This window comes from Ruegeria sp. B11 (genome assembly GCF_056539785.1).
The window spans coordinates 1-40,787 of sequence record NZ_JBQFVO010000010.1; the positions used below are offsets into that span (position 1 = coordinate 1).

Sequence of the window (40,787 nt, forward strand, 5' to 3'; positions counted from 1 at the left end):
ATGCATTCGTCCCTAGCGTGTGTGAAATACCCGCCGGACCCTCAATACTCCAAACAGAAGCTAATACATTAGATGCAAAATCGTCGGAAACACTCATTAAAACCCCGCAATACAGGCACTCATTCAACACGCAGAAGCGGGCATCAACACGGCCCTACTGCATTATAACACAGTTTCGAACCCCGCTGCAGCCCTGTTTCTGGCACCGCCTCTCGTGACCTTTGATGAATCACGTAAATATGATGGCCTGTCAGCTTCGGTTATAGACATCTTCATACCTCACGATATCATCCTCACCCAGATAAGGACCTGTTTGAACTTCGATCAGGTACATTGGCAATTTACCCGGGTTCTCCAGACGATGAACCGCACCCAAGGGGATATAGACGGCTTCATTCTCGGACAGGAGCTTGACCTCATCGCCAACCGTAACGCGGGCGGTGCCACCAACCACAACCCAGTGTTCCGACCGATGCACATGGCTTTGCAGGCTTAGAATGCCGTCCGGCTTAACCATGATGCGCTTTACCTGAAAGCGCTCGCCCAGACACAGCGTTTCATACCATCCCCAGGGGCGGTGGAAGCGTGGATAATCTGTGGCCTGAGAGATTCCCGCCCGCTTCAACGAGCTGACAACTTTTCCAACATCGCCCGCGCGGGCCATATCCGTGACCAGAATCGCATCACGCGTGGCAATCGCAGCGATACCCTTCAGCCCTAGGCCAACCAGTTGTGTGCTATCATCCTCGTTCCGTAGAAGCGTGTTCTGACAATCGACCGCCGTTGCGGAGCCCATAACCGCCAAGTCTTTACCATTCGACTTCAGCATTGAATGGAACGTGTCCCAACGATCCAGATTGGGCCAGATGGCCGACAGCTGTACCGAGACGACATCATTGGTGTCTGTAAAAATCAGGTCTTCAATCGAAATGGCGGCAGTACCCCGAAAGAGCTCAGCATTCAGTTTGACACACCCGGCTTCATACTCGGCTTGTTGCAAAGCTTCCCGGCAGGCGTCCAGTGCCTGAGGTGTATGCCGTTTGAATCTTTCGAGAATATCTGCAACCCGAAACAATAACAGCCCAGTATGCCAAAGACTGCAATTATCTTCCAGAAGTCCAGCAACCTGCTGTTCGTCTGGATTTTGTAAAAACCCTGACACCGACGTAGCCTTTCGGCCGTTGATCGGGCTAGCAAACTGCAGATATCCGCGCCCAGTCTCCGGGCGATCAGGCGCTACCCCGAATGTAACCAGCTTGCCGTTTTGAGCAGCGTCTAGACCGATTTCAACCGCATCAAGCAAAGCGTCGCTCTCACAAAGTAGACAATCTGACGGCGCGACAAGCAGAATGGCGTCTTGGGCCTCTTCATAGGCTAGCGCCGCAGCCAGAACGGCAGGCGCGGTGTTTCGGGCCTCAGGTTCTAAAATGATACGACCATCAGACAGCCCCAAAGCTGTAATTTGGTCTTTGACCAGAAATTCAAAATCGCGACATGTCAGGAAGGTCGGTGCATCGAACGTCGGACCCGTCAGCTTTTGGCAAACCTCTTGAAACAGGCTGCGCCCATCTACGAATTCAACGAATTGTTTCGGATAGGCCTGGCGTGAGCTTGGCCACAACCGGCTACCTGTTCCTCCGCAAAGAATGACTGGATGAATCATATGCATGCTCCAATTGCGTCACGTGCCCGGTAGGGCCAACCTTCAGAAATCTAAACGACACCCAAAGTTTCTTTTTTACCGATAGGAAGGCGCTCGAGAGGGTTCAGTTTAAGCTCGGCTGCCTGAATGGCATCGGTTTCAAACGGATTATAAAGATCGGGCGAAAATCCGGCGCGACCCATCCTACCCAGAAAATCCTGTCGGTCATAAATCCGCACATGGTCCCACTGTCCGAACCTACGGTCTTGTTCTGGAGGGTCGCTCACTGCGGGGTCTTCATCGGTTCCTCTACCATCAATCGCATAGGGCGTCAGCAACAGAGCAGTGCCCGAGGGTTTAAGTACCCGGTACAACTCGCTGAAGGCGGCTGCGTCGTCGGGAACATGCTCAAGAACGTGGCTGCAAATAATAATGTCAAACGTATCATCGGGAAAATTCATCCCGGTGATGTCCGCAATCTGAAATCCCTCGATATGTCGATAGCGACTGGCATCGATATCCGTCCCCACATAGTCAACATCGGGTTGGCGCTTTATCCAGAGATAAAGGCCATGGTCCGGTGCTATGTGCAATACTTTAAGGGGTTTCTGCCCGATTGGCGTATGCTTTTGCAGAAACAGCATCATCATCCGGGTCCGGTCGCAGCCGTGGCAAACTGGGCAGCGGTCGCTTTTGCGCAGCATTCCGCCGACCACCTGACGCCGGTCCAGCACCTCGGCCCCGCCGCCATGACTGTAGAAAGAGCGCACTGGGTTGGTACACAGCACACATGTCAAACTGCTTCCCTTAAAGAGCAGCTTCCTGAGCTCGAACCTCACCGGTTGCGGCAGCTTGTTAGTGATCTGCCTTATTCTGTCCTTTATGAGCATATTGTTGAACCTCTTTTAAAAATATCGTTGACCATGCCCCCTCAAACTCATGGACTTTTTAACATTCGAAATAACAAGGCCATGATCAAAAACAGTCTTTTCTAACAAAAATTGCCTGCCTCAGCATCCAGACCATGCGGGTCATGCGCAGCCGTACAAGCGTTGAAAACGCCCGGGCACGTTCACCTGGACTGTCCAGTTTCGCGCTAAAAAACACTGTGATACCATGAGGTAAGATGCTGGGCAGCATGGCTAGGGCCCGCAGAGCCCAACCGCATCTTTTCCGGCGAGTCTGGCAATTAGTGCCAAAGCTCTCGGATGTCAGCCGCGCCCATTTTTTCCTCAGATGTACCCAGTCGCTTCTTGTTGGGTGCGAAACGCGCAAATCCGGTGCATAGGCGATTTTGTACCCCTTGGCTCGAGCACGAGCGCACCAGTCTAAATCCTCGGACACATCAGGGTTAAACTCGCCAACGTCGTCAAACACGCTGCGTCTAGTCAGCAAATTGGCCGTCACCGAAAACCCCTTGCGCTCAATATAGGCCCTGTTGTTAAAGGCAAAAACGGATTCGAAAGCCTCAGCCCCGCTGCGCGGTGGAGGCGTTTCATCGAAAACATCCACCCTGCCGCCAATCAGATCCCCCCCAAGCGTAACCCGGCGCGCGACCTGCAGCCAGTTCGGTCCGGCGACACAATCTGCATCAATGAAAAAGAGCAGCGGGGCCTGCGTTTCCTGCACACCGCGGTTTCGTGCCGCCGCCGCCCCTTTTTGCGTCTCAACCAAAAACCGGACCGATGGATAGCGTTCCTGAATTTCAGTCAATGGCAGTGAGGAGCCGTTATCCACAACAACAATTTCCACACCAGTTCGATCATTTCCCATCAAGGCGGCCAGACAGCGATCCAGCCGGTCAAAATCATTATAATGGGGAATAATGACTACAGCCTCAACTGCTTCCATACCCATACCCATATCCATATGTTCCGTCTGCGTAATGGCACTTATTCAGTGCAACACCCATCACATTGGTTAGTTCTGCCAACTGGTGCTCGGCCAGATTCACCTGATCAATGGTGGTGCGCTCAGCCTCGGCGATAAGCAGTGCGCAGTCCACATTTCCCAAAAAACCAAAATTATCATCAACCTCCATCAAAGGTGGCATATCCAGGAGCACGATGTCGGGTTTAAAATTGACCTCGACAGCCTCCAGCGCTTCGATAGCCTTGCCGCTTTGCAAGATTTCCGCAGCATTTGGAACTGTGTGGCTGTTGAAACCAAACGCCAGATTGCTGCCCAGCCGTTGACCGTGCTCGGAAAACGGCACCGCACCTTGCAGTACATCGCCCATCGTATACTGGCAGGTTTGGTCAAGTATCTTTCTAAGTCCGCCATGCCGCAAATCTAGGTCTAGAACCATGGTACGCAAATCGGATTGACGCTCGAAGCTAAACGCAAGATTCGCCGCTGTGGTACTTTTCCCGCAGGCACTGTGAGGCGAAACCAGAGCGATCCGCCTCCATCCATGCAGGCGGCATTGCTGCAGTATACGAGTGCGTAACATGTCAAAAGGTCCTGCAGCGACGCTGTTCGTGCCTGCCACCAGCCGGTTCTGGGCAATGGTTTGAGGAGACACCGTAATTTCGGGTAGCCCTTGCCAAAGCTCCGCAACGCTCTGTTCAGCAGGTTGCTCCTCCGGTGTGATCGGTTCAGCCACCTGCTTAAGCTGGCTAGCTTTATGGCGTTGTGCCCGTGCCTTTTCTATGGCGACCTGTAGTTTTTCCATTGAGCGCTACCCTTTCCTGCCGCCAATCACCAGCGCACGCCGATTTTGTCCATGACCTGATCTGCAACCAGATCCAAAGGCTGATAATAAGTGTGCAACGCATAAACGCCTAAAGACACACCAACCAAAATCACCACAAGCCGCACCACTTTGAAACCTCGCCTGCGCCAAACCTCACCTGGTGTCGAAATATAAGGAATGGTCGCCAGTGGCGTGATACCGAGCTTGGCCACCAAATCCTCGGGCCGCCGGATCGAGCGGTTCAGCAGTTCAAGCAGCAGTACCACGCCCAGCCCGGCCAAAATGCCAACGAAACTGCCCCCTCCCGCGATCATAGCTCGGTTAGGTTTAGAGGGTCGATTCGGTGCAACAGGAGGTTCGATCACCGAAACGCGCTGGCCCTGCGCCGTTACCTCGATCCGCTCGCCCGTGCTGGCCCTAGACAGACGTTCGACCGCCAGATTATATTGCTGCTGTATATTGTCCCGGTCCTGTGTCAGTTCCTCGACCCGGATCGACGTGGCCGGAGTGCGGTTGATCGTGACCGTGAGTTTATCTAGCTGGGATTGTGTCGACCGCCGCTGTCCTTCCAGCACATTGATGCGCGACGCAATTTCAGCCAGTTGCGCGTCCAGAAAAGCATTTCCAGTGGCTTCTTGCTGTTCTTCCGGCTCAGGCCGAACTGTTTTTTCCAATTCAGCAATACGCGCCTGCAAAACCTTTACGCGCGGATTTTCCTCGGAATAGATGGCCAGTGCCTCGCTCAACTGACGCTTAAGTGCCTCAAGCTGCTGAACTTCCGCCGATTGCGCCGTTGCTGTATATCCGCTCACACGTCCGGTTGTTTCGAAAATCAGAACCAGATTCTGCTGTTGGTCTTCAAAGCCGATGATTTCGCGCTCAATCTGTGCCAGACGCTCCTGTAAAAGCGTCTGCTGACTGAGCTTGTAATCTAGGCTTTCCGGCAGCGCATCCGAGTTCTCAGTCTTAAATGCAAGAAGGCGGGCATTACGTTCAGCCAGTTTTTCACTCAGCCGCGCCACTTCCTGTTCAAAGAACTCCAGCGTCTGCGCAGCGCGACCGGTGCGCGATTCCACATCCTCCTGCTGAATCAGATTCAGATAGTCATTTAGAACGCTGGCAGCGATGGCACCTGTACGGGCCTCGAAGCTGATTTGCATTAGAGGAATCGGATCCCGCCGACCGCTTGCGCGCACCGTCGTGCGCGCCCGCATCGCTTCGACAATCCGATCCGGCGTCATACGGGTAATATCGACAAACACCTTCTGATCATTAGCTATCTCAAGAAGATTGGCACGGGTGAGTAGACGTTGTTCAAGAATCTCGAGCTGTTGCTGGGCCGGGGTGCGCACCGTCGACGCAGCCAATTCATCCGGAATGCGTGGAGCTTCGACAATCAGCCTCGTTTCGGCAACGTAGGCCGGAGGAAGAGAATACGCAATAATAATTGCAGTCGCGCTGATCACCGTTGTGACAAGCACGAAAATGGGCAGGCGCCGCAAAAAAAGCGACCAGTAATACTTGATATCCACGTTCAACCTCTCCGCCGCCAGCCAACCTGCAACGGACTACAAATCTGTACGATCATCCCGCCTGTTCCTCAGGTGGCACTTGTTCATTTTTGCCAAGCCTCAGCACTTGGCACTCCCCCTTCTTGCTCTCTTCCGGCAAAGACAGAGCGCCAAAAAACACGCCATCATCCAAGACGTTTTCCACGATTCTTAAGGATACCTCCGAAAGACCGTCGCTCCATGCATACAGCAAGGCGAATTCGCAAAGCTGATTGACCAATCTGGGAATGCCTGCTGTTGCATCATGGATCAGGTTGCATGCCTGTTCCGAGAATTCCCGTCCCGTACCACCCGCGACCTGCAAGCGGTGCGCGACGTAATCCTCAACGGTTGCACGATCCATGCCTGGCAGATGAAAGCTCGCCGCCACCCTCTGGGCAAGTTGTCGCATGCTCGGGTCCAAAACCATGTCCCGCAATTCGGGCTGACCCACCAAGACAAGCTGAATGAGTTCATCTTTGTTCGCATTCACATTGGTTAGCATGCGTAACTCTTCCAGGCCTTCGCGGGACAGGTTCTGTGCCTCGTCAAAAATTAGTACAACGCGGCGACCGGCGGCATACTCGGCGACTAGAAAATCCTGCAGTTTCTGAAAAAGCTGCACATATGGCGCGCGCGGGTTGACCGGGACATCCAAAGCGTTCAGGACCCATTGCAGCATCTCACCCCGGCCACGCTGCGCGTTTGAAATGAGCCCTGTAGTGACATCACGGTCCATCTGGCTAAGCAGCTTCTGGATCAGGGTAGTCTTTCCCGACCCGATTTCACCAGTGATCAATGTGATGGGGGCACGGGACAGAATGCCAAATTCCAGCACCATAAAGGCGCGTTTATGCGGCTCTGACCAAAACAGAAACCCCGGATCGGGCAGCAGGGTGAACGGCCGCTCGGTCAATCCGAATTGTTCAACATAAAGATCACTTGAGCTCATGCGACCGACAACTTTTTTAACCAACTAAACTCAACTCGACGATGGCATAAGATACCCCGAAAAATCATGCCAAAATAACCCACGCAATGCCTAAGCGCCAGAATAGCACAATCTTAACACGATTGTAGCGCTATCGGTTATCGCCGCATACCCTCTGAACCTATTTTCTCGGCTATCCGGATAGATTAACTATTCGATATTAAGGTTTTTTTTGAATTTCTCGGGCGATATTAGCGGCAGCCGTCCGTGCGCGAACAAATATTGAAGCATACAAAGTTCTCTCAAAAATCGACCTTTGTGCCTTAATCATCAACAATGAACAGAGCATTCAAAGAAACCCGCGCGCTCATCTTGGGCTTTCACGAAGCCGGGCGACGAATACGGAGCATCCGTACAACCTCTAAGTGTTAAAGCAAAAAAACGCTACATCACCTATTTTTTTCGGCGCACCATTCCATGGAAACAGCCTTAAAGTGTCGCAAATCTTGTCAAAACTTTGTCAAAGCCCTTCCAAGACCGAATAAAACAGAATATGCTGAGGGCGTATGGGCTTTACATAAGGCTACTTGGTCGTTGTTGACCAGTTAACAATTTAAATGTTGCTGTGAGGTGTATTGAAAATGAAGATAAAGAAAATGTTGGCCATTGCAGCCGTTATTTCGGTGGCAGTGGCTGGATCTGCATCAGCCCTCACGGTTAAGATGAACGGCCCTGCGGCGGGATCGTATGAGAACGTGTATCTGAACGTTGCTGGCCTTGGATCGGGCAACGTTCCTACGGGAGCCTTCAGCCTGCAAGACAGAACCCCTGCTTCAAATAACCAGTTTAAAAACTTTGTTGCATTTTGCTTGGATTTGGCTTCGCCGGCACCGTATGGCAAGCGAAATTATTATTCACTGACCGACACTCCGTTTATGCGGGGTGTCAACCTGCTGACAAACGGTGCTATCGATCGCATTCAGGCTCTTTTTGACGCGAATTTCAGCCAAGCCCTGGCCACGGATAGCAGCATTACATCAGCCGCCTTCCAAGTCGCGCTATGGAATGCCGTTTACGATACTGACTATGACGCCAGCATCGGCTCGTTCAAAGCGTCCGGGAATACCAGTGTGGTGGATTTGGCCAATAGCTACCTGGCGGCAGCAAGCGCATATGCTGGTGGAGATAAAAAATGGGATCTAAGCTATCTTGAAAATACAAACCGCAAGCAACGTCAGAATTTGGTTACAGCATCGGCAGTTCCTCTACCTGCAGCGGGCCTGATGTTGCTGGGTGCGTTGGGGGGGCTGACCCTTCTGCGCAGACGTCGACAGACCACTGCCTAATGCTCATATCGGTAATCATCTATCAAAGAGCCGCTGGAAGCGGCTCTTTTTGTATGGATCCTTAATGCCGAGCTCACATGGCGGCAGTCATGGCCGACACTCAGAGCTGTGAAATTCGCCATTTTCTAATACATCAACGGGTTCTACAATCCGCAACGAAGGCACTCAGCATTGGGTTGGAAAGTCCGGCCGCATTCGAACGGAATGTGGCCTAAACGAGCACTTGGGGCGGCGCTAATACGGGACACGTCCAATGAGTGTCTTTTTGGTTGTTTTACCTATCATTACACTCTGTGCCCTGAGAGAAACACGACCTGGGCAATGGCTCCAAGCCGTATCTTTCGGCTTGGTGAAAGATTTTGTTGTTTCGCAGATTTCTCAACAAGAAAACCGCCTGAGTAAAGCCCCGGCGGTTTTCTGTTTTCATTTGTCCGATCTACTCTCAGACGATCAGGTCGCCACTGTCGAGTGGCAGAACTTGATCATAAATGGCAACCTCGGTCATTGTGCCATCAAAAGCCCGTGTCACTTCGCTACCACCATCGGAACTGCCCCACCCAAGTCCACCAAGCTGCAGGTTCTGTTGGTTACTAGTCAGCTCGAAGTCAAAGTCTTTGACCGCTACAAGCTGACCATTTACTGCTAGGCCTATCTTGCCGTCTCCGAACCAGGTCTGAACATCATAGTCCTCGTTGGCATTGACACCGTCGAAGGTCAGATAAGCGTCGCTATCCTCATCTTGGAAGCGCAGGACCAAATCATCCCCCTTCAGCATGACTGACAAGTGATTACCACCGCCGACGTAATGGCTGGCGTCCTTGGACAACAGACCTTGTGTACCCTTCAGATCATCTGCATTAAACGTAAATGCGATTGTGCCTTCAGCCAATTCAAGATCTGAGTCGTGTTCCAGATTAACAATGTTACTTTTTCTGCCGTAAAATTCGACCTCATCTGCTTCGAACACGGCATTTACGTTGTTTTCACCCGCAGGATTTCCAGGATCTGTGACGTCCGGATCGGTCGTGCCAGGATCTGTGACGTCCGGATCGGTCGTGCCAGGATCTGTGACGTCCGGATCGGTCGTGCCAGAATTTTCATCGGGCAGCGGCTTGGAGTCATATATGAAATCCTTCATCTGCTGAGGAGACCACTTACCTTCAACGATGACTACATCAGAGATTCCGCCGTCGAACACATTCTTAAAGCCTCCCTGGCCAGACTGGCTTGCCCAGCCTAGTGCTCCAACCTGAAAATGCTCAACGTTGTTTGCCCAGTCCATCGAGAAATCTGCAGTGTGGACCTGCTCCCCATCCAGCCAGATGCCGACTGTGTCATTCCCGAAAGAAATCTGCAGATCGTAGTCCGTATTGGCCATGATCCCATCGATCCGGGCGATCTCGTCACCGGCTCCATCCTGGAAACGCACGACCAAGGTGCCGTTGTCGATATAGGCTGCAAAGTGATTGCCACCGCCCACATAGTAGCTGGCATCTTTCGAGATCAGCCCCATTTTCCCGGAAACAGTATCCGCCTTGAAGCTCAGTGAGATGGTTCCCGACGTCAGTTCCATGTCTTTGTTATGGGCCACTTCAACAACATCCGACGCGCGGCTGATACTCTTCGTGCCCAGCATACTAAAGGCAGTGCCTTCAATTTGGTTGGTATCGATGCTGCCCTGCTCACTCGAGCCACCGCCGCCCGCCTCACCGGCGTCATCAACCTCCGAACCGCTACCTCCAGAGCCTTCGGAACCGTCATCTATGTAATCACCGGAGCCTGTGCCCGGATTGGTCGTACCAGGATTGTTGGAAGATGTGCCGTTGAGCAGTTCCATCAATCGATCATAAGCCCCGTGAGTTTCCGCCAAGCTACCCTCGATCGGGCGTAAGTCTTCGAGAGTGACGCCGAGACCTTTGTCTGCATTCACGAAAAGGTCATTATAGTGATTAATGTCATTCTCATCATCCCATTGCGCAACGACATTCGACCCAGACGTACCACCATTCAGGTGTGTATACAGATTGTTCTCGACAACAGTCCCTGACGGCACTCGAATACCGGCAGCATTGTGCCCCAAATCCGGCGTAGTCAGAAGCGTATTGTCCCTGACCGTAATGCCGGACCCTTCGAGGACGAAAATCGAGTTGTATTTGCCCGAGTAGATGATGTTCTGCTCAATCAATATGTTTGTATATGTGGCATCATCCAGGAAAATACCCTGCGCTCGCTCATTATTTTGTGCAAGATAGACATTGCCGCGAAAAACCACGTCTGTGGCGCTACCTTGGAACTGGAGAAAATCAGCGTGGGCTTCCGGGGTAGGGAACAGATGGCCACCACCTACGTTGTTTTCCCATAGACCGTTGGTGATGCTGCCGCCCTTGTAGAAGTCGTATGAGATGTAATCCACAAGGTTTTCAGTAACTTCGACACCTGTTGTGCTAAAGATGGTAATACCCACCCCAACATGATGGACATAGTTGTTATCGATCTGCAGGTTGGTGTTCCCATCTTTGGCATAGATGCCATATGTGCCTTCCCGGGCGCCGTCACCAATAATCTCTGAGTTCATGATAGAGATATTGTCACTGGAATTGATCTCAACCAGCTTGGCTCCGGCCTCCGGTCCTTTTTCGACCTTCACACCGTCGATTCGTATGTAGCTCGAATTCCCGAACTCGACCTCCTGCAGAACAGCCCTGTTATTGGCATCCGCAGATTTGATCGTCACATAATCGTTGAACTTGATGTTCCGCAAATCGACGGCGCCATAGTTGCCAGCTTCAAGGAGGATCGTGTCGCCTCCATCCGCGGATGACAAAGCTTTCATCAGCTCTGCTTCGTTCGATACATAAATCTCAGTCATAGCGTGTTCCGCTCTCTCCGTTGGCCATCGCGCATCCCCATGAGCGCGTCTCGACCGTCCAGCCTAAAAACGGCAACACCTGACTCCCGATCAGACAGCCGCCTCATTTTCGTGTGGGCGAGAAATTCCAATCCAAGTGCATCCCCAGCACGTGGATAACTGGTTACCTGCTGCGCTTTGAAAGCGCTCCTGCTTCTGCCTCCGTTTTAGTGGCGCCTCATTGCCCCTCATTCAGCAACAAACCGAGGTTCGCATAACAATTGGTTCCGATTGCGGCAACTTATTGACCTGCAAAGGGCGATATTCTGGGCAAAGACCTGCCAATGCCATATTGAGGCAAGAAGATTTTTGCCTATTTTCTATGCTCAGGGCTCAACAGAGCTATGAAATCTCAGTTTGTGCCTACTGCATTCTCTTCGGTATAAATTGTGTGATCGGCTATCGAGTAGAAAAGATTTTAGCATGATACATTCTTCGCGTAGAGCCCGGATCGGGCTGGTTTGGCACTCAATGAACTCCAGCAATCTGGGAGTTGGCGCACTGACTCTGGCGAATATCGCCATTATCGAAGACGCAGCGCAGCAGGCTAAAGTCACTCCTGAATTTGTTATCCTTGGCTGGTCGGATCCAAATCCTGACTATTTGCAGCGGGATGATGTCAGGTTTGTCGGGCTTCGGCTGAAAGACTTCCTCAAACCGTCCGGTGGGCTTTATAGCCAACTGCGCGAGTGTGACATTGTTATGGATATCGGCGCGGGTGATAGTTTTGCCGATATTTATGGTCTAAAACGGTTTGGAACGGTTGTCGGATCCAAAATTCTGACGATTCTATCACGCCGCCCACTTATTCTGAGCCCGCAGACAATCGGGCCGTTTCAGAGGGCGTGGGTCAGAAAGCTGGCCTTGATGGTCATGAAGAAATCCGACATCGTCTCAAGCCGTGACGATCTGTCTACGCAGTTTCTGCGAGATATGGGATTTGACCGGCACATCGTCGAAGCCAGTGATGTCGCTCTCCGGCTTCCGTTTACCAAACCTAACAGAACCGGAGATGACACCAAGATCAGGATCGGCCTAAATGTTTCCGGCCTGCTTTTTAATGGTGGATACTCTCGGGACAACATGTTCGGTTTGCGTGCGCCTTATGCCGAAACCATCCGGGAATTGCTGCAATGGCTGACCTCGGTCCCCGAATATGAGGTCCATCTGGTCCCTCACGTTATCTCGGATTGGTCCCAGGTCGAGGACGATTTTCGGGTCAATCAGACTCTGGCCATAGAATTTCCCAATGTTACACTGGCCCCGAAATTCTCCAATCCAATCGACGCCAAGTCTTACGTCGCAGGTATGGATTTCTTTGCCGGCGCGCGCATGCATGCCTGTATCGCAGCGTTTTCTTCCGGTGTACCCGTCCTACCTATGGCCTATAGCCGCAAATTCGCAGGGTTGTTCTCGTCTATGGGCTATGACTCCATTGCAGATTTCAAAGAGGAGAGTTCAGACGAAATTCTCGCTAAGTTTCGCCAGTCCCTCGACAACAGGACAGCCCTGCGCCTGCAGGCAAAAGCCAGCCTGCAGCGAGGTCTTGAACGACTGAAAACCTATGAGGCTTCAATAACAGACTGTCTGCGCGCCTCTCAGCGATAATCTCGGGAGGAGTTTTTATGACATCGCCGACCCTGAAAAAAATAGCCAAAGGTAATCTGTGTACAGGATGCGGTGCCTGCTCGGGCTTGGCGCCGAATGCCGTTGGCATGACAATATCCCCGGACGGTTTTCTTCGCCCCGTTCAAATTGCAGACTTGACTACAGAACAGGAAGCTGCCGTTGCCGCCGTCTGTCCCGGCTTGGGCTACGACCAAGATAACCAAACCCAACAGCATATTCTTTGGGGCCCGATTGTCAGCGTGTATGAGGGCTATGCAACGGATCCTAAAATGCGGTACAGAGCGTCATCTGGCGGCGGTTTGTCGGCCATTCTGCATCATCTCGTCTCCTCTGGCTCTGTGGATTATGTTTTGCAGACGGGGGCTGACCCGGTTTTGCCCATCGGAAACCAAACCGTTCTGAATGCGGATTTTGAAGCCATATCGCGGGCCTCGGGGTCGCGATATGCTCCCTCGGCCCCTCTTACTAAAATCGACCAACTGCTGAATACGAATTGCAGATATGCGTTCGTAGGTAAGCCTTGTGACATTGCCGCACTGCGGGCACTAGAAAAACGTGACCCGCGCGTGAAAGACCACTTTCCTTATATGTTGTCTTTCTTTTGCGCAGGAGTACCCAGCCTGTCAGGCGCCCGGGGGATTCTGGCTGCACTGGGCATTAAAGAGGAGAACATTGCCGCTTTTCAGTATCGCGGCAATGGATGGCCCGGGTTTGCAACGGCAACATGCTTGGACGGGGGACAGAAGCAGATGAGCTATGCCGACAGTTGGGGCGGCATTCTGTCCAAACACCTGCAACTCCGCTGCAAACTCTGCCCGGACGGAACCGGGGGACTGGCCGATGTTGTCTGCGCCGACGCGTGGGAAACCGACGACAGGGGCTATCCTCTGTTTAACGAACAGGATGGTATCAGCCTGATCATGAGCCGGACAGCAAAGGGGGATACCCTGATACAGGACGCGGCTGAGAGCAAACGCATCGTGCTTTCCGATTTCGACATCTCCAGACTTGAAAACATCCAGCCGGGGCAAACGCAGAAACGACGCTATACGATTGCACGCGTTTACGCTCTACGCCTTCTGGCGAGGCCTTGGCCTCGGTTCCGGGGGTTTTATCTTACCCGAAACGCCGCACACGCGGGCATCTGGCCCAACGTCAAAAATTTTCTTGGAATCTGCCGCCGCGCCTTCCAGGGCAAACTCTAAAGAGCAGGTTATGCAGCGATATTCCTGCATAGAATGCAGGCGGGTGACAATAATATTAGACCTGATGTACAAAACACCTGAATTCCTCTTTGAAAAGTGGCAGGAATCGGATAAAAATTTAGCTTAGTTATATGAGAATACCCTGTAATCGGGGTGGCAGTGTTCAAGACCAGCTAAACTGTTGTGCGGTCTTTGAGGTTAATGAGTGGGCAGGCCGCAATTGAGCGGCAGTGTTAGTGCCGGAGTATAGTTGATTATGACGAGTTACATTAAGGGTGCCAGTGCAGTTGAGCAGGATGCCTCAGTCTATAGCCGATCACAGAAACAAAGTCTGTATTCCATTTGGGGAAAGCGGGTATTGGATATTGCGTTTGTTATTCTATCCGCCCCAATCTCACTGTTTCTGATTGCAATCATGGCCGTGTTGGTCATGCGCGATGGTGGTAGCCCATTTTTTACCCAACAGCGAGTTGGCAGGGACGGCAAGTCGTTCCGTATGTTCAAAATCAGAACCATGATGGCAGATGCCGACAAACGTCTGGCAACCTATCTTGCCCAAAACCCCACGGCCCACGCTGAATGGAAACGCGACCAGAAGCTCAAAAACGACCCCCGCATCACTCGTGTCGGCAAGCTGTTGCGCCGTACTTCGCTGGATGAGTTACCTCAACTCTGGAATGTTTTACGGGGAGATATGTCTATCGTTGGGCCGCGTCCGATGATGACCGACCAAAAGGTACTCTATCCGGGTCGTGCTTATTTTGAACTGCGCCCGGGCATTACCGGACCATGGCAGGTTTCGGATCGAAACATGACCAGTTTCGCAGCCCGTGCAGAATACGACAACCGTTATCTGGCAGACCTTTCGGCCGGAAAAGACCTGTCCATCCTGATGCGCACGGTATCGGTTGTTCTGCGGTGCACAGGATATTGAAGATAGGCAGTCTTTCTTGAACCAAGGGCGAACTCGCCGCATCATCATCCTGTGCAGGATGATAGGAATGCGAACAATGATACAACAGGTCGTCAAGGGCGTTTATTTCGGAGCGGCGCTGTTTCTTCTTGCTGCCTGCGATTCCGCTGAGGAGCGGGCCGAAAAGCACTACCAGGCTGCGCTGGCGCATCTTGAACGCGGTGATATCGCCCGGGCTGCGGTCGAGTTCCGCAACGTCTTCAAGCTGAACGGCAAACACAAAGAAGCACGGCTGACCTATGCGCGGATGCGCCGCGACTCTGGCGAAATATCCGAAGCGTACAGTCAATATCTGCGCCTGGTCGAACAATATCCCGACAACCTCGAAGGCCGGCGTGCCCTGGCGCAGATGGCCACGCTGGGCGGGGATTGGACCGAGGTCGAGCGCCATATCAAGGTCGCTGCAAAACAAGCTCCGCAAGACCCAATTGTGCGGGCTGTCCTAACCAGTATCGCCTATCGTGACGCCATCGCTCTGGACGACGAAGCTACCATTCTGTCCGCCGCGAAACAAGGGCTTGCGCTGAGTGTCGAAGCGCCAGACCTTGTGATCCCGCATTTCGTCGTCGTAAATGAATGGATACGGCAAGAGGATTGGCACGCCGCGCTGGAGGCACTTGAGGCGGCTATCGCGGTCTCGCCAGAAACACGAGGGTTCTACAATCTGCGCCTTGGCGTTCTGGATCGGCTTGGCCGGACCGATGAAATCGGCGCTGCGCTCGATGGCATGGTCCTACAATTTCCCGAGGATGAAAGCATTCAGACCAGTCTGATTAACTGGTACATGTCTCGCGGCGACTTGGAAGCCATCGAGACTTTTCTGCGTCAACGTATCGATCCGAAACTGGATGACCCTCAGTATCGTATGATCTTACTGCGATTCTTGGCGGCCACTAAAGGTCCCGAAGTAACGATTGCCGAGATCGACAAAATGTTAGTTGGCGATCTGACCCGTCGTCCGTTGTATCACGCGCTGCGGGCCGGACAGGTGTTAGCTTCCGGTAACACAGAGGAAGCAATTGCCGACCTGCAGGCTTTTATCGATCGCTCCGAACCCTCAGCAGATCTGAATGACGCCAAAATGGTTCTGGCGCATATGCTGATTGAAACCGGAGATACCGCCGGGGCCTATTCGCTCGCCGAAAAGGTGCTGACTGAAGATTCCGGTCATAGCGGCGCCATAAAAATCGAGGTCGCCCGTCTGATTATGAACGATCGTACTGGTGATGCCATTATCCTGTTGCGCAAAGCCCTACGCGACAGCCCCCGCGACCCTCAGCTAATGACACTGATGGCCCGCGCGCATGAACGCAGCGGCAATCGGGACTTAATGGCAGACATGATGTCTCTGGCGGTCGAAATGTCGAATAGTGCCCCGGACGAGTCCCAGCGCTACGCTGAATTTCTGGTCAGCGAAGGTCAGAATGACCACGCCGCAAGCGTGCTGATCGACGCCTTGGAACGCCAACCCAAAAATGTTCAATTGCTGGTTCTACTCGGGCGGGTTCATATCCGGCAAAAAAGCTGGCGACGGGCACAAGCCATTATCAACAGGCTCCAAGCCCTAGATGCGCCGGCTCAGCAGCAAGCACAAGTTCTAACCGCTAATCTGATTGATGCTCAGGGTCAGGAAGATACCCTGCTTAGTTATCTGGAAGGGTTGAACGCCCAAAATGGCAGCATCGATTACATGGCTGAGATCGGCACTGTACGCGCCCATTTGCGCAACGGCAACCTGAACGCGGCGCTTGAATATCTTGAACAGGCGCTCGAGGCCTCACCTCAGGATTTCATGTTGCGGTTTCTCCAAGCATCGGTCCTCGCCGGACTAGGGCAGCAGGACAAGGCCATCGCTGTTTATCGCGGTTTGGTTGCAGAAAGGCCACAAAGCGAACGGTCGTGGGTGGCGCTTCACGTCTTGCTGTTGGAAGCCGATCCGCAGCAAGCAGCCGAGATTCTGGAACAGGCTGTCATCGCCCTGCCCAACAGCGCAACCCTGAAATGGCTGCAGGCAGGGGCGCTAGAGAGACAAGGTGATATCGAAGGTGCAATTAATGTCTACGAAGGCCTATATGCCGCTGATAGCGACTCAAACATTATCGCCAACAACCTTGCCAGCCTGCTGGTAACCGGACGCGACGATGCAGAAAGTTTGGATCAGGCTTATCGCATTGCCCGTCGCCTACGGAACAGCACGGTTCCGCATTTCAGCGACACATATGGCTGGATCGCCTATCGGCGCGGTGATTATGGAACTGCCCTGAAACATTTGGAGTTTGCAGCCCGCCAACTACCCGAGGAGGCTAGCATTTTGTATCATCTGGGGGCCACCTATGCCGCACTCGGGAGGACTCAAGACGCACGCAGCATTTTTGAACAGGCCGCCGAAATGCAAACATCCGATGATCTGACACAAAAAGTGCATGATGCTATTACCAATCTGGATGCTTCACCCCGAGGTGGTAATTGATTCTGATGGCGGAACAATTTCACCACAACAGTGATCCGGCGCGCGGCGGATGGCTTACATAGGCCCAGCTTCCGCGCTAGGCTCGATTGGAAAGTCAAATTTTGAGGACGCATAAGATGCTAAGAATATTGATCGGCCTGTTCAGCCTGATCCTTTCGACGACCGTCGCGCAGGCACAGAGCAGCTATCAGGTCGAGCCCGGCGACACACTTCAGGTTGAAGTTCTGGAAGACCCCACTCTCAACCGAACGGTTTTGGTCCTGCCTGATGGGTCCATCAACTTTCCTCTCGTCGGATCGGTTCAGGCAAGTGGCAGATCGGTCGCCGCGATCCGGGGTGATCTTACTTCTGGTCTGTCCCCGCAGTTTCAGTCTCCACCCACTGTCTATGTCGCCGTTGCGGCAACGGCGCAGCCCAAACTCCCCGACCCTATCGCCGCCCCTAATACAGATGACATTTATGTTATGGGCGAAGTCAACGCGCCCGGACTGATCGAAGCAAGGCCGGGCACGACCCTGTTACAGGCTTTGGCGCAGGCGGGTGGCCTGACCCGTTTTGCGGCGGCCAAGCGCATTCAATTGCGGCGGCACAATCAAGTCATGAACTATGATTTTCACCGAACCGGAAAAAAACCCAGTATCGCGGGCAATACGGTTCTAACACCCGGTGACGTCATCGTTGTTCCGCAGCGACGTTTGTTCGAATAAACGCGCTTTCTCTGAATTTGTCCGTGACTCCCGGCAGGTATGGGGCAAGTGCCCCTTATTTTAGTAAGCCTGCCAGATAGGCCCCGTACCCGTTCTTGGCAAAACGTTCGGCCTGTGCGGACAGTTCGTCCCGGCTGATCCAGCCCTGCTGAAAGGCGACTTCTTCGGGACAGCCAGTCTGCAACCCCTGCCGTTCTTCCAGGGTGCGCACGAAATTGCCCGCATCCAGCAACGAGGCATGGGTGCCGGTATCCAGCCAGGCATACCCCCGCCCCATGGTTTCCACCTGCAGCGCACCTTCCTCCAGATAAGATTGCAGCAGGTCGGTGATCTCCAACTCGCCGCGCGGGGACGGCGTGACGGCGCGGGCGCGCTCGGAAGCCGTAGCATCCAGAAAGTAAAGCCCCGTCACCGCGTATTTCGACGGCGGCACCGAAGGTTTTTCGATGATCTCCCGCGCCCGGCCCGCATCGTCGAAGGCAACAACGCCATAACGCTCGGGATCCGCTACGTGATAGCCAAACACGGTTCCCCCCGCCGGTTTGGCATCCGCTGTGGCCATCAACTTGGGCAAGCCATGGCCAAAAAAGATGTTATCACCCAGGATCATCGCCGATGGCGCGCCTGCCAGAAACGCCTCGGCCAGAATATAGGCCTGCGCCAAACCGTCTGGGCTGGGCTGCACCTGATAGCTGAGCGTCACGCCCCATTGCGCCCCGTCCCCCAGCGTGCGCTGAAATTGTTCCTGATCCTGTGGCGTGGTGATGATGCAGATCTCACGGATACCGGCCAGCATCAGCACGCTGAGCGGGTAATAGATCATCGGCTTGTCATAGATCGGCAGCAATTGCTTCGACAGGCCCATGGTGATCGGATAAAGCCGCGTCCCGCTGCCACCCGCCAGGATGATCCCCTTGCGCTGTGTCATCAAATCTCTCCCAAATCCTTCAGAATATCCTTCAAACCCTGCCGCCAGTCGGGGCGAGAAATGCCGAAAACGGTCTCTAACGTTGAACAATCCAGCCGTGAATTCAGCGGTCGTCTGGCCGGGGTCGGATAATCCGAACTGGGAATATCCGCGATGTCACAGGTGATGCCCGACTGCACAAAGATTTCGCGCGCGAGTCCGGCCCAGCTGACATCCGGGGCACCCGAGAAATGGTACGTTCCCGTTTTCCCGGGATCAGAGGCGAGCTGCTCGGCAATCTCTATACAGGCCGCTGCAATGTCGCGCGCCGGGGTTGGCCCGCCGATCTGATCGGCAACGATGGTCAGCCGGTCACGTTCCTTGCCCAGCCTAAGCATTGTCTTAACAAAATTAGCACCATGCGCCGAGACCACCCAGGAGGTCCGCAGGATCGCATAACATCCCCCTGCCCCGCTCACTGCCTGTTCGCCTTTCAGCTTCGACCGCCCATACGCCCCAAGCGGGTCGGTGGCGCTTTTCGGTGTCCAAGGCGTATCGCCACCACCAGCGAACACGTAATCGGTTGAAATCTGAACCAGGGGCACCCCCAGATCGGCACAGGCCTGCGCCATTGCGCCCGGCGCATCGCCATTGATGACCGTGGCCAGTGCCTCCTCGTCCTCGGCGCGGTCCACGGCGGTATAGGCGGCGGCATTGATCACCGCCTTTGGGTTTCGTTCGCAGATGGCCTGGGTGCATGCTTCAGGGTCCGACAGGTCAGCCCCGGCCCGGCCCAGACAGACTACATCCCCATATGCCGCCAGTTCCCGTGCCACCTGACCGGTCCGGCCGAAGACAAGGATCACGCCTTTACCCCCAGCCGTTCACCCACGCCCTGCCGATCCTGCAGGGCCCGCCACCAGCTTTCATTGTCCAGATACCACTGCACCGTCTTTTCCAACCCTTCCTCCAACGTGACCGAGGGGCGCCAGCCCAGGTCATCACGGATACGGGTCGGGTCGATGGCATAGCGCAGATCGTGACCTGGGCGATCGGAAACAAAGCTAATTTGCTCGGAATAGGATCTGTTTCGCGGACATTTTTTGTCAAGAATAGCACAGATCATGCGGACCAGATCGATGTTGCGGGCTTCGTTCTCACCACCGATATTGTAGGACTGCCCTACCCTGCCCTTCTGCAGTACGGTCAGCAGCGCGTCGGCGTGGTCCTCGACATACAGCCAGTCGCGCACATTCTCACCCTTGCCGTAGACCGGGATCGGCTTGCCCGCCAGCGCGTTCAGGATCACCACCGGGATAAGTTTCTCGGGGAAATGAAACGGCCCGTAATTGTTCGAGCAATTGGATAGCACCACCGGCAGCCCGTAGGTCTCGTGCCAGGCCCGGACCAGATGGTCGCTGGCCGCTTTCGAGGCGGAATAGGGCGAGCGCGGATCGTAAGGCGTTTCTTCGGTGAACGCACCGCTTTCGCCAAGCGAGCCAAACACCTCGTCGGTCGAGATGTGGTGAAAGCGGAAGCCCTCGGGCCGGTTCTGCCCTTGCCAATACGCCCGCGCGGCCTCAAGCAATGTATAGGTGCCCGTGATATTGGTCTCGATAAAGGTTCCGGGCCCGTCGATCGAACGATCCACATGGGATTCCGCCGCTAGGTGCATCACGGCGTCCGGGCTATGGTCGACAAAGGCCTGATCCATCGCCGTACGGTCGCGAATATCAGCCTCTACAAAGGTATAATTGGGCGAATTTCCCACGCTCGCCACATTGTCGAGACAGGCGGCGTAGGTCAACGCATCCAGATTGATCACCTGATGCCCTGCGGCAATGGCCTGCCGGACCACGGCCGATCCGATGAACCCGGCGCCGCCGGTCACAAGAATTTTCACGCGGCACCCTCCCACACAAAAGGACTGTCGAAATCGGCCAAGGCCAAGGCGGCGGCGTCTTTCTCGGACAGAACCGGATCGCCGGTCAATTCCCAGTCAATGCCACAACTGTCCCAGCGCACCGCACCATCGCACTCCGGTGCGTAGTAATCGGTGCATTTGTAACAGATTTCGGTATCGGGTTCGCGGGTGACAAAGCCGTGCAGGAACCCCTTGGGCACCAGAAGCTGACGGCCGTTTTCGGCCGATAGTTCAACCCCCACCCACTGTTCATAGGTGGGCGACCCCTTGCGGATATCGACAACGACATCAAACAACCGCCCCCGCCCGCAGCGCACCAGCTTATCTTGCGCATGGGGTGGGGCTTGAAAATGTAGGCCTCGGATCGTATCTACCTGCGCCGACAGAGAGTGGTTGTCCTGCACAAAATCTAGATCAACTCCGCGATCCGCCAGAACCATGTAATTCCAACTTTCGCTGAAAAAACCCCGCGCATCGCCAAAACGCTTTGGTACCAGAATCAGAACGCCAGATAGGTGCGTTTCTTCTATTTTCATGAAATTCCTCGTGGCACTCATAACATGTCAAAAATATTCTTTTAAATCCACCTTAGATAGCTCCAGACCTATCAGCACTCTGAAACGAGATCATTCAAAATAACAGCCATTTCCCAAAGTGGCGGCTCACGCATACAGGTTGTGACCTGCGCGGGCAATTCCGCGCAGGCACGGTCAACAATACATCTCATTCAAGATTATTGTGGCTTTGGCGTTACGTCTGGGCCAACTGGTACGACATTAGGACGCTTCTTAAATGATTTCGCCCGGCAACAGCGTTAGAGAATATATAGTAAAGATAGACGAAAGATCCGAGAATGAGGACGAGCAAAAGAAGAACGGCCCGCTTCTTCCTGACATTATACACCAGCCTTACCATCACAGGCCCAGCTGCATCTCAGGAAACCGGATCGGGCGCTCTGACCCAGAATTTTGGTATCTCTTCCACGCTGCGGTCAAATGACAATTTTGGCCTCAACGATCCATCCCCGGGCACGTCGACGCTGTGGGACAACATTCTGGATTACGAGTTACAAAAGGAAACATCTCTGGATCGACTGTTGCTGGGTCTAGGTGGTACGCTCCGGTTTTCGGACATTCCCCTGCAGTCCAGCGGTTCTGAATTCGATGCCCCCTTTGCTAACTTTGCGTATACACGCACCGGTGCCAATAGCCTGCTGGACAGCCAGTTGCGCTACAGCGAAATAGATTTGGCCTTCAACGATCCGTTTCGCCGTCTGCAAGAGGATTTCGACGATCTCATCAATGATGAACTTGTTCTGGATGATGGAACCCGCAGAACAGCCAGCGCCGGACTGCAATTCGAGACCGGGCTAAGCGATCCTTTCGGTGCAGGATTTGCGCTGGATTATCGCCGGATCAGCTTTGACGACACCACTGATCCCAACCTGTTCGCCCGGCGCACAAACAACAGCGAAGTCTTTGGCCGCTTCCGATTTTCTCCAGTGTTGGATGGGCGGTTGGGCTACGCGCAGGAGGATTACCGGGCTCCCGAAGACGATGATACTGACCGCACCACCCGTACCACTGACTTTGCCCTGACCTATGACGTGAACCCGGTAACCTTGATTGAGGCCGTGATCGGCTATGCCAATATCAATGAAACAACAGACACCTTCCCGGACATTACCGAGCGTGGAATGACTGGCCGTTTTGCCTTGATCCGTGAGCTACCCACAGGCACGGTCGGGGTCGATATCTCCTCGGAATTGTCGGTCAATGGCCGCCGTGAATCGTTGTTGTTTAGCCGCGAGATCGACCTGCCTTTAGGCGAAATCTCTGCCAGTGTCGGTGTGACACGCGGGCCGTTGGGGGAAACCAACCCAATTGGTGGCCTCAGCATCGTATATGAACGCCCCCGCACGACCCTGACCGGCAGCTTTGAACGTGGGTTCACGACAAATGACCGCAGCGAAGAAACCCGTACCACCCGCGCCGTACTGGGCTATGCCGTAGTCATCAACACATTGTCCTCCATGACATTTGATCTTGATTACGCCAGCGTCACCGCTATCGGACGAGGCAGCTTCCGGGATTCAACAGCCGGAACGTTCCGCGCAGCCTATGTCCATGAACTGACGGATGACTGGGACTTGTCAGCTGGTTACGAGTACGTGAGTTTTGAATCAAATACCGAATCTCGGCGTGATTCCAACGAGATATTCCTGACCCTATCCCGGCGCTTCGCGACAAGACGATAAGTTGTCGGACTCGCTTTCCCAACCATCTCGCCTATAATGGGATCATAGACCGCAATAGCCTCGTTTTCCGGTGCTCGGTTATTAGTTTGAGAACGGCGATTTTATGTCTGGCACACATGAATTTCACACGATTTCCCACGCATCTCCCGCCATAAACCCGGCAGGTTTGGCGTGGTTTCTGTTGCTCCTGGCTGGTTCCGTGCCAATTTTCTGGATCGGATTGGTATCGCTGGTACAGGCATGGTCTACACCAGAATACAGCCATGGCCCCTTGATCCCGGTCATCTCATTATATCTTTTCCTGCGCGAGATGCGCCAATTGCCCGCACCTAACCCGAACGTGACTGATCGCTGGCCTGGCCCCATCATTGTGCTGCTTGCTCTGGCGCTAGCGATCTTTGGTAACTTAACACGCATTCCCGATATCGTGACATACGCGATAATCATCTGGGTGAGCGGCGTGGTGTTCAGTATCTTTGGCTGGAAACGCGGGTGGCATCATCAGTTACCGGTAGTGCATCTGGTGTTCATGCTGCCCCTGCCCCAATTTCTTTACTGGAAACTGACGATCTTTCTGCAAGGGGTTTCTTCTTTGATCGGCGTCTGGCTGGTCGACTTGGCGGGCGTAACCGTCTTTCTCGAAGGCAACGTGATCGATCTAGGTGTCTATAAGTTACAGGTGGCCGAAGCCTGTTCTGGCCTGCGATACCTGTTCCCGATCCTCAGTTTTTCCTATCTCTTCGCGCTGCTCTATCGCGGACCTATTTGGCACAAACTATTGCTGCTGCTAGCCGCTGTACCTCTGACCATCTTGATGAACTCTGTGCGGATCGGGATCATCGGCATTCTTGTGGACAGCTATGGCATTGAAGCTGCCGAAGGGTTTCTACACTTTTTTGAAGGTTGGGTCGTCTTTTTGATCTGTATCGCAATTCTGTTCCTGATAGCCGTCATCCTGCAACGTTTGGGGCCTGACCCCAAACCGCTTTCCGAGGCGATTGATCTGGATACACACGGCTTCGGTCCGGTTGCGTTGCGGGTTTTTGCGATCCACCCCTCACGTGCACTTGCCACCGCAACGTTGCTGACACTGGCCGTATCCACGGCATGGGCACTGCAACCGACCCCTAGCGCTGATCCGGTCACCCGCGATCCGTTCTCTCTGTTCCCGCACCAACTTGGCGAATGGTCAGGATCAAGCACGCAGTTGGACCCTGAGGTTGAAGAAGTGCTGGGCGCCACAGATTACCTCAACGCTACCTATGCCCGGGCCGGAGACTCCAGCTATATCAACATGTTTGTCGCCTTCTACGAGAAGCAGACCGAAGGGTCGGGCATCCATTCCCCTGAAGTCTGCCTGCCTGTGGGCGGCTGGGAGATTTTCAACCTAAACGCCCATCAGGTCGCACCGGGCGTCGAGGCGTATGGCACATTTGTGGTGAACCGGGCTATCATTCAGAAGGGGTTAAACCGCCAGCTAGTCTATTACTGGTTCGAACAGCGCGGCAAACGCCAGATCAATGATTTTCAGGCCAAGATAGGCGTTGTCATGGACAGCATCACGATGGGCCGAACCGATGGCGCTCTGATCCGCTATGTCACTCCGATAGCTCCGGGTGAGACCGAATCTGATGCAGATACACGGCTGATTGATTTCATGGAGCAGAGCATGCGCAGGCTGCCGCGTTTTGTTCCCCTATAAACGCCCCCAAGCCGTTTACTCCTAGGTCCTCTCGGCGCATTTAGCCTGTGTTCATTACTACACGAAACACATCTATGTGATCAAAAGCACTCTCTGCTATGTCAGAAGTATGTAACACTTCCGCTACCCTGTAAGATTTTTTTGCTTTAAATACTGCAGAGGCGGCTGGGAGTATGAAGCGAGTTTAATCAGTATGTTATATCGTCAGCGTAACGGCGGCATCGAATATCTTCGCTTTATCGGTGCAATTGCCATCGTCTATTTTCACCGTAGCCTCCCCGGATCGGAGTTTGCACTTTCCGCACTGCCAATCTTTGTTCTTCTTTCTATTTACTACGGCTACGGTCGGCCAAAGGCTGAAAGAGCAAAACGGCTTCTGGTTCCTTGGGCCATATGGTCCGGAGTCTACTTTGTTCTCAAATGCATCGAAGCCCTCACAACCGATTCAACCCTCGTCTCTGAATTCGAACCTTGGATGTTTTTGACAGGACCAAACATCCACCTTTGGTTTCTGCCTTTTGTATTTGTGTTTACGGTCCTCTTTTTCAATCTCGAAAAGCACTTCAGGATTATCCTGCTGCTGCTAACCAGCATGGCATCCTACCTAGTTTACAATCTGACCGAGTTGGGCCCGCCCTTTGTACAATGGTTCTCCGTGTGGCCCGCCGCCGCCGCTGGTTTTCTATTCAGGGACACTCGGAACAGAAATCTCATCATATTGCTGAGCAGCATTCTGTTCCTGCTTCTAATGCTTACACCTCTGGACAGAGGCGCACTGCAACTCCTGATTTGTATGGTGGTTGTATGGCTGGCTTTGGAGTCAAATGTGCCATCGACCGAGGTCTCAAGATATCTGTCCCAGCTTTCTTTAGGAATCTACCTTGTCCATCCGGCCATCTCATCGATTGCAGAACGCATCCACATACCCGATGGATTGATTTTGTTTGCCTTTGTCTGCACCTGCTCAACGCTCTTCACTGCGGCTGCGCGCCGTTGGATACCCGCCGCGGTTTAGACACAAAAACTGCACTATTATGAGAAAGATTATGCAGACCGGATCGCAGCAAGCACCTTACACAGCTAGAGTTATCATGCCAACCAAACGGCGCTATCACATAGCCGAGCCTCTTCAGCGCCCGCAGCTGGAGGCGCTGTTCTGGGCCATCAGTTTACAGGGCGGACAAACAAAGGCTTGAAAATAATGAGACCTGAAAGACCATCTCTTGCCACGGGCTCAGCTTTCGGACGACTTGAGAGCTGTTCTACCCAAAACCAAGTGGATGCCCGTTCTCAATTGCCGTTGCTTGCCAAAATCACATTGCTAACTTTGCTGACACCGGTTTTTCTGTCGCTTGGGCCGCTGGTCCTGACCCCCTCAAAAATACTCTTTCTGGTCACAGTTCCATATCTGGGTATCAGGTTTTTGAGCGGGCGTTACGGGAAGATCTTAATACCTGACCTTCTGATATTTGCGTATTTGGCATGGATGGCTCTGGCTATGTTCATCAATCATTCGCCCCGCGTAGCGGTCGAGTATATGGGCTCAAATTCATTGATCCTGCTGGGGGGATATTTGACGGCGCGGGCAGCTATACGAACGAAGTCGGACTTTGTCGGGTTTATCCGTTTTCTGGCGCTTGTGGTCGCCATCAGCTTCCCATTCGCAATTTATGAATCCTGGACCAGCCGGACAACCATTCCTCGCTGGTTGGATATGTTGCCCGGAGTGCTTTCGCACGACGACGTCCAGCATCAGAAACGGCTTGGATTGTGGCGAACCCAATGGGTTTTTTCACACCCCATTCACTATGGCGTTTTTTGCTCCTTGGTCTTTTCCCTCGCCTTTGTCGGCATGAAAGGTATTTGGAGCAATACCCGACGATATATCATTTCTGGTATAATCGCAGTGTGCTGCATCTTTTCTGTATCCAGTGGCCCGGTTCTAGCACTTTTGGCCCAGTTCGCACTTATCGGATGGGGTTGGGCTCTTAAATGGACCGGCATCCAGTGGCGGCTTTTGGGGTGGCTCTTCGTAATTTTCTATACAATTGCCGAACTCGCTTCGAACCGGTTCGCCCTATATGCAATCGTAGAAAAAATGTCGTTCAACCCGATGACGGCCTATGCCCGGAAAATCCTATTCGAGTATGGGGTGCAGCAGATTCACCGGACACCCACATTCGGCGTAGGCTACCACCGATGGCCGTTGCCGACCTGGTTGTCGGGTAGTATTGACAATTTCTGGCTTTTGCTTGCCATCACCTTCGGCGTCCCCACATTCATTTTTTTCGCAGCCGCCTTTCTATCATCTATGATCAGCATTGGCCGCCGGGACTTTTCACAAGATCCGATTCTGGTGCAGTTGCGGCTGGGTTGGGTATTCACGATGATCAGCCTTATTCTGGTATTATCAACTGTGGCTATCTGGGCCGAAATTTATTCGATTGTCCTTTTCGTGGTCGGTTCCGGCATATGGATGATGGGCGCAAGTGTATCAGAATCGTCTGGAGTCACAATTCCTGCAACTACTCGAACTTCAGGTATCAAATACACCCGGTTCCCCGCGGATTCGCCACACAAATTTACGGACAGGACATAAGACGCTTAATATGACCGGACAGTCTCACAATCGCAGTACCTCGCGACACGGCAACACCGTTACGGCCCTTCGGAGTCACAGATCCATTCTGTTGGACTGCATCAGGGGCCTTGCTATACTGGCTGTCCTTATTTTCCACGTTGCGAAACTCTATAACCCTGCCGAACTGGGCGCGTTCGGGCAGTTCATGCGTGTTTATGGAAAACTCGGCGTTGATGTGTTCTTCCCCCTCAGCGGGTATCTGATAACCAGTTACCTGATCAAACAATCCGGAAAGGGCAGTGTCCGGATCTTTTTCCAGCGCCGGATTTTTCGAATTCTTCCCTTGTATCTTGTAGGAGTCACGACATTTCTGGTGTCCGGTTTAATACTGGGCAGCCCGGACCCTTTAGAACACATCTGGATTCCATATCTTTTCCTGACTGGCTGGTTCATCTTTTTCTATGATATATCAGCCGTTCCATACACAATCACATGGTCTCTTTCGGTCGAGGAATTCGCGTATATTCTCTTTGGTATCGCGGCTTGGATTAGCCGAAAACACATGCCGTTGATCTTGTTGGGTATCTGCATTCTGTCAACCGCTTTACGAATTGATCTGGCAAACCCGATTGTAAAAGGATTCGATACCTTCCCACCTGCCCGGCTGGATTCGATTGCTATTGGTGGGCTGGTTGCCTACTTTTCGCTCAAGAAATCCCCTAATAAAATCGCCTTGTGCATTCTGACCATCATGGCCGTAACGCTGCCGCTGAACCTGATGGTTCCGGCCTTCAAAAACCCACTGCTGTTTACAAATATTGCTCTTGGGACGTGCTTTTTTATCGTCGTTATTGAAGCTTGGATGAAGAACTGGTGCTTTTGGCCGCTTCCCTGGCTGGCCTCAATAGGATTTTATTCTTACTTCACATATCTGTTTCACGTGTTCAACATTCATTTTCTGGCTTTGGTGTGGGAGAGAACGCTACCCGGCGCCCTGCCCCCATTTTGGGCACTGGTCCTAGCTTCATTGCTGTTTACACATGTTCAAGCCCTGTTATCATTTCGATATTTCGAAGGACCGCTCATCAATTATGGGCGCAGGCTAGAAAAACAACACGCGGCCTCGCCAATTACCGCCACCGCGACAAAAGGACAAAGCTGAGCTTCAGCGATTATCGGGCACCAAAATATTCATTTACCAGAGTATTGGTAGCTGCGATATTTTGACGGCTCGAGGCCCCAAAAACGATCGATTCCAAATTTGGCACTGTAGAAAGCCACTCAATTGCTTCCCTCGGAGGAATTGCACCTGATGCGAAAACAGACATAGCGATTCCTCGCAACTGACCTTCTCTCAAGGTTTGCACATAGGCATCCAATCCCCCGCAAGTTCGAAATCCTATCTTGTTGATATTCGAACATATAATCGGGTTTTTGATCCCAACCTCTGTCAGAGCTTGATACAGCTGCGGCATATTCATTGTGATAAACCCCGGCTCGGCATCGTATTTCTCGCAGATATGGTCATGAAAAATGCGAAATACATCTTTCATCCCCATACCCAAAAGCAAATCTACGATTACGTTCTGCAAGAAGATGACTGGGGTTTTCAGCCCCTTGAACATTTTCATTTCTACATCAATCAGAATTTTTGTGATACCTTCAATATCCTTAGACGCCAAAGATTTGGCGCCCCTTATTGCAGATTTCAGCAAGCCGTCATCCGGCATGAAATGCAAAGCTGCCCCCAGCATTCCAAGCTCGGTAACCGCGTTGGCGTATTTATGAGCATACGGCATACACGGGTAGAACTGGAAATCCTTGTAGCGTCCCGGATTGACGCGCATATGATCGCACACTTCTGATATCCGGTCATGCGTTGTACACATAAAGCTACGTACGCCCTCGTCTAATGCGGCATCCAGTACATCTATGATTTTAGACGTATCCTGAAAGCTAATAGCCTGTGCCCGGGCCTTCTCTTCGGACATATGATTGATGCCAAAGAATTGATTGTCGCCAAAAATTAGCTTGTCGAGTGTCATAAATCTCTTTCCGATTATTATCGCCGGAACCACGAACGTCTACTTGCGGCTATCGGTGCCCCAGGGGATCGTGTGGGAGCAGTTTCCCGATCCGCCAACATCATCGCAATTGTTTTGTCGGTTTTGGCGGCCGAAGAAAAATCGTTGGCTGTCTTGTCAGTACCATCCAGTATCGCGTTCACGAAGTCTTCGATCTGGGCCGAATACTCTTCTCCGCGCAAATAGAAACTAACCTCTTGCGTTAGCTCGGTTGTATAGCGGACGTTCCAGCCTGATGTATATGTAGGCAAGCTATCTGATGCGTTTCGGAGATAAAGCTGACATTCTTGCCGGTCTGAATAAAGGCGGCCATTGGTACCGTTTATGGTGATTTTCGTCGACATCTTGCGATAACTTTCGTCCGACCAGTTAACAGAAACATGGGCCGAAAGACCATTGCCCCACATCAGGGTCGAATACACTTCGTCATCCGTATCGGTTGAGAAAATAGGATTGAGAATGGTACCAGCGACACCAGATGGTTCACCAAAGAACCAGTTTAGCAAATTTATGGGATGCGCTGCGTAATCGTACAGGCATCCTCCGCCTTCCTGGCGGTCGGTTCTCCAAGTTTTGCCTTTTGGGCGCAAAATCACCGGCCCGTAAGCTTCAGCCAGAACATGAGTGATGCCCCCAAGTGCCCCTGAATCGACAATTCGCTTCATCTCCTGAAAAGCGCCCACATAGCGATTGTGATACCCTACTTGAGAAACCAGATTCCGCGCCGCGGCGAGTGCGGCTAGTTCTTCTGAAACCTTCCAGTCAAGACAGAAGGGCTTTTCGCAAAAGACGTGAATATTGCGATCCAGCGCCTTGCGCACCATCGGGGCATGCAAGCGCGACGGCGTGGCTATTATCACTGCATCGACTGCCGCCTGCTCAAGCATTTCATCATAATCTTTATAAACCGGGCAGTCTGTATAACGTTTAATTCCATCCAACAGGAATGCAGAAGTATCGCAGACAACCACGTCTGTCCGGGGGTTGGCATTGGCTATTGAGAGATGAGATATTCCCATCTTTCCAAGCCCAACAAGACCTAATCTAATCATATTTTTCAATTGTCTCAGTTGCCTATTTCAAGAATTCTAGTATCGCGTTCCGGACCCGATCGGTAAATTCGACAGGAGCAAAAGGCGGCAGACATGCTACTTCACCTTTTTCGTGAAACGCCTTTGAAATTGCTCCCGGTAGATCGGAATCTGTATCGGCCACAAAGATGCCGGGTTTGTCGCGCAGCCAGTTGGCTGTAGCAATTTGGTGATCGGTCGTATGCTCACCCCACTTTTGGATGCGGGGCATAATCACAAGCGGTCGCCCCAAACGACCCGCTGTTATAACCGTTCCCATACCGGCATGAGCCACAATCAGATCGGCTTTAGCCATCGCCTCTCCAAATTCCTTTTTAGACAAGCTGCGGGTATATTCCATCTGCCGTGGCAGATACGTTCCGCCTCCTATTTGAGCCAGAATATCGCTGCGACCGGCGTTGGCAGCCCAGTCATCCATCACCCGAATCAGCCGGTCAAAGGGGAACATCGAACCCGTGGTTACAAAGATCACAGCACACTCCCCCAGTAGTGCGGTCCTTGGTTGCCACGACCTTGCAGCTCCGGCCATTGCGTCAACCAGGCATCAGCCACCTTCCCGGCCTTAGATCCGGATGTCGAAAGCCTTTCGACATTGGCAATTGAATCAATCCAAATTGTGCGAGCCCGCAGTGTGTACTTGGCCAGAATAAGAGCAACCAGCGCCGGGGCCGATCCAGTTGTAATCACGACCTTAGGGCGCTCTCTTATGAGAATCGCCAAAAGTTGAAAGGCTACAACAAAGAAAGCCAGCATGTTCTTTCTGGAAGCGTCTCGAATACAGTAGTAGCGCGCCTCTGGAACATCCACAGCAGATGTTGGATCGAGGCTGACGTAAAACACATCAAGATCTTGCAAGGCTGGCTTCAGGCGCATCATCTGAATCCAATGTCCGCCACCAGACGCTATTGCCATTATTTTTTGATTTTTTAGGGCTGTCATACTAACCGTTTCTAAACCAACCACTTATTAAACTACACCAAACCTGCAATTCGCTAAAATATAATCTACCTTACTTCTATCCGAAGTGACTCTGCTATCCGATCACAAAGGCTTTTCCAACTGGCAGCACTTTCGACCAATTTCCTATAGTTCAGTCAAACACAGCAAAACCTTGCCCGGTTTCAGCAAACAGCGCAAGATGGCAAGTCATACTCTTGCGATCTAGAAAACAATAAGTCGCATAGCCATTTCTTATCCCTTTTTCTGCGACGCGTAACACCCAAGTTTCGCTAGTCCATACCGAGCCTCCCCAACTGAACTGGTCCACCGTTATGTTTAGGAAACGGAGGACCACAAATGGCAAACAAGAGACCGAAGCCCGAAGAGATTGTCTCTAAGTTACGGCAGATTGAAGTTCTGATGGGGCAAGGGATGTCCCGTCTCGATGCGATCAGGCAGATCGACGTTATTGAACAAACCTATTCCCGGTGGCGCAAGAAGTACGGCGGAATGGGTGTAGATCAGTTGAAAGAACTGAAGCGGCTTCAGAAAGAGAACGAGCGGCTTAGAGAGGCTGGATGGTCGGTGAGCGACGGGCGGATTGAATGGCTTTGGCGGCGAGAGGGGCTGAAAGTACCAGTGAAACAACCGAAGAAAGGACGGCTCTGGCTGAACGATGGCTCGTGTGTTCGGCTGAGGCCGGAGTATCGCAATCATGTATGGAGCTATGACTTCGTTCATTGTCGAACCGATGACGGCAAAGCTTTTCGGACGCTGAACATCCTTGATGAGCACAGCCGGGAGTGCCTGGCGATTAGAGTGAAGCGCAAGCTGAACTCGGTCGATGTGATCGATGCCCTGACGGATCTGTTCATACTGCGGGGTACGCCCCGCTTCATACGTTCAGACAATGAGTCAGAATTTATCGCCCAAGCCGTCCGAGACTGGATTACCGCCGTCGGCGCCCAGACGGCTCACATTGAAACTGGGAGCCCGTCAGAGAACGGATACTGTGAAAGCTTCAACGGCCGGCTCAGGGATGAGCTACTCAACGGTGAAGTCTTCTACAGCCTACGCGAAGCTCAAATTCTGATTAAACAATGGAGGAAACACCACAACACACAGCGGCCCCACAGTGCACTGGGCTATCGCCCGCCAGCACCTGAAACCGTCGTCCCGATGGATTACAGACCGACGATGCACTAACAATCAAATTGGACCAGTCAGATGAGGTTACTCAACGTTTCGCGTGCGAAACATCCTGAAATTTCAGTCGGCCTTCAGCCATTCCTGCAACGCTAGGGCAAGCTGTTCCGAGACCCCCGCGCCAACCAACTCGATGCGGTCCACCGCCGGGACAAAACGCATTTCAATACCCTCTGTAACGTGGGTTATAACCCGTTCTTGCGATGCTGCACCTGGCTCTGGTTGACATATCCGGGATCGGGGCGATGACCGGGGCATCCCCCATTCAGACAGCGCAGATGACAGAATTTGCACTTCAGCCTCAGCATTGCTCCGAGGGTTGTTCTGTAGTTTCGCTTTGAGTGCGTCGCCAAAACTCGGATCTAGGTTCATATGCCGCACTAATGATAAGCCGAGTTTCTCACTGATGGCTGAGGGAAAGTTCAGCTCAGCATCAAAGGTTTCAACCAAAACAATGAAGGTGCCGATCTTGGATCGTTTTGAGCGGGTTGCATTACCGAACAATCCCTGCAGCGCGGCTTTCTGGGTCGGGTACACGCCCTCATTCATTGCTTTTACGGCGATGCGCGCACGCTCATAATGGCTCAGGTTCACACGGATTTCGTTTTCTTCAACCATTGCCACGTATGCATCCTGGGCGCTGTTCGGGGTAATCACAATGGCCTTCACGCTTGCGAACCTCCGATCAGAGGTTTCTCGGTACAGCCTGCGCAGCGCTGTCAGGCGCCGCCAGCCTGAAATCAATCCATGGGTAAGAGCCCCTTCCGCATTCGGTAGAGCGACAACCTCAATGGGCATTTGCTGCCCTCTGGCACGCAGGCTGTCCAGCAACGAAGCCATTTCTTCTTCGTTTTGCTCCAGGCGGTCACGCACCAGATGACGCTCATCTATAGCCTCCAAAGGCAATATCTCAATCATGCGCCCTTCCTTTCGAGCGCTTTGCAAGACCTGGGTAACTTCTTCAAGCGCGGCTACGGTTGACGCTTCTCCCGCGACTTGTGCGATAGGTGCCGCATTGGTCCCTAATGGTGCAGATTTCACCTCGGGCACCGCGCTCAGATAGCTCGGTTGGGCCGGGGTCAATCGCTTGCGTTTTGCCATCTCTGCTTCTCCTCACATGCCCTATAGTGTTTTGTCCCGGGATCGTTATTCTGCCGCTTGTTGCGCAACCAGTTCATCCCGGCGCCATACACCGATCAACAGTCGCTTGAATGCAGCATAAGTCGCGTCGAATGTTTCGCGGCCGCGCGCATAGGTTTCACGGTTAAAATCACGGTAGTCAGCTTCATAAATTCCGCTTACCTGTTCGCCAGCTTGTCCGATCAAAGCGGTGAAATCCTGTCGGTGCGGAGAAAGCGTTTTGCCCAGATAGGCCTGCATTAGAGCCGAAAGCTCCCCTTGCTGGGCTCCGTCATATCGGGTGATGACCGCGCGGACAGCATCCCATTCGAATGCCATTTCAGGTCGTCCCAAGGCTCGGGCTGCAACATTCTCACCATCTTCTATGCTGGCAAATGTCGAATGTAACATATTGAAGAACCGCCCTGTAGAATCAAACTCCAGGAAGGAGGCCCCAAGCGGCACCAACAGAATATCGGCTGCCGACAGACCGTTTATAGTCAGATAGCCCAGGGCAGGGGGGGTATCTATGAAAACAAGATCATAGTTCTCCAGCACACTATCAGCTGTTAACCGGTCGCTTAATGCGTCCCAAAGCTTCCACCCTCTCGCCTGCATGCGCCAGACCGGGATTTGGAACTCGGCCCAGTACAGATTCAGTTGTGCTCCGATCAGATCGATATTAGGCCAGTGTGTTTTTTGAATGACATCTTCCGCGGTCATTTCCAAAGCTGCACTCAATGTGTCGTCGAGCGGCTGCGGTGGGTCTCCACGATCCAAGCGCCGTTGGTTTTCTATACGCAGATATTCACCGTAGTGACGGGCCAGCAAGGGAAAGGCTGTTTGCCATTCATCTTCGACATGACCACTGAAGATCGAAGTCATTGAGCCCTGACTGTCGAGATCGACGACAAGTACTTTATACCCATCAAGCGCGGCGGACATTGCCAGATGCGCTGCAGTGGATGTCTTACCTACGCCACCTTTGAAGTTGGCCACCGCAACCAATTTAGCAGGCTGTTTCTTTGGTCGATAAGGCAGATAATTCTTTGACTTCGAGCCCTGCGCACCGAAGAAGGCACGCAGGCACAACACTTCCTCCAGACTGAACCACTTGGCACCACCTTCGGTCTCGGATCGTCCCTGAGGCAGGTCAGGGTTTTGTTTTAGAACGCGGCGAAAATGCGCTTGAGCAACAGGGATCAAATAGCGGGTGATTTCCCAGGTGGAAAACAGGCGTAAAGACTTATGTCCCTCATCGCTCAAACCCCGACTGGCAAGATCGGCTCGACCTTGGGCGCAAGCTTGAGCAATGGCTTCAAAATCGTCTGAGCCTGTGGGTAAGTCCAAATCTGCAAGTGCGGAATCTGGATCAATATTGAAATAGGGGGGAAGGGGGGTTCCGTCCTTAGCCATGATGATTGCCGCCTGATGTACTGCCTTTTTCCTATGATACGCAAAAACATGACACATGAAAGCGAAATGCGCACAGCGCTGATTTTTCTAAGCAAAATAAGGGGATAATGGTGCGAATATAACGCATCTTAGGATGTTGTGGATTTTCTTTTTAAGTTATTTTTGTGTTATTTATCGTTATAGGCTCTCTTGTTCCCAAAATTATTGTTTTATAACAGATAATTAACTCATATTTTTCCTCACACACTGACTCTGAAACCCCGATATAATGACTCTGATCCCCCGATCTGGTGACTCTGAACCCCCGTTGTGCAGGTTTGTGGATAACTCTACGATAGGTGTCACTAAAACCACGAAAAAACGAGTCGGATGGCGGTTTGACAGGAAGGCTCCGAAAGAGAGCTGCAGGAAAGAGGGCCATGGGCAGGGCAGTTACAGATACGGTCGGGGGTCTTCTTCCAGACCGCAGACAGCAGGGCGATTTCTTCGTCTGCGATGTTTTTGATGTGATTCCCAAGGATGATCTCGCCAGTATGGAGCACCCGCTGTTCTCGCTGGCGACCCGTCCGGATCGCCGCATTCTAGAATACCAGCACAACGGTGTGCAAATCACGGTGACGCCGTCGGTCAAAGGGCTGGCGACGATTCATGACAAAGACATCCTGATTTTCTGCATCAGTCAGCTTATGGCGGCGATCAATGCCGGACGTACGGTCAGCCGAACGTTGCAACTGAAGGCGCATGATTTGCTGGTGGCAACCAACCGTGAGACCAGCGGTGATGCCTACCGGCGGCTGCGCGAGGCTTTCGAACGGTTGGCAGGCACTCGCATCACCACCAACATCGTCACAGGAGAAGAAGAAACCACCACGGGTTTTGGTTTGATCGAAAGCTGGGAGATTGTGCGCAAAACCCGCGGAGGCCGGATGGTCAGTGTGGCGGTGACCCTGTCCGACTGGCTATATCGGGCGGTGTTGTCGAAATCCGTGCTTACGCTGTCGCGTGATTACTTTCGTCTGCGTAAACCTCTGGAACGGAGGATTTACGAGTTGGCGCGCAAACATTGCGGGCGTCAGCCTGGTTGGACGGTTTCGGTGGACACGCTTTTGAAGAAGTCAGGCAGCGCGTCGCCGCGGCGTGTTTTCCGCAAGATGCTCCGCGATATGATCGAGGCGGACCACTTGCCCGATTACGAAATGCGCGAGAATCCGGGGGATCTGATCCGGTTTACTCCCCGTGCAGCGCTGATTGAGCCGGACATGCCTCCGCCGGTACTGGATGCGGAAACCCTGAAAGAGGCGCGCCGTCTCATGCCCGGTGTTGATGTCTACGGGCTGGAAGCGGAATGGCGCGGGGTCTGGGTCCGGTCAGGCACGCCACGGTTGCGGAAGCCGGATGCCGCGTTTCTGGGTTGGGTACGCAAGCGGGCAGGGGCTAACTGCTAGCTGTTCTGTCAAAACTTTTCTGACAGCTTCACAATGCCTCACAAATGCCTGTTTGATCCCGCGATCAGGAACACTTCGGGATCAAACCAAGTGAGAGTTTTCATAATATGTGATGGCCGGTGACACATGACTGCGCTTTTGAGCAAAAATTCTTGTTTAGGCAGTCTTGCCCACGCGGACCAATTGACAAACAGTAATTTGTAACACAAACACCTTATCCTGCCCTATCACCAAGGGCGTGTTTGAAGAGGCAAGAGAAACAACGTTTCTCAGTTGACTTTGACAGTGAGATGCCCTCGTTATCTACTCATCACCATAATACTTCTGCGCCCGTGTGAGTGAGCGATGCAGCGATAGGCGCATGGCGGCCAGCGGAATCGTAAGCCATCCACCAACGGTTATGGTCCAACCCGTCTTTGGGTAATTTAGACAATCAACCCGCACAGCTGCCATTCCTGTGGGTATACGACGTTGTTTAGGCGGTCCCCTTCTTCAAGGGTGGCAAAAAGCTCTCGAGTATCGCCGTTGTTTAGAAAAACATGTGTTGCTTCTTGGAAGATCGGAAACGACAATTCATGCGTTCGCCAGGTAGACTGTTCTCTGTGCGAGTTCGCGGCATGCTGTCTGAATGTTAAGTGACGCGAAATGTACGATTACGCCCTATATCGCACCAGATTCTTACTCCGGTTACATGCTATGGCCTGCCGCCCGGAGCGCCATACCACTGTATGATCCATGCGCCAGATTAACCTATACGCCCGCCAAAGAGTTTACACCAGAATGTAATCGAACCCGTTGGTTAGGTTTTCGTAGATTGAGACGCGCCCATGGGTCCAGCCGATGGAATAGATATCCAAATCGCCATCGTTGTCAAAATCGGCCAGTTGGGCCCCGTCGTGATGCTCGTCGCCTGTGAAGACCTCGTACTGAAACCAGTCACCTCCAACTCCGTCTACATTTTCAAAGACATACAGTGCCAGTGTGTCTGGATCGCTGGGCAAGTGCTCACCTGCGACAACATCCAGATCACCGTCTGCATCAAGGTCAGCAACATCAACGCTTTGCGGATTGCCCACCAGACTGTTCGAGATAATGTGCTCTATCCAAGAGGCTGTCTCATCGTCGGTCTGCTCGTACCAGGCCAGCGTCGTGATGCTCGTCTCGTGGCCGAATCCGACGACAGCATCCAGATCGCCGTCGGAATCCATATCAACCAGATGGACACGATCCGGTTCCGCAGCCCCCGTCGGAACATGCACATCAAACTCGGTCCAGATTCCACCATCGTTGCGCAACCATTTGAAGCCGAGCAGTAGGTCAATATCGCCATCCGCGTCGATATCGCCATTGTCCAGACCTTCGCCCAGAGAAACAGGGGTCAGCTGCGACCATGACCAAGTGCTGATGGTCGGATCGTCCGGCAGGGTCAAGGCCTGAGTGCCTCCGGTTCCGTTTTGCCATGACAGCACGACCGTTGTCGGGCTGCCCGGTTCCAACTCGGCGACTGTCACGCCCTGAAGGAATGTTCCGTTTGCGGATTCGATATTGTCGTAGATGATAAAGTTGCCGCTACCATCATTTTGTGCCCATACAAAATCGCTGTTAGCGGTGCTGCCGACGCCTTCGGTTCCAAGGATGTCCAGATCACCATCCCCATCAAAATCATAGACTGCCGCCATGTTGTTGAGTGTTCCGCCGATCGGGTTACGCACCCATTCCCCATCAATGCTGCCGGGGTTTTTGTACCACCAGGCGCCGGTGATAATGTCCAGCAGGCCATCTCCGTCGATATCGCCGTGTTCTTCGAATATTGCCCGCCAAGGTCGGTCGTTTTCGATCACATTACGCTCCCACCCGCCGAGGGTGATTTCATTCAGCGTGTTGTACCAGATGTGCAGATCTGCTTCTTCAAAGCCCTTGCCAAGGATGTCCAAATCGCCATCCCCGTCCAGATCACCAAGAGTGGATTCGTGACTGCCAATCCCGGTGGCAACAACGGTTGTCCTAAAGCTTCCGGTACCATCTCCAAACAGAACCCATGTCTTTGCGTCGAGGTTTTCGCCACGCAGGTTCATTTCGGCGGCAAAAATATCCAGATGGCCATCTTGATCAATGTCGGCCACCTCAAGACTATGAACTTCGTCCGTGATGAGCCCCAGCAGATTCGTTGCAACCCAGTTTGAAGTCACCGTCGGGTCTCCGGCCTGTTGGTACATCAGCAATGGCCCATTCTGGTCGCCGCTACTCAGAATGACATCTAGAGTGCCGTCTTCGTCAAAGTCGCCAAGGGCAACTTGGCCTTCGGGGAAGTCTGCATCAATCAAATGCTCAGTGAAACTTGTGCCGCCATTCCATTTGTACCAATGGCCCCCGGTCACTATGTCAAGCCCCCCATCGCCGTCAATATCGCCTTTGGCAAGGCCTTCGCGTTTTGTTTCGGTGATCTGGACAGCATTCCATGGTTCGGATGTTTTAGGGTCGGTTGGAATTTCCGCAATGTAAAGGCCCCGGGGCGTGCCGCGTTGGTTCCAGAACACGAACTCATCCTGACCGTCGTTGTCGAAATCACCGAAAATCATGTCGTGATGCTGATTCCCGCCGCTGGATTTGATCACGTGGCGGGTCCAGTCGACGTTGAAGTCGAACTCGGGGTAGGGGTTTTCCCACCACCAGACTTCGTTGCTTTGAGAATCTCCACCCATGAGGATGTCAAGATCGCCGTCCCCATCAACGTCGTAAACCGTTCCACCTGCCTCAATGCGCAGGGCTTCGGATTCGATTACGATAGATTCCCAGGTGCCGTCTGGGGCCTGTCGATACCAGGTGATTGCGGGGTCGCCTTTACGGCCTGCAATCACAAAATCCATAAGGCCGTCCTGATCCACATCCATAACCTGTGCAGCGGTCAATTCAGGGGTTCCCGGCAATGGAATCTGGCCGGTTGTCGTGCTGATGTACTGCCAGTCCGGAGAAGATCCGCCCAAATCAGGCTCTTCAGGGGCGGTGGCTACTGCGATGATCACGTTGGCGGTTCGGGTGCTGTTGCCATCGGACACCGTGTATTCAAAGCCGTCGTTGCCTTCATAATCGAGGTCGGGTGTGTAAGTCAGCGTCCCATTACCGTTGTCAACCAGTGTTCCGTGCGTCGGAGTACCGGTTCCCGAGAATGTCAGACTGTCTCCATTCGGATCGCTGTCGTTTGTCAGAAGATCATCAGATATGGTGATCAAAAGCGCTTCGTTTGGCGAGGTGGCTAGCAAATCACCCTGAGGTACAGGTGCATCTGCGGGTGAACCAATCGGGATAACCTGTTCGTAAAGCTGAGTAACCGCCGCCAGATCCAGAGGGGCTGAAAAGACATGTGCATTCTGAATTTGGCCGTCAAAAGGGTGCTCCAGATTGTTTGCAACAAAATTGGCGCTTTTCCACTGGTTTGCACCTATCACAATCGGTTCCTGATTGCCGAACAGCCCGCCGGTATAGGCAATGGATGTTTGCTCAACCCCATCGACGAAAATCTGCAGTCCACCGGGTGTGCCGAAATTGACAACGACCTGGTGGGTCTGCCCCGGTATGATGAGATTTGATGTGGCAGTTTGATAGGTGCTTGATGTGTCCTGAATCCGAAGCTTCAGCGCGCCATCCTCGACGAATATGCCGATATGCCCTCCGGTATCAAACCCCCCAGAGTCTTTTGAAAATAAGTAATTAATGCCTGCCACACTGTCGGTTGAAAAGGTCAGGACTAACGCGCCACTTGCAAGTTCATAAGCGTTGTCATGGGGGATAATCACTGCGTCGCTGATATCGTCGTTGAATATGTGGGGCCCTGCTACCAATATCGGCGACGGCAAAGATCCATCCGATACAAATATGTTCACCGTTGCTGTATCGGTGTCTGTTCCATCTGAGACGGTGTAAATGAAGCTGTCGGTCCCGCTGAACCCGGCATTGGGTGTATAGGTGTATGTGCCGTCGCCATTGTCAACAAGCGCGCCATTGGCGGGCTGCGTCACACCCGTCAGGCTGAACGCATCGCCATCCGCGTCGCTGTCATTGG

Annotated in this window: 31 protein-coding genes and 1 pseudogene; 14 read left to right on the forward strand and 18 right to left on the reverse strand. The window is 52.9% G+C overall.

Annotated elements, in window-relative coordinates; translation table 11 throughout:
• Positions 1-250 precede the first annotated feature (250 nt).
• The 6 genes from ACR0I1_RS20110 to ACR0I1_RS20135 form a co-directional block, all read right to left on the reverse strand.
• Complete coding sequence (locus ACR0I1_RS20110; RefSeq protein ID WP_480707658.1) at positions 251-1,663, reverse strand: mannose-1-phosphate guanylyltransferase/mannose-6-phosphate isomerase; 1,413 nt, start codon at positions 1,661-1,663, stop codon at positions 251-253.
• A 50-nt stretch (positions 1,664-1,713) separates the two neighbouring features.
• A complete protein-coding gene (locus tag ACR0I1_RS20115) occupies positions 1,714-2,412 on the reverse strand; it encodes a class I SAM-dependent methyltransferase (protein ID WP_480707660.1) in 699 nt (232 codons plus the stop codon).
• Positions 2,413-2,617: 205 nt separating this feature from the next.
• On the reverse strand, positions 2,618-3,499 hold the full coding sequence (locus ACR0I1_RS20120) for a glycosyltransferase family 2 protein (protein ID WP_480707662.1): 882 nt from the start codon (positions 3,497-3,499) through the stop codon (positions 2,618-2,620).
• A complete protein-coding gene (locus ACR0I1_RS20125) occupies positions 3,480-4,316 on the reverse strand; it encodes a CpsD/CapB family tyrosine-protein kinase (protein WP_480707664.1) in 837 nt (278 codons plus the stop codon). The genes ACR0I1_RS20120 and ACR0I1_RS20125 overlap by 20 nt, the downstream gene beginning before the upstream one ends.
• 26 nt (positions 4,317-4,342) lie before the next feature.
• The gene (locus tag ACR0I1_RS20130) at positions 4,343-5,869 is read right to left on the reverse strand and encodes a GumC family protein (protein WP_480707665.1); all 1,527 of its coding nucleotides are present in this window, start codon (positions 5,867-5,869) and stop codon (positions 4,343-4,345) included.
• A gap of 52 nt (positions 5,870-5,921) precedes the next feature.
• Positions 5,922-6,839 (reverse strand): ExeA family protein, encoded by a 918-nt coding sequence (locus ACR0I1_RS20135; RefSeq protein ID WP_480707667.1) that lies wholly within the window; start codon positions 6,837-6,839, stop codon positions 5,922-5,924.
• A 620-nt stretch (positions 6,840-7,459) separates the two neighbouring features.
• On the opposite strand from ACR0I1_RS20135, the gene ACR0I1_RS20140 reads away from it, so the two are divergent.
• Both ACR0I1_RS20140 and ACR0I1_RS20145 read left to right on the forward strand, forming a co-directional pair.
• Positions 7,460-8,164 carry a VPLPA-CTERM sorting domain-containing protein gene (locus ACR0I1_RS20140; protein ID WP_480707669.1) on the forward strand — a complete coding sequence of 235 codons (705 nt, stop codon included), beginning with the start codon at positions 7,460-7,462 and terminating at the stop codon, positions 8,162-8,164.
• Between the two features lie 63 nt (positions 8,165-8,227).
• Positions 8,228-8,379 (forward strand): annotated as a pseudogene (locus ACR0I1_RS20145) (IS3 family transposase); the annotation flags it as partial.
• A gap of 227 nt (positions 8,380-8,606) precedes the next feature.
• On the opposite strand, the gene ACR0I1_RS20150 reads toward ACR0I1_RS20145, so the two are convergent.
• Complete coding sequence (locus ACR0I1_RS20150) at positions 8,607-11,033, reverse strand: right-handed parallel beta-helix repeat-containing protein (RefSeq protein WP_480707670.1); 2,427 nt, start codon at positions 11,031-11,033, stop codon at positions 8,607-8,609.
• Positions 11,034-11,543: 510 nt separating this feature from the next.
• Here ACR0I1_RS20150 and ACR0I1_RS20155 point away from each other — a divergent pair.
• From ACR0I1_RS20155 to ACR0I1_RS20175, 5 genes are all read left to right on the forward strand, one after another.
• Positions 11,544-12,680, forward strand: a complete 1,137-nt coding sequence (locus tag ACR0I1_RS20155) for a polysaccharide pyruvyl transferase family protein (protein WP_480707672.1) — start codon at positions 11,544-11,546, stop codon at positions 12,678-12,680.
• 107 nt (positions 12,681-12,787) lie between these two features.
• On the forward strand, positions 12,788-13,906 hold the full coding sequence (locus tag ACR0I1_RS20160; RefSeq protein WP_480707710.1) for a Coenzyme F420 hydrogenase/dehydrogenase, beta subunit C-terminal domain: 1,119 nt from the start codon (positions 12,788-12,790) through the stop codon (positions 13,904-13,906).
• Positions 13,907-14,162: 256 nt separating this feature from the next.
• Positions 14,163-14,840, forward strand: coding sequence for a sugar transferase (locus ACR0I1_RS20165; RefSeq protein ID WP_480707674.1), 678 nt, complete (start codon positions 14,163-14,165; stop codon positions 14,838-14,840).
• 67 nt (positions 14,841-14,907) lie between these two features.
• A complete protein-coding gene (locus ACR0I1_RS20170) occupies positions 14,908-17,349 on the forward strand; it encodes a tetratricopeptide repeat protein (protein ID WP_480707676.1) in 2,442 nt (813 codons plus the stop codon).
• 116 nt (positions 17,350-17,465) lie between these two features.
• Positions 17,466-18,056, forward strand: coding sequence for a polysaccharide biosynthesis/export family protein (locus tag ACR0I1_RS20175; protein WP_480707678.1), 591 nt, complete (start codon positions 17,466-17,468; stop codon positions 18,054-18,056).
• Positions 18,057-18,111: 55 nt separating this feature from the next.
• Here ACR0I1_RS20175 and rfbA read toward each other — a convergent pair whose 3' ends face one another.
• The 4 genes from rfbA to rfbC are packed head-to-tail and all read right to left on the reverse strand — an operon-like array spanning position 18,112 to position 21,423.
• The gene (gene rfbA / locus ACR0I1_RS20180; RefSeq protein WP_480707680.1) at positions 18,112-18,984 is read right to left on the reverse strand and encodes a glucose-1-phosphate thymidylyltransferase RfbA; all 873 of its coding nucleotides are present in this window, start codon (positions 18,982-18,984) and stop codon (positions 18,112-18,114) included.
• On the reverse strand, positions 18,984-19,829 hold the full coding sequence (gene rfbD, locus ACR0I1_RS20185) for a dTDP-4-dehydrorhamnose reductase (RefSeq protein ID WP_480707682.1): 846 nt from the start codon (positions 19,827-19,829) through the stop codon (positions 18,984-18,986). Before rfbD ends, rfbA begins: the two co-directional genes overlap by 1 nt.
• Positions 19,826-20,866, reverse strand: coding sequence for a dTDP-glucose 4,6-dehydratase (gene rfbB, locus ACR0I1_RS20190; RefSeq protein ID WP_480707684.1), 1,041 nt, complete (start codon positions 20,864-20,866; stop codon positions 19,826-19,828). The genes rfbD and rfbB overlap by 4 nt, the downstream gene beginning before the upstream one ends.
• On the reverse strand, positions 20,863-21,423 hold the full coding sequence (gene rfbC / locus ACR0I1_RS20195) for a dTDP-4-dehydrorhamnose 3,5-epimerase (RefSeq protein WP_480707685.1): 561 nt from the start codon (positions 21,421-21,423) through the stop codon (positions 20,863-20,865). The genes rfbB and rfbC overlap by 4 nt, the downstream gene beginning before the upstream one ends.
• A 317-nt stretch (positions 21,424-21,740) precedes the next feature.
• Between rfbC and ACR0I1_RS20200 the strand changes: the two genes are divergently transcribed.
• The 5 genes from ACR0I1_RS20200 (at position 21,741) to ACR0I1_RS20220 (ending at position 28,589) form a co-directional block, all read left to right on the forward strand.
• The gene (locus ACR0I1_RS20200; RefSeq protein ID WP_480707687.1) at positions 21,741-23,144 is read left to right on the forward strand and encodes a hypothetical protein; all 1,404 of its coding nucleotides are present in this window, start codon (positions 21,741-21,743) and stop codon (positions 23,142-23,144) included.
• Positions 23,145-23,247: 103 nt separating this feature from the next.
• Complete coding sequence (gene xrtD, locus ACR0I1_RS20205; protein ID WP_480707688.1) at positions 23,248-24,846, forward strand: VPLPA-CTERM-specific exosortase XrtD; 1,599 nt, start codon at positions 23,248-23,250, stop codon at positions 24,844-24,846.
• Between the two features lie 193 nt (positions 24,847-25,039).
• Positions 25,040-25,861, forward strand: coding sequence for an acyltransferase family protein (locus ACR0I1_RS20210; RefSeq protein ID WP_480707690.1), 822 nt, complete (start codon positions 25,040-25,042; stop codon positions 25,859-25,861).
• A gap of 261 nt (positions 25,862-26,122) precedes the next feature.
• The gene (locus ACR0I1_RS20215; RefSeq protein WP_480707691.1) at positions 26,123-27,445 is read left to right on the forward strand and encodes an O-antigen ligase family protein; all 1,323 of its coding nucleotides are present in this window, start codon (positions 26,123-26,125) and stop codon (positions 27,443-27,445) included.
• Between the two features lie 10 nt (positions 27,446-27,455).
• Positions 27,456-28,589 (forward strand): acyltransferase family protein, encoded by a 1,134-nt coding sequence (locus ACR0I1_RS20220; protein WP_480707693.1) that lies wholly within the window; start codon positions 27,456-27,458, stop codon positions 28,587-28,589.
• Between the two features lie 10 nt (positions 28,590-28,599).
• On the opposite strand, the gene ACR0I1_RS20225 is transcribed toward ACR0I1_RS20220, so the two are convergent.
• Genes ACR0I1_RS20225 through ACR0I1_RS20240 form a run of 4 tightly spaced genes read right to left on the reverse strand, consistent with a single transcriptional unit; the run spans position 28,600 to position 31,541 of the window.
• The gene (locus ACR0I1_RS20225; protein WP_480707695.1) at positions 28,600-29,472 is read right to left on the reverse strand and encodes a hypothetical protein; all 873 of its coding nucleotides are present in this window, start codon (positions 29,470-29,472) and stop codon (positions 28,600-28,602) included.
• Positions 29,473-29,489: 17 nt separating this feature from the next.
• The gene (locus ACR0I1_RS20230; protein ID WP_480707712.1) at positions 29,490-30,563 is read right to left on the reverse strand and encodes a Gfo/Idh/MocA family protein; all 1,074 of its coding nucleotides are present in this window, start codon (positions 30,561-30,563) and stop codon (positions 29,490-29,492) included.
• Positions 30,564-30,585: 22 nt separating this feature from the next.
• Entirely contained in the window at positions 30,586-31,074 is a 489-nt protein-coding gene (locus ACR0I1_RS20235) for a glycosyltransferase (protein ID WP_480707697.1), read from the reverse strand.
• On the reverse strand, positions 31,071-31,541 hold the full coding sequence (locus ACR0I1_RS20240) for a UDP-N-acetylglucosamine--LPS N-acetylglucosamine transferase (protein ID WP_480707699.1): 471 nt from the start codon (positions 31,539-31,541) through the stop codon (positions 31,071-31,073). The genes ACR0I1_RS20235 and ACR0I1_RS20240 overlap by 4 nt, the downstream gene beginning before the upstream one ends.
• A 357-nt stretch (positions 31,542-31,898) precedes the next feature.
• On the opposite strand from ACR0I1_RS20240, the gene ACR0I1_RS20245 reads away from it, so the two are divergent.
• On the forward strand, positions 31,899-32,747 hold the full coding sequence (locus tag ACR0I1_RS20245; RefSeq protein WP_480707701.1) for an IS3 family transposase: 849 nt from the start codon (positions 31,899-31,901) through the stop codon (positions 32,745-32,747).
• 63 nt (positions 32,748-32,810) lie between these two features.
• On the opposite strand, the gene ACR0I1_RS20250 is transcribed toward ACR0I1_RS20245, so the two are convergent.
• Positions 32,811-33,665 (reverse strand): ParB N-terminal domain-containing protein, encoded by an 855-nt coding sequence (locus ACR0I1_RS20250; RefSeq protein WP_480707703.1) that lies wholly within the window; start codon positions 33,663-33,665, stop codon positions 32,811-32,813.
• Positions 33,666-33,893: 228 nt separating this feature from the next.
• Entirely contained in the window at positions 33,894-35,282 is a 1,389-nt protein-coding gene (locus tag ACR0I1_RS20255; RefSeq protein WP_480707705.1) for an AAA family ATPase, read from the reverse strand.
• 419 nt (positions 35,283-35,701) lie between these two features.
• Between ACR0I1_RS20255 and ACR0I1_RS20260 the strand changes: the two genes are divergently transcribed.
• The gene (locus ACR0I1_RS20260; protein WP_480707707.1) at positions 35,702-36,727 is read left to right on the forward strand and encodes a replication initiator protein A; all 1,026 of its coding nucleotides are present in this window, start codon (positions 35,702-35,704) and stop codon (positions 36,725-36,727) included.
• 770 nt (positions 36,728-37,497) lie between these two features.
• Here the strand turns inward: ACR0I1_RS20260 and ACR0I1_RS20265 are convergent.
• A partial coding sequence (locus tag ACR0I1_RS20265; RefSeq protein ID WP_480707709.1) for an FG-GAP-like repeat-containing protein occupies positions 37,498-40,787 on the reverse strand: 3,290 nt, incomplete at its 5' end.

Bases quoted from the DNA above. Each gene is read 5' to 3' on its own strand.
- ACR0I1_RS20110 (WP_480707658.1), bottom strand. From the start codon at position 1,663: ATGATTCATCCAGTCATTCTTTGCGGAGGAACAGGTAGCCGGTTGTGG.
- ACR0I1_RS20120 (WP_480707662.1), bottom strand. From the start codon at position 3,499: ATGGGTATGGAAGCAGTTGAGGCTGTAGTCATTATTCCCCATTATAAT.
- ACR0I1_RS20125 (WP_480707664.1), bottom strand. From the start codon at position 4,316: ATGGAAAAACTACAGGTCGCCATAGAAAAGGCACGGGCACAACGCCAT.
- ACR0I1_RS20135 (WP_480707667.1), bottom strand. From the start codon at position 6,839: ATGAGCTCAAGTGATCTTTATGTTGAACAATTCGGATTGACCGAGCGG.
- ACR0I1_RS20140 (WP_480707669.1), top strand. From the start codon at position 7,460: ATGAAGATAAAGAAAATGTTGGCCATTGCAGCCGTTATTTCGGTGGCA.
- ACR0I1_RS20150 (WP_480707670.1), bottom strand. From the start codon at position 11,033: ATGACTGAGATTTATGTATCGAACGAAGCAGAGCTGATGAAAGCTTTG.
- ACR0I1_RS20155 (WP_480707672.1), top strand. From the start codon at position 11,544: ATGAACTCCAGCAATCTGGGAGTTGGCGCACTGACTCTGGCGAATATC.
- ACR0I1_RS20160 (WP_480707710.1), top strand. From the start codon at position 12,788: ATGACAATATCCCCGGACGGTTTTCTTCGCCCCGTTCAAATTGCAGAC.
- ACR0I1_RS20165 (WP_480707674.1), top strand. From the start codon at position 14,163: ATGACGAGTTACATTAAGGGTGCCAGTGCAGTTGAGCAGGATGCCTCA.
- ACR0I1_RS20170 (WP_480707676.1), top strand. From the start codon at position 14,908: ATGCGAACAATGATACAACAGGTCGTCAAGGGCGTTTATTTCGGAGCG.
- ACR0I1_RS20175 (WP_480707678.1), top strand. From the start codon at position 17,466: ATGCTAAGAATATTGATCGGCCTGTTCAGCCTGATCCTTTCGACGACC.
- rfbA (WP_480707680.1), bottom strand. From the start codon at position 18,984: ATGACACAGCGCAAGGGGATCATCCTGGCGGGTGGCAGCGGGACGCGG.
- rfbC (WP_480707685.1), bottom strand. From the start codon at position 21,423: ATGAAAATAGAAGAAACGCACCTATCTGGCGTTCTGATTCTGGTACCA.
- ACR0I1_RS20200 (WP_480707687.1), top strand. From the start codon at position 21,741: ATGAGGACGAGCAAAAGAAGAACGGCCCGCTTCTTCCTGACATTATAC.
- xrtD (WP_480707688.1), top strand. From the start codon at position 23,248: ATGTCTGGCACACATGAATTTCACACGATTTCCCACGCATCTCCCGCC.
- ACR0I1_RS20210 (WP_480707690.1), top strand. From the start codon at position 25,040: ATGTTATATCGTCAGCGTAACGGCGGCATCGAATATCTTCGCTTTATC.
- ACR0I1_RS20220 (WP_480707693.1), top strand. From the start codon at position 27,456: ATGACCGGACAGTCTCACAATCGCAGTACCTCGCGACACGGCAACACC.
- ACR0I1_RS20225 (WP_480707695.1), bottom strand. From the start codon at position 29,472: ATGACACTCGACAAGCTAATTTTTGGCGACAATCAATTCTTTGGCATC.
- ACR0I1_RS20230 (WP_480707712.1), bottom strand. From the start codon at position 30,563: ATGATTAGATTAGGTCTTGTTGGGCTTGGAAAGATGGGAATATCTCAT.
- ACR0I1_RS20240 (WP_480707699.1), bottom strand. From the start codon at position 31,541: ATGACAGCCCTAAAAAATCAAAAAATAATGGCAATAGCGTCTGGTGGC.
- ACR0I1_RS20245 (WP_480707701.1), top strand. From the start codon at position 31,899: ATGGCAAACAAGAGACCGAAGCCCGAAGAGATTGTCTCTAAGTTACGG.
- ACR0I1_RS20250 (WP_480707703.1), bottom strand. From the start codon at position 33,665: ATGATTGAGATATTGCCTTTGGAGGCTATAGATGAGCGTCATCTGGTG.
- ACR0I1_RS20255 (WP_480707705.1), bottom strand. From the start codon at position 35,282: ATGGCTAAGGACGGAACCCCCCTTCCCCCCTATTTCAATATTGATCCA.
- ACR0I1_RS20260 (WP_480707707.1), top strand. From the start codon at position 35,702: ATGGGCAGGGCAGTTACAGATACGGTCGGGGGTCTTCTTCCAGACCGC.